The organism is Aliivibrio friggae (assembly GCF_057368515.1).
On record NZ_CM170648.1, the window covers coordinates 575,820 to 633,490 of the forward strand.

A 57,671-nucleotide genomic window follows, 5' to 3' on the forward strand; every position below is an offset into this window, starting at 1 on the left:
TAATGTGAATGACGGTAAAGTTGGTTTAATTGCTGGCGTAACTAAAGATCTTATTGGCCAAGTGAAAGCGGGCGAATTAGTGAATATGGTTGCACAACAAGTTGGTGGCAAAGGCGGCGGTCGTCCTGATATGGCTCAAGCTGGCGGTACTGATGTGAATGCATTACCTGCGGCACTAGCTTCTGTTGAAGCTTGGCTAACTGAGCGTCTGTAATAGGTCGTATCAGTGGCATTAATCGTACAAAAGTATGGTGGTACATCAGTTGGGTCCGTTGAACGGATCCAATCTGTTTCTGAACGTATCATTTCAGCACAGCAACAAGGGCATGATGTCGTTGTTGCTGTTTCTGCTATGGCCGGAGAAACCAATCGCTTAATGAGCTTAGCAAATCAAATTAGTGAGGCCCCTGAGCCTCGTGAATTGGATATGCTCCTTTCTGCGGGAGAACAGGTTTCCATTGCGCTACTAGCCATGTCTTTAAATCAGAAAGGCGTTAAAGCCATTTCTCTAACGGCTGACCAAGCGGGTATTTATACTAACTGCACCTTTAATGATGCAACTATTGAGCATATTGAAACTGATTTAATTACTCAATGGGTTGATAAAGGGTATGTGGTAATTATTGCTGGCTTTCAAGGTCGTGATGTTCACGGTAATATCACCACATTAGGAAGAGGCGGCTCTGATACGACAGCTGTCGCGTTATCTGCTGCCTTAAATGCAGATGAATGCCAGATATTTACTGATGTTGATGGCGTTTATTCTTCTGATCCTCGCTACGTAGCTAACACTCGTCGTTTAAAGGAAGTGTCATTTTCTGATATGCACCTTTTAGCTAAATCGGGTGCTAAAGTATTGCAAGAGCATTCAGTTGCTCATGCTTGGAGAACGTCGGTGAAGTTACGAGTACTTTCTTCATTTGAAGAGGGGGAAGGGACTTTAATTTGTGAAGAACCTGAAGAGAGTCCATCGGTAACAGGGTTGGCTTTAAAGCAGGATTTACTTCTCGTTGAATGCACAGGACTCTCCATTACAGAACAAGCAGCACTGCTGAAACAGTATGAAGAGTTAACGGCTCAAAGTGGTTGTTTTAAAATTGTTGTGCCAAAAGCAACTTTTTTACAATTGAAACTGGCATTTAATACAAAAATACGCAATATTAGTAGCTTATCAATACTGACGTTAGTCGGTGATAAAGTTGAAGGGATGGCAGATCTTGCTTGCAATCAACTGAAGGCTAATGGTGTTGATATCTATCAACACAATAAAGAGCCAAAAAGTGTGTCGGTTATCGTTAATCAAGCTGATTTAGAACAAGCAGCCGAAATTTTACATAAAACGTTTGTTATTACAGAGCAATCACAAGATAATAACCTTATGATCGCTGTTTCTTGAGCAGAGACGTTTATGAAAATAGGCGATAACGGACAATACATACATTTATTATAAAACTGAGATTACTCAAGGAGCATTCGAATGCTAATTCTGACACGCCGCGTAGGTGAAACTTTAATGATTGGTGATGAAGTAACAGTTACTGTACTAGGCGTTAAAGGCAACCAAGTACGTATTGGTGTTAATGCACCTAAAGAAGTATCTGTACATCGTGAAGAGATTTACATGCGCATTCAAGCGGAAAAAGGTACACCTGCTGCTACGCAAGGTAACTTTTAATTCGTATGAATGAGGCTGGCATTGTCAGCCTTGTTTATTTTTGTCTAATTTAGTTAGGTGAAAATAAACAGAAACAAGGTACAAACAAAGGCACAAACCACGTATAACGTTCTATTTTTGCTCATTTTGGTTGTTTCATAGGCTGTTGAACAAAAAGCGTTATTTTTTACTTAAAAAGTCATTGACATATTTTTGGTAAACCGTAATATGTGCCTCCTCAACACGGTGAGGTGGCCGAGAGGCTGAAGGCGCTCCCCTGCTAAGGGAGTATGCGGCTTATACCCGCATCGAGGGTTCGAATCCCTCCTTCACCGCCATTATTTGTTTCTGTTGATTTCGGTCAGCAAGAACATAAAAGAATTATTGTGCGCTAGTAGCTCAGCTGGATAGAGTACCTGGCTACGAACCAGGCGGTCGGAGGTTCGAATCCTCCCTGGCGCACCATTCTTTTTATTGATGAATTTATTTGTCAATAACAGTGATTGTTTGCAGATAATCACAAATAAGCGAAATACAAAACGGTGAGGTGGCCGAGAGGCTGAAGGCGCTCCCCTGCTAAGGGAGTATGCGGCTTATACCCGCATCGAGGGTTCGAATCCCTCCTTCACCGCCATTATTTGTTTCTGTTGGTTTCGGTCAGCAAGAACATAAAAGAATTATTGTGCGCTAGTAGCTCAGCTGGATAGAGTACCTGGCTACGAACCAGGCGGTCGGAGGTTCGAATCCTCCCTGGCGCACCATTTTTTCTTTTTGTAACTGTTTATTAATTACAATATAGAGTTGCAAAGACAATTAGAATTATACTGTGCGCTAGTAGCTCAGCTGGATAGAGTACCTGGCTACGAACCAGGCGGTCGGAGGTTCGAATCCTCCCTGGCGCACCATATTTCTTTTTGTAACTGTTTATCGGTTACGATACATAGTTGCAAAGACAATCAGAATTAACTGTGCGCTAGTAGCTCAGCTGGATAGAGTACCTGGCTACGAACCAGGCGGTCGGAGGTTCGAATCCTCCCTGGCGCACCATTTTTTCTTTTTGTAACTGCTTATTGGTTACAATATAAAGTTACAAAGACAATTAGAATTATACTGTGCGCTAGTAGCTCAGCTGGATAGAGTACCTGGCTACGAACCAGGCGGTCGGAGGTTCGAATCCTCCCTGGCGCACCATATTTCTTTTTGTAACTGTTTATCGGTTACGATACATAGTTACAAAGACAATCAGAATTAACTGTGCGCTAGTAGCTCAGCTGGATAGAGTACCTGGCTACGAACCAGGCGGTCGGAGGTTCGAATCCTCCCTGGCGCACCATTTTTTCTTTTTGTAACTGTTTATTGGTTACAATACTATAGTTACAAAGACAATTAGAATTACTGTGCGCTAGTAGCTCAGCTGGATAGAGTACCTGGCTACGAACCAGGCGGTCGGAGGTTCGAATCCTCCCTGGCGCACCATTCTTTAAAAGAACCCGATCTTTATGGTCGGGTTTTTTTATGCCTATAAGAAATCAAGTTAATTAATTGATACTATTATTAAATGATTTGAAATTCAGGTTATTATTAGGTAGTTTGATTGTAATCAGTTTATATTAAAGATAAAGGTGGCAGTGTATGGATATATCTCGCCATTTTATTCTTTTTTGAATATATTTAGATTGTTTCGAGTTTGACAAAAACTTTGATGTCGAGATAATCACTCTTTCTTTTTAGAATAAAAGAACAAAATTCGTTAGTAAGTAACATACTAAATTGTACATTGTCACTATCATCATAAAAGGAATAAAAGATGACAGACATTGGAAGTCTACTATTGGAAGCTGCAACGCTAATGCTAACTGGCATGGGCGTCGTATTTGTATTCCTCACCATTCTAGTCTACCTAGTTCAACTCATGTCTAAGTTGTTGCCTGTGGAGTTACCTCCAAAACAGGTACTAGCTGTCCAAAAAAATCTAGATCCCGATCAAACAACAGTACAGCCTCAAGTTATTGCGGCAATTTCTGCTGCGGTTAAATTACACCGTCAAAAGCATAAATAATCTGTTTTAGGAAAATTATTACAAGGAGTTTGTAAGTATGTCTAAACCACTTTCTATCACTGATGTGGTACTTCGTGACGCCCATCAATCACTCTTCGCGACTCGTATGCGCGTTGAAGATATGCTGCCAATTGCTGAGCAGTTGGATAAGATAGGCTATTGGTCATTAGAAACATGGGGCGGTGCAACTTTCGATGCCTGCATTCGTTATCTAGGCGAAGATCCGTGGGAGCGTTTGCGTTTATTGAAAAAGGCGATGCCTAATACACCAATGCAAATGCTATTGCGTGGTCAAAACTTATTAGGTTACCGTCATTATGCGGATGATGTAGTAGAAAAGTTCGTTGAACGAGCTCATGCCAACGGTATGGACGTATTCCGTATATTTGATGCGATGAATGACGTAAGAAACTTTCAAACAGCAGTAAAAGCAGCGATTGATGTTGGTGCTCACGCACAAGGCACACTTTCTTATACCACTAGTCCTGTACATAATTTAGAGACATGGGTTGATTTAGCAAAACGTCTTGAAGATTTAGGCTGTCACTCTTTATGTATTAAAGACATGTCAGGCTTACTTAAGCCATATGAAGCAGAAGAGCTAATCACTCGAATCAAAGCATCGTGTGATGTTCCTCTGGCGTTACATAGCCATGCAACAACGGGTTTATCTACAGCTACAGCATTAAAGGCCGTTGAAGCGGGCATTGATATTCTAGATACGGCTATCTCTTCTATGAGCCAAACTTATGGACATACACCAACAGAAACTGTAGTGGCAATGCTAGAAGGTACTGGTCGTGATACTAATCTTAACCTTGAACAACTAGAACCGATTGCAACTTATTTCCGTGAAGTTCGTAAGAAATATGCGAAATTTGAAGGAAAAATGAAAGGTGTTGATTCACGAATCCTTATTGCTCAAGTTCCTGGTGGAATGCTAACGAATATGGAAAGCCAACTTAAAGAGCAGGGTGCTGCTGATAAGATGGATGAAGTATTGTTGGAGATCCCTAAAGTTCGTAAAGATCTTGGCTATATTCCATTAGTTACGCCGACCTCTCAAATAGTCGGTACTCAAGCGGTGATTAATGTTCTTACCGGTGAGCGCTATAAGAGCATCACAAAAGAAACCGCTGGTGTACTTAAAGGTGAGTATGGTGCTGCTCCTGCTGCCGTTGATGCAGAGTTACAAGCACGAGTATTGGATGGTGCAGAAGCGATTACTTGTCGACCTGCTGATCTATTGAAATCTGAGCTTCACACTTTAACTGATGAATTGATTGCAAAAGCTAAAGAAGACAACATTGAATTAGCAGAACAACAAGTTGATGACGTTCTTACTTATGCATTGTTTCCACAAGTGGGTCTTAAGTTTCTTAACAATCGTAATAACCCAGATGCTTTTGAACCAGCCCCTGGTACAGAAAAAGACGAAGACGAAGACACTGTAAAAGTAGTTCCGGGTAAAGGTGGTGTTGAATCTTACAGCGTTAAAGTTGATGGGCAGATTTATAATGTTGAAGTTGGCCCACAAGGCGTAATTTCTTCAGTTGCTCCAGTATCAGGACAGCCAGCTCCGGTTCAATCACCTCAGTTATCTGCCGTTGATGCAGAGTCAGTTGATGCACCATTAGCGGGTAATATTTTTAAAGTATTGGTTCAGCCAGGCGCAGAAGTGGTTGAAGGTGATGTACTACTTATTCTTGAAGCGATGAAGATGGAAACTGAAATCAGAGCATCACGTAATGGTACTGTGCAGGATATTTTAACTAAGGAAGGCGATGCGGTAGCTGTTGGTACACCGTTGCTTTCTCTAGCGTAAGGTAAGTTAAACATGGATGGTTTATTAATATTATGGAATGAAACCTCAATCGCTAATTTTAAGTTTGAACAACTTATTATGATTTTAGTGGGTTGTGGCCTTTTGTTCTTAGCGATAAAAAAAGGATTCGAGCCATTACTACTGTTACCAATTGGTTTTGGTGCAGTATTGGCTAATATTCCAAATGCAGGCTTTACTGAGCCTGGCGGCTTGCTTTACTACGTCTATTACGTCGGGATTGAAACCGGTATTTTCCCACTTCTGATCTTTATGGGAGTTGGGGCAATGACGGATTTTGGAGCGTTAATTGCGAATCCAAAAACGTTATGGCTTGGTGCCGCGGCGCAAGTAGGTATTTTTGCTACGTTATTTGGTGCAATCTTACTTAACTTTGTTCCTGGGATGGAGTTTACGCTAGCTGACGCTTCATCAATTGCAATTATTGGTGGTGCTGATGGGCCTACCGCTATTTTCTTAGCCAGTAAGCTATCGCCTGATTTATTAGGGGCAATTGCTGTTGCTGCATATAGTTATATGGCATTAGTTCCAATTATTCAGCCGCCGATCATGAAGGCACTAACAACACCAGAAGAGCGTCAAATTAAGATGGCTCAACTGCGTCATGTTGGCAAAGCAGAGAAGATCATTTTCCCTCTTGCGGTATTATTGATGACGATTCTATTTTTACCATCAGCAACACCACTGGTTGGAATGTTCTGTTTAGGTAATTTGATGAAAGAATCTGGTGTGGTTGATCGTTTATCGAATACTGCTCAAAATGAATTGATCAATGTCGTGACTATTTTCTTAGGGTTAGGTGTTGGATCAAAACTAGAAGCCGAGACATTTTTGAATGTTGAAACCTTAGGTATTCTACTACTGGGCGCGGTTGCCTTTAGTGTAGGCACTGCTGGTGGTTTAATTATGGCTAAGATCTTAAACAAATATTCGAAAGAAGATATTAACCCATTAATTGGTGCCGCTGGAGTATCTGCAGTACCAATGGCAGCTCGTGTTGTGAATAAAGTAGGACTAGAGGCAAACCCTCAAAACTTCTTATTGATGCATGCAATGGGGCCTAATGTCGCTGGTGTACTTGGTTCCGCGGTGGCTGCGGGTATCTTATTGGCACTCGTAGGTTAGTATTGAACAAAACTTAACAATAAAAAGGGTGCAGATGCGCCCTTTTTTATTTTATGCTTATTGCATATATTTTAGTTAATGGAATTAATGCAATCATGTTTGATTGGTTTAATGCAGATTCTGCATTATGGGTATTATTTAGTTCAGGATTTTTAAGTGCGACTTTATTACCTGGAGCATCAGAAGCCAGTTTAATTGCAGCGTTAAAATTAGACAGCTTTTCAATGTGGACAGTTATTGCTGTAGCAACATTGGGAAATACACTGGGTGGCATAACAAATTATTGGCTTGGTTTGTTACTTCCTGATAAAACTTCTTCACAGAAACATGGTCATAAAGCCATTCAATGGTTAAAAAAATATGGTTATTGGACATTATTGTTCAGTTGGTTACCGGTTATTGGTGATCCTCTCTGCCTCGCTGCAGGGTGGCTACGAATGAAATTTTGGCCATGCATAATTTTAATTGGAATAGGAAAGGCTGCACGATATCTTTTACTATCGCTCGCGGTAAACGGAATTTTATAGGAATTAAAATGAAAAAATTATTAGCTCTGTCGATAGTATTGGCTTTGTCTGGGTGCAGTAATTCAGAATTTGAAGCACCAAAAAAATCAGACTTACCTCAAGGTGTCACCTTAATTGAGCAAGTCTTACCGAAAGAAGGGTCAACGGTTATTCCATACCAAAAATACACATTAGAAAATGGATTAACGGTTATTTTAAGTCCTGATCATTCTGATCCGCTTGTGCATGTTGATGTTACTTATCATGTAGGATCTGCACGAGAAGAGATCGGGAAATCAGGATTTGCACACTTCTTTGAGCACATGATGTTCCAAGGCTCTGAAAATGTTGGTGATCAGCAACACTTTAAAATCATCACAGAAGCGGGTGGTACGCTAAATGGCACCACGAACCGTGACCGAACGAATTACTTTGAAACCGTACCTGCTAATCAATTAGAAAAAATGCTCTGGCTAGAGTCAGATCGTATGGGATTCTTGATTGACGCCGTTTCTCAAAAGAAATTTGAGATCCAACGTAGTACGGTGAAGAATGAACGTGGACAGAACTATGATAACCGTCCATACGGGCTGATTTATGAGCGTATGGGAGAAGCGTTATTTCCACAAGGTCATCCTTATTCATGGCAGACAATTGGCTATGTTGAAGATTTAGACCGTGTAGATGTCAATGATCTTAAAGCCTTTTTCTTACGTTGGTACGGCCCTAATAATGCAGTAATCACTATCGGTGGTGATTTAGACAGCAAACAAACACTAGAGTGGGTGAACAAATACTTTGGTTCAATCCCTCGTGGACCAGAAGTTGAAAATGCACCAAAGCAACCTGTGACGTTGACAGAAAATCGCTTTATTACCCTAGAAGATAGAATTCAACAGCCGATGGTCATGATTGGTTGGCCTACGACTTACCGAGGTGAGGAAACAGAAGCCAGTCTCGATATGTTAGCTACTTTGCTTGGTAATGGTAAAACAAGCTTACTTTATCAAGAACTAGTGAAGACAGGTAAAGTTGTCGATACTGGTGCATTTCATGATTGTGCTGAGCTGTCGTGTACCATGTATGTTTATGCCATGACAGACTCTGGTGACAATAATGGTTTAGCGTCTGCATACAGTGAGATTATGGATGTTTTGGAGAAGTTTGAAAAAGAAGGTGTATCAAAAGAAGATTTAGCTGAAGTGCAGGGTAGTGCAGAAGCTGGGGCGATATTTGGTCTACAATCTGTATCAGGAAAAGTATCTCAACTTGCGTCAAATGAGACATTCTATGGTCAGCCTAACCAGCTAGAAAAACAACTAGCAGAGTTAAAAGCCGTGACTCCTGAAAAAGTATCTCAAGCATTCGATACTTACATCGCGAACAAATATAAAGTGACGCTGAGTGTTGTGCCTAAAGGGAAAACACAACTTCAAGTTGAAAAGCCAAACTTTATTACGCCTAAGCGAGAGTTGCCTGAATATCAAAAACTCGATGAAAATGATTTAGAAGTACGTAAAGCGGTTGATGATTTTGATCGTTCTATTATGCCTCAACCATCAAAGGGCGTTACTGCAACAACACCTGATATCTATCGTGCAAAGTTGACGAACGATATTGAAATATTAGGAACTGAAGCCATTGAGACGCCAACCATTCAATTACAAATAGCGATACCTGCAGGTAATCGATATGTAGTAAGAGGAAAGGAAGGTTTAGCTGAGCTGACTGCGGCAATGATGGAAGAAGGAACAACAGAGCGTTCTGCAGAAGATATTCAAAAAGAGTTGGATAAATTAGGCAGTTCAATCTCATTTAATACAGGCACTTATACGACGACAATTTCAATAGCATCGCTTACGAAGAATATCGATCAAACTCTAGCGATCGTTAATGACATGCTATTTTCCCCTGCCTTTAAAGAGGCTGATTTTGAGCGCTTACAAAAACAAGCGGTTGAAGGGTTAGTGTATGAGCATCAGAAGCCATCGTGGTTAGCGTCCCAAGCGACTCGTGAGGTTTTATTTGACGGAACTATTTTTGATCGTGCCCCTGATGGGTCATTGGAATCAGTTAAGAGTTTAACGATTGATGATATAAAACAATTCTATAAAGAGAACTATACGCCAATTGGTACTCAAGTTGTTTCTGTTGGGGACATTACTAAATCAGATCTTGTATCTAAATTATCTTTCTTAGCTGCTTGGCAAGGAGAAGCGCCACGTTTATTAGCACCACAGAAACTACCGGTGTTGAATCAGCAAAAAATCTATCTGGTCAATAAACCGAATGCACCGCAGAGTGTGATCCGTTTTGTTCGTCAAGGTATGCAATATGATGCAACCGGAGAGCTATATAAAACTCAGCTAGCTAATTTTAATTTGGGCGGCAACTTCAATAGTCGAATTAACCAAAATCTTCGTGAAGATAAAGGCTATACCTATGGTGCTGGAGGCTCTTTATTTGGTAACAAAGAAATTGGGATGTCGATTTTCTATGCTCAAGTTCGTGCAGACGTCACTTTAGAATCAATCCAAGAATTTATTTCTGAAATGAAAAAGTTTGAAACTGATGGTATGACGATGGATGAATTAAATTTCATGCGTTTAGCCGTAGGCCAACAAGATGCGCTAAAGTATGAAACGCCGAGTCAGAAAGCGAGTTTATTAGGTAAGATCTTAACTTACTCGTTAGATGAAGATTTTATCGATGAGCAAAATGAGTTGATAGCAACATTGGGCCGCAGTGATCTCAATACATTGGCTTCAAAATGGTTTGACCCGACACAATATCAAATTATTGTTGTTGGTGATGAAAAATCATTAATGCCAAAATTGAAAACACTAGGGTTACCAATAGAGTTACTAACCCCTAAGAAGTAAATTTTATTAGAAAGACGGCAATATCAAGCATATATTGCCGTTTTTTCGTATCCAACTCTCATTAAAATTTGTTAGTATCTCAGGATATAAATCAACATTGTGATGTTGAACTTACCTCAATAGCGAGATTGTATTTTGACCGAATTTATCAACCGATTACAGAAAGTCGCTTCCAATCCTAAGGCATTTAAAAAAATAGGCCGAGGAATTGAAAGAGAGACCCTAAGATTTACTCTAGGTGCATCGCTTTCTTCTAAGCCACATCCAGTAGGCGTAGGTTCAGCATTAACGCATAAATACATAACGACAGATTTTGCAGAATCTTTATTAGAGTTTATTACGCCTGTATCAAACGATGTGGATACAGTAATACAACAACTTGAAGATGTGCATCACTATACAGTTTCACACATGGGTGAAGAGAAGCTATGGCCACTTTCGATGCCATGTTTTGTTACTCATGATGATGATATTACGCTGGCCCAATATGGCTCATCAAATGTTGGTCAACTTAAAACAACCTACCGTGAAGGCTTAAAGCGTCGATATGGTAGTGTGATGCAAGTGATCTCTGGTGTGCATTTTAATTTCTCTTTCTCAACTGAATTCTGGGATGAGTTATTTGGCGCGCAATCAGAAGAAGAAAGAAAAGCCTCTGTCTCTGACGCTTACTTTGGTTTAATCCGAAATTACTACCGTTTTGGCTGGTTAATTCCGTACTTCTTTGGTGCGTCTCCTGCGCTATGTAGTTCATTTATTCAAGGTCGTGAAACGGCAATGGAATTTGAATCACTGGGTAAAACATTGTATTTACCTTATGCAACCTCATTACGTCTAAGTGATCTTGGATACACTAATGATTCTCAAAGTGACTTAAAAATTAGTTTAAACAGCGTTAATGAATATGTTGATGGTTTAAATAAAGCCATACGAATGCCTTCAGATGAATTTGCAAAAATTGGACTAAAAGAAGGTGATAAACAGATTCAATTGAATGCGAATGTATTGCAAATTGAAAACGAACTTTACGCTCCAATTCGCCCTAAGCGTGTAGCAAAAAATGGTGAAAGACCATCTGTTGCTCTAGAGAATGATGGCGTTGAGTACATTGAAGTTCGTTCTTTAGATGTGAATCCATTTAGCCCTGTTGGGGTTGATAAAGACCAAGTTCGATTCTTAGACTTATTCCTAACATGGGCAGTATTAACTGACTCAGCACCGATGAATGACAGTGAAATGGCGTGCTGGAAAGATAATTGGAATAAGATCGTTGAAAAAGGTCGCAAGCCAGGTTTAGAGCTGCAAATTGGCTGCCAAGGTGAGCGATTAACTCAAAAAGCATGGGCTGAACGAGTATTTGCTGATTTACTTATTATCGCTAAAGAGATGGATGCGATTAATGGCGATGATGAATACCAACAAACCCATCAACGTTTAACGGCAATGATCAATGATCCTGAACTAACGATATCAGGTCGATTATTAGCTGAAACGAAGAAAGGTGGCGGTATTGGAACGGTTGGTTGTGAACTGGCGGTAAAACATCGTGAAACTCACTTAAATCACCAATACAATTTTTATAGTAAAGAAGAGTTGGATGCAGAAGTTGAGCGTTCTATTCTTGCCCAGAAAGAAATAGAAAATGCAGATACACAATCATTTTCTGATTATTTAGAAGATTACTTTAGTTACTTGAAGTAATTGAGGTTAGATTAAACAAAGCACTGTTATTTGATGAGTAACAGTGCTTTTTTATTGAGTGATAATAATGAATTATAAACTGATAATTGTTGCAGTAACATTTTCGATATTAACAGGGTGTGCGACCGCTCCTCCAACGAAACAAGATAATTTGTGTGATATTTTTCGTGAAAAAAGTGGTTGGTATGATGATGCCAAAGACATGACTGAAGAGTATGGAACCCCTATCAATGTTGCTATGGCGATTATGAAGCAAGAGAGTAGCTTTCGTTCTGATGTGCGTCCTCCAAGAACAAAACTGCTTGGCTTTATTCCTTGGAGTCGTCCAAGCTCTGCTTATGGCTACGCTCAGGCGCAAGATCCAGTATGGGGTGAATATGAAGATGCAACCGGTGGTGGGTCACGCAGTAGTTTTGATGATGCGATAATGTTTATAGGTTGGTATACTGACGGTACGCAAAAGCGTTTAGGTATTTCTAAATGGGATCCTTACAACCAGTACCTTGCTTATCATGAAGGTAGAGGTGGATACAAACGCAAAAGCTACCAAAGTAAACCACAATTGATTAAGATAGCTCGTAAGGTTGAATCTCAAGCGAAGACATATGGCTGGCAATTAAAGCAATGTAAAGCTGAGCTTGAACGACAAAGTAGTTGGTGGTGGTAAGCCATCATTCATAAATTAAAGGATTAGAATATGCCACTATTAGATAGCTTCACTGTAGATCATACTCGTATGGAAGCGCCTGCTGTTCGTGTTGCAAAGACAATGCAAACCCCTAAGGGTGATACGATCACGGTATTTGATTTACGTTTTACTGCACCAAATAAAGACATCTTATCTGAGAAAGGCATTCATACGTTAGAGCATTTATATGCTGGCTTTATGCGAAATCATCTTAATGGTTCTTCTGTTGAAATCATCGATATTTCACCTATGGGCTGCCGCACTGGTTTTTACATGAGCTTAATTGGTACGCCAGTAGAGCAAACTGTTGCTGACGCTTGGATTGCTTCAATGGAAGATGTGTTAAAAGTAGAAGCTCAGAACAAGATCCCTGAACTTAATGAATATCAGTGCGGTACTTACGCAATGCATTCGTTAGAAGAAGCAAAAGCAATCGCGACGGCTATTCTAGCTTCAGGTATTCGAGTAAATAAAAACGATGAGCTTGCATTACCTGATTCAATGCTAAAAGAGCTGTCTGTTGATTAATTTTATAATTCATTGATATAAAAAAGCCCGTATAAAAACGGGCTTTTTTTATGCTGTTATTTTGTATCTTCGGGACTAGGAAATACTTTAACTAAATTGATTTTATTCTCTTCAACCGCAATAATTTTCATATTATGCTGTTCGATCTCAAGGCTAATTTCAGTCTCTGGGATCTCTTCTAAATGTTCGAGGATTAAACCATTTAATGTTCTTGGCCCATCGGTAGGCAAGTCCCACTTTAGTCCTTTGTTAATATCTCGAATATTAGCGCTGCCTTCAATCATGAAGCTGCCATCAGGTTGAGGCGTGATCTCTTCGGCTAAGCTTGGTGCCATAGACGTTGTAAACTCTCCGACAATTTCTTCTAAAATATCTTCAAGTGTAATTAACCCTTGGATGTCACCATATTCATCAACAACCAATCCAATACGTTCTTTGTTTCGTTGAAACTTAAGTAGTTGGCTATTTAATGGCGTTGCTTCAGGAATAAAGTAAATCTCATCTGCCGCTCTTAAAAGCGTTTCTTTAGTAAATTCATTCTTCTCAAGCATTAAACGATATGATTCACGTAAGCGTAGCATACCAACGACTTCGTCAATTTGGTCACGGTACAGAACAATACGACCATGAGGTGAGTGTGCTAGTTGGCGTGAAATAGATTTCCAATCATCATTGATATCAATGCCCGTGATTTCACTACGAGGAACCATGATGTCGTTCACAGTTACGTGTTCAAGATCGAGAATAGAGATTAGCATGTCTTGGTGACGACGAGGGATTAGGCCACCCGCTTCATGAACAACGGTTCTAAGTTCTTCTGAGCTTAGGTTATCTTTATCACTATGGTTTGCGCCAAGCCCAAGAAGTTTAAGAAAACCATTGGTAATAAAGTTCACTAAGATAACTAATGGAGAAAGTATCTTCATTAGCACGTTCAATACGATACTACTACTGTAAGAAACACGCTCTGGGTACATAGCCGCAAGGGTTTTTGGTGTTACTTCCGCAAAGACAAGGATAACAAGTGTTAGTATACCAGTGGCAATAGCTACACCATAATCACCATAAAGACGCATACCAAGAATGGTGGCAATCGCTGAGGCTAGGATATTTACGAGGTTATTACCAATAAGGATAAGACCGATAAGACGATCAGGACGGCTTAGTAATTTTTCTACGCGCTTCGCCCCTTTGTGCCCTTGATTAGAAAGGTGCTTTAGGCGATAGCGGTTTAACGACATCATGCCCGTTTCAGAGCTTGAGAAGTAACCTGACATAACAATGAGTATAGCTAGTAAAGTAAATAGGGCGCCTGTTGATATGTCGTCCAAGTGTCTTGATCCTCATTTTAAAAATATAGTATATCGTATTTACAGCATTAACAGAAAGTGTGTCAACTTTGATCATGAAAAGTGAGTTAGCTATCGTTAAATTAAGTTAAAATTATCTCTTGAACGAAACGACTACCAAAATAAGCCAGTGTTAATATAAATGCACCAATAAGGCTAAACCATAAAGCTTTTTGTCCACGCCAACCTTGGCGGTAATGTCCCCAAGTTAATACGGCGTAAATTACCCATGCGATAAAAGAAAGAACCGCTTTATGCATCTTGCCTTGAGCGACCATATCCTGAATGAATGTGAAGCCGGTCAATAATGTGAGAGTTAATAATCCTAAACCGACCAGAATGATCTTGAAAAGTTGGCGTTCTACCATCATTAATGGTGGAAGGTTTGGATTAATGGTCAAAGATTTTTTCGTTTTTAATTTATGATCTAACCAAGCCAGTTGTAGTGCATATAGTGTGGCTATCATTAAGGTAGAATAAGCAAACAGTGCCAGAGAAATATGAATTAATAAACTTGGATGAGTTTCTAAGTGAGTAATAAAGGCGCCAGGGAGAAACGTTGCAGCTAATAAGTTAATCGCTGAAAAGCTATAAACAACAGGCAGAATAAACCACACTCTAAATTTGAGCATAGAGACACTCATAACTAAAGAGATAATGAAGCTAATGAGAGAAGCGACATTTAAAATACTTAAGTTTTGTCCAAAGCTATTTAGAATGAGCTCTTTCAACTGCCAGGCGTGCAAAACCAGTGCAAGAAATGCACAAATAAAGACAATGTTTGCTTGGATTTTATTTTGGCTAGCTAAGCCTGAAATAACAAAACCTAACGCAAGAAAGTAAAAAAGAGCAGCACTAATTGCTGTAATCGTATCCATAATTCACTGATCATTTAGTTTATCAACATTTTGATTATACCCTTTAGAGGTCAATCTCGGTAGGTGTGATTCAGTTAGGATAAAAAATTTTCATTATAACGTCTCAGATTTAGGTATAATCGAGAAATGGTCGCAAAGTAGGCGCAAGAATATGTTTGATAATTTAACGGATAGACTATCCAAGACCCTGAAAAATATCAGTGGTAAAGGTCGATTAACAGAAGAAAACATTAAAGAAACACTGCGTGAAGTTCGTATGGCTCTATTAGAGGCAGACGTTGCTTTACCTGTGGTTCGTGATTTTGTTAAGCGAGTAAAAGAAGGCGCTGTTGGGGTTGAAGTATCAAAAAGCCTAACTCCAGGCCAAGAGTTTATTAAGATCGTTCAGTCTGAACTAGAAGCGGTAATGGGGGATTCTAATGAAGCCCTTAATTTAGCTTGTCAGCCTCCTGCGGTTATTTTAATGGCAGGTTTACAAGGTGCGGGTAAAACAACCAGTACAGCTAAACTAGCAAAGCTATTAAAAGAAAGAGATAAAAAGAGTGTATTAGTTGTATCTGCCGATGTTTATCGTCCAGCTGCAATCAAACAGCTAGAAACATTAGCTGGAGAAGTTGAAGTAGATTTCTTCCCATCAACCGCAGATCAAAAACCAATTGATATTGTTGATGGTGCAATCAGCCATGCAAAATTAAAATTCTTTGATGTTGTCATTGTCGATACAGCAGGTCGTTTAGCTGTTGATGCTGAGATGATGGATGAAATTAAGCAACTTCATGCACATGTAAACCCAATTGAAACCCTGTTTGTTGTTGATGCAATGACAGGTCAAGATGCGGCGAATACGGCAAAAGCATTTGGTGATACGTTACCATTAACCGGTGTTATCTTAACGAAAGTTGATGGTGATGCTCGTGGTGGTGCTGCACTTTCTGTTCGTCACATTACAGGTAAGCCAGTTAAATTCTTAGGTGTTGGTGAAAAAACTGATGCACTAGAACCTTTTCACCCTGAGCGTATTGCATCACGTATCTTAGGCATGGGTGATGTTCTTTCTTTGATTGAAGATCTTGAAAAGAATGTAGATAAAGAAAAAGCTGAGAAGTTAGCGAAAAAATTCAAAGAGAAAAAAGGTTTTGATCTTGAAGACTTCCGTGAACAGCTTGGTCAAATGAAGAACATGGGTGGCATGATGGGCATGATGGATAAACTTCCAGGAATGTCTCAGCTACCAGATAATGTAAAAGATAAAGTTGATGACAAGATGTTTAATCAAATGGAAGCTATTATTAATTCCATGACGATGAAAGAACGTCAACGCCCTGAACTTATCAAAGGTTCTCGCAAAAAACGTATTGCAGCTGGTTCTGGTACTCAAGTACAAGATGTAAACCGTATGCTTAAACAATTTACTCAAATGCAGAAAATGATGAAAAAAATGCAGAAGGGTGGAATGAAAGGCATGATGCGTAATATGCAAGGCATGATGGGTGGAATGGGCGGAGGTATGGGTGGCTTTGGTCGCTAAGTACCGTTTGAAATTGTTAAAATCTATTAATTAGATAACAAGGTGCGACAAGTTAATTTATTGATAAATTTAACCTAGCGCACCTTTTTTACCCAATTTTTTCACTAATTACAGAAATAATTGGTGAAAAAGTAACTAAAGCCCTTGCATTGAAAGCTCATAAGAGTAAAATTCCGGGGCTTTATTTTGGCACGAGGGCTCAAGAAAAGATTATTTTTTTGGGCCAATTTAATTTTTGTACGAAGCAAATAGAGGACGATATGGTTACCATTCGTTTGGCACGTCACGGCGCTAAGAAGCGTCCATTTTATCAAATCGTAGTAGCGGACAGCCGTTTTAAATCAACTGGTCGTTACATTGAGAAAGTAGGTTTCTTTAACCCTACAGCACAAGGTCAAGAAGAAGGTCTTCGTTTAGATCTTGATCGCGTTAACCATTGGGTTGGTTTAGGCGCTGGTCTTTCTGATCGTGTAGCTAAGCTAGTTAAAGACGCTAACAAAGCGGCTTAATTTAGTTGGTTAAAGGTAAAGATTTTATGAGTAAGCAAGACGAAGTAATTGTTGTAGGTAAGTTCGGTGCTTCCTATGGTATTCGTGGATGGTTGAAAGTAGTTTCTTTTACTGATCAACCTGAAAGCATTTTCGATTACAAACCATTACTTGTAAAAGTAAAAGGCGAGTGGGTCGAGTTTTCAGTCGAAAGCTGGAAACGTCATAAAGGTTTGGTGTGCAAACTGGAAGGGTTAGAAGTTAGAGAAGAAGCTCAAACTTATACTAACCTAGAAATTGCAGTTAAAGCAGATGCACTACCTGAGCTGTCAGAAGATGAATTCTACTGGCGTGAATTGTTTGGTATGGAAGTCGTTACAAGCCAAGGTTACGGCCTAGGTATTGTTGACGATATCTTTGAAACCGGATCAAACGATGTTCTTGTAGTCAAAGCAAACCTGAAAGATGCTTTTGGTAAAAAGGAACGTTTGATTCCTTTTATTGATGAGCAAGTGATCAAGTTAATTGATCGTGAGGCTCAACGGATCGAAGTTGACTGGGATCCTGGGTTCTAAACCCTAGGTAAAGCGAGGGCACATGTGGGTTGGGGTTATAAGCCTATTTCCTGAAATGTTCCGTTCGGTTACCGATTTTGGGGTAACTAGCCAAGCAATTAAAAAAGGTCTTTTATCTATAGAGACATGGAATCCTAGAGATTTCACTCAAGATAAACATCGCACTGTTGATGACCGACCTTATGGTGGTGGTCCTGGTATGTTAATGATGGTTCAGCCTTTGCGCGACGCCATTACTGCAGCCAGAGAAGCAGCACCAGGCAAGACGAAAGTGATTTACCTTTCACCTCAAGGCCGTACGCTGAATCAAGCTGGTGTTGAGGAGTTGGCAACAAGTGAGAATATAATTCTGATTTGTGGCCGATACGAAGGAGTAGATGAGCGCATAATACAATCCGAAGTTGACGAAGAATGGTCAATTGGTGATTTTGTGCTTACAGGTGGGGAACTCCCTGCTATGACGCTAATTGATTCTGTCTCTCGGTTTGTTCCGGGGGTGTTAGGAGATTTTGCGTCCGCTGAAGAAGATTCTTTTGCAGACGGTTTGTTAGATTGTCCGCACTATACAAGACCTGAGGTTTTGGATGGTAAGGAAGTACCTAGTGTGCTTAAATCTGGGAATCATAAAGATATCGCTCGTTGGCGAATGAAACAATCGTTAGGCCGTACTTGGTTAAGAAGACCAGAGCTCCTGGGAAATCTAGCTCTGACTGACGAACAGGAATTATTACTAGCTGAATTTGTTCGTGAAGAACATCAGCAAAGTAAGTAATTAAGAAATTTAGTATCAGTTTATTCTAGGATATACAAAAAATGAGCAACATCATTAAAGCAATTGAAGATGCGCAACTAAAGCAAGATCTACCTAAGTTTTCACCAGGTGATACTGTTGTAGTTCAAGTTAAAGTTAAAGAAGGTGAGCGTGAGCGTCTACAGGCATTCGAAGGCGTTGTAATCGCTATTCGTAACCGTGGTCTACACTCAGCGTTTACTGTACGTAAAATTTCTAACGGTGAAGGTGTTGAGCGTACGTTCCAAACTCACTCTCCAATCGTTAACAGCATTGAAGTTAAACGTCGCGGTGCAGTACGTCGTGCCAAGTTGTACTACCTGCGTGAGCGTTCTGGTAAATCAGCTCGTATTAAAGAGAAGCTGACTAAAAAGTAACGCACACGAGAATGTTTCTCAAATGTGCTATGAAGGTGTGCTGTTATCAGCGCACCTTTTTTTATAAGCAAATCAAACTGTAAATATAAGTTTACAAAGTTAATTATCGTATTTATTTTATTACAGTTAGTTGATTTTTATCTTATACCTGTTACATTATTTCTACTTGTCTAAAAAGACTGTTAATGGAAATAAAAGTTTACAGGTGTAGGAATGAAAAAAAGCGAACTAAGTAATATCAATATCAGCGATGAACAAGTGCTGATCACGCCACAAGAATTAAAAAATAAAATTCCACTAAGCGATAATGCTCGCCAATTTATTCAGCAATCTCGCCAAACTATTTCCAATATTATCCATAAAGCCGATCACCGCTTATTAATAGTATGTGGTCCATGCTCAATTCATGATATTGATGCAGCAAAAGAATACGCTAAGCGATTGAAAGTGATCTCTGAAGATCTTAAAGATCAATTGTATATTGTAATGCGTGTTTACTTTGAAAAACCAAGAACAACAGTCGGTTGGAAAGGTTTGATTAATGACCCTCATCTTGATGGCTCTTTTGATATAGAAGGTGGTCTGCATACAGCAAGACAGCTTTTAGTTGATTTAGCAGAGATGGAGATACCATTAGCGACTGAAGCTCTAGACCCAATTAGCCCACAATATATTGGTGATACATTTAGCTGGGCGGCTATTGGTGCTCGTACAACAGAATCACAAACACACCGTGAAATGGCGAGTGGCCTTTCTGTTCCTGTTGGTTTTAAAAACGGTACTGATGGTAGTTTATCGACTTCAATTAATGCGATGCAGGCTGCTGCTTCTAGTCACCGCTTTATGGGGATCAATAATGAAGGTCAAGTTGCATTACTAACAACGCAAGGTAATCCAAATGGCCATGTGATTCTACGTGGTGGTAAGCAAACAAACTATGATTCAGTCTCTGTCACTGAATGCGAAGAAGAGTTAGCGAAATCAGAGCTGGATGCTGCCTTGATGGTTGATTGCAGCCATGCTAATTCACGTAAAGATTACCGACGTCAGCCATTGGTCGCAGAAGACGTAATTCATCAAATTCGTGAAGGTAATAAATCGATTATTGGCTTAATGATTGAAAGCCATTTGAATGAAGGCAACCAACCTTCAGATATCCCATTATCAGAGATGAAATATGGGGTGTCTATCACGGATGCGTGTATCAATTGGGAATCAACTGAGGCACTATTACGCCATACTCATAAAGAATTAACTCCAGTATTGGAAGAGCGTTTAAAAGGATAAAACGAGATGGCGGTAGAACTGAATCACTTACGCGATCAAATAGATACAGTGGATAAGCAAATGCTGGATCTTTTGGCTCAACGACTGCATTTAGTTGAGCAAGTAGGTGAAGTAAAAAGTGCTCATGGATTACCTATTTACGATCCAAGTCGAGAAGCTGCAATGTTGGCATCAAGACGATTAGAAGCTGAGAAAAAAGGGGTGCCGCCCTCGTTAATTGAAGATATCCTGCGTCGCACAATGCGTGAATCTTACAGTAGTGAAAATGATTCAGGATTTAAGTGTTTAAAACCTGAATTAAGACCTATTGTTATTATTGGTGGTAATGGTCAACTTGGTGGCTTATTTGCCAAAATGTTTAAGTTATCTGGTTATGAAGTTCGTATTTTAGGCAGCCAGGATTGGAATAATGCAGAGACCATCTTAGATGGGGCTGGAATGGTTGTCGTTACCGTCCCAATTAATTTAACTGTTGATGTCATTAATAAATTATCTGGCTTAGCTGAAGATTGTATTCTATGTGATTTAACCTCGATAAAGAAAAAACCACTTCAAGCGATGATGGATATTCATAAAGGGCCTGTCGTTGGCTTGCACCCTATGTTTGGTCCAGATGTGCCTAGTTTAGCGAAACAAGTAATTGTTATGTGTGATGGGCGCAATAAAGAAAGTTACGCTTGGCTTAAACAGCAGTTTGAAATATGGGGTGCTATTGTTCGTGATATTTCAGCATCAGAACATGATCATGGTATGACTCTGATCCAAGCTTTACGTCATTTTACCTCTTTTGCATACGGTCAACATCTTGCGAAAGAAAACCCAGATATTGAACAGTTACTTAATCTAAGTTCACCAATCTATCGTTTAGAGCTATTAATGGTTGGTCGATTGTTTGCACAAGATCCTAATCTATATGCTGATATTATTCTTTCATCAGAAGAAAATATTGAAATGATAAAGCGCTTCCATCAACGATTTGGTGATGCAATTGCATTATTAGAAAATCATAATCGCGAAGGTTTTATTGATAACTTTAAAGAAGTTGAGCATTGGTTTGGTGATTATGCAGAGCAGTTTTTAATTGAAAGTAAGAGCTTACTTAGACAAGCGAATGATTCAATTCATAGAGAGCGAAGCTAGTTATACCATGCATTAATTTACGATTAACAAAAAAGGTGAGCATTTGCTCACCTTTTTTGTTTTAGTTAATTTATAGCATTATTGAGTTAACTTCGTCATTGATTGTTGTTCAGCTTTTACGGTATTAATTGCTTCTATTTGCTCAACGGTTGGTTTTTGAGTTAACTTTAATTGCAGTTTTACCATGTTATTCATGATTTCAACTAGCGGAGTCCATTTAACACTTCGTTCTTTTTCAAATAAGCTCTCAAAGCTCTCTGGGGTCCAGTCGATAAAAGATTGAGGGTTTAATACTCGACCTAAGAAGCGTACTTCATAATGAAGGTGTGGTCCTGTTGAATTACCGGTATTACCACAGGTCGCGATTAGGTCCCCTTTTTTTACAAATTGCCCTGAACGCACTTTAAATTTTTGTAAATGAGCGTACATGGTCATAAACCCAAAAGAGTGCTGAACCTTAAGTAAATTACCATAACCTTTCTTACTTGGTCGGGCGAGTTCAATAACGCCATCAGCTGGTGCATAAATTTCTGTACCACGCTTACAGGTAAGGTCTTGCCCTAAATGACGTTGTCTTTTGCCTGAAATAGGGTTTGTTCTTTTCCCAAAACTGGATGAATTTCGAATAAAATCAATAGGGGTATCGTTGGGTATTAAGCGAAACATGGTCGCTCTAACTGCAGAATCAATGGCTGCGACATCCAGTCGTTGTTCTAATGTCTTTTCAGATAATAGCGTATCTTCTTCAGAGATATCTTGTAATCCAAGTACTGATTCAACATCTTCAATTCGTTGGCTGATTACGATAAATTCATTTTCTTTGGCTTCAAGCTGTTGAGTTAATTCGTAGTTACTATCATTATTTTCAATAATGAGGTTGTTGAGTTCCCCGTTTTGTACTTGAAGTTGAGCGATTGCCAATTCAGATGCTTGCTGCTTTTGATAAAAATAATGCAGACCAAAAGCACTTAGTGTAAATGAGCCAAGTCCCAATAAAAGAGATAAAATAACAAGGTTTTTCCGTTTTGGAGAAAGAGCGAAGAAGCGCGTTCCTTTGTTATGAGAAACGGAAATACGAATTTTATCTGGCATAGAATGGCAACTTATTACTTTAGGTTAATGTGGTTAACTCTGATAGTTGGCGTAACAACATATCACTGTTGCCGACATTGAGTTCAATTAGGCGTTTAAGGTGGCTAATACTATCAATATCTATGTGGCTTATACAGAGTCTTAGCGTGTTATCTGTTCTATTTATCAGTTTGCATTCAGCACTGATATCAATATCACTATCATTTAGCGTAAATCGCACGTTAAATTCAGAGTTTTCTTTAATCCCTTCGTCATCTGCTAAATTGATAAGTAATCCATGCAGAGATAAATCAACCAAAGAGCCTTTCCATTGCTTATCATCTTGCTGAAGAGTGATGTTTGCTTGATACACTACGCGTGAGAATTTGCGTCGTTCAATCATAATATGTTCCTTATATTATAAGTTTAATCTCTAAGTATGATATCTGGTTTGTTGTAAGTCTAATAAAAAGGCCGCTTTAATGCGGCCCTTATGATGAGTATCAAATAATCGTTATTACTATTTAGTCATACGCTTGTATTTAATACGATGTGGTTCAGCAGCCTGAGCGCCTAATGTTTTCTTAATCCAATCACTGTACTCCGTATAGTTACCTTCAAAGAAGTTCACTTTACCTTCATCGCGGTAATCAAGAATGTGAGTAGCGATACGGTCCAAGAACCAACGGTCATGCGAGATAACCATGGCACAACCAGGGAATTCTAGAAGAGCTTCTTCTAGTGCTCGTAATGTTTCAACATCCAAGTCATTGGTTGGCTCATCGAGTAACAGTACGTTGCCGCCTGTTTTCAATAATTTAGCTAAATGAACACGGTTACGTTCACCACCAGAGAGATCACCAATGATTTTCTGTTGGTCATTTCCACGGAAGTTAAAGCGAGAACAGTACGCACGAGCTGGAATTTCGTAATTATTGATCTTGATGATCTCAGCGCCTTCAGAGATCTCTTGGTAAACCGTTTTTGTATTGTCCATACTGTCACGGAATTGATCAACAGAAGCAAGTTTAACTGTCTCACCCAAAACAATTGAGCCTGAATCCGCTTCTTCTGCGCCACTTAACATTTTGAATAGCGTTGATTTACCAGCACCATTGGCACCGATAATACCAACGATAGCGCCTTTTGGCATACTGAATGATAAGTCGTCAATCAGTACACGATCGCCAAATGATTTCGTTAAGTTAGTTACTTCAAGAACTTTATCACCTAAACGCTCGCCTGGCGGAATGAACAATTCGTTTGTTTCATTACGTTTTTGGTGATCGGTGTTTTGCAGTTCTTCAAATCGAGCCATACGAGCTTTTGATTTCGCTTGACGACCTTTAGGATTTTGACGAACCCACTCAAGCTCTTTTTCTATCGTTTTTTGACGAGCATTTTCTTTCGAAGATTCTTGTTTTAGACGGTCATCTTTTTGCTCTAGCCAAGACGTATAGTTACCTTCCCATGGAATACCTTCACCACGGTCAAGCTCTAAGATCCAACCAGCAGCATTATCTAGGAAATAACGGTCATGGGTAATTGCCACAACAGTCCCTGAATAATCTACTAAGAAGTGCTCAAGCCACGCGACTGATTCTGCATCAAGGTGGTTGGTTGGTTCATCAAGAAGTAACATATCTGGTTTTTCAAGAAGAAGGCGACAGATAGCAACACGACGACGTTCACCACCAGATAGGAATTCAATTTTTGCATCCCACTCTGGAAGACGTAGTGCATCAGCAGCACGTTCTAAAGCGTTCTCTAGGTTGTGACCATCTTTTGCTTGGATAATCGCTTCAAGTTCACCTTGCTCTTTAGCAAGAGCATCAAAATCAGCATCTTCTTCAGCATAAGCAGCATAAACAGCATCTAATCGAGATAGTGCTCCAGCTACGTCAGAAACCGCTTCTTCAACGATTTCACGAACTGTTTTTGATTCATCGAGAACAGGTTCTTGTGGTAGATAGCCAATGTTCAATCCACTTTGTGGACGAGCTTCACCATCAATATCAGTATCTAGACCCGCCATAATGCGAAGTAGTGTTGATTTACCTGAGCCATTTAGGCCAAGAACACCGATTTTTGCACCAGGGAAGAAGCTAAGAGAAATGTCTTTCAGGATTTGTCTTTTAGGAGGAACAATTTTGCTCACTCGTGACATTGTATATACGTATTCAGCCATAATCACTTATTAGAGTAGGTTAACGGAAATATCATTTTACTATTTATGATACATAGTTTAACACTCATTCTTGTAGTTACTAGGGTAATATAAGTAAACTCAAAGAAGAATCAGATGGTAGTTTAACTCTGTCTTATATCAGTGCGCAGCTACAAAAAGGTTGGAAAGCTAGGTGTTTAAAAAATCAATGAAATATACACGACATAAATTAGGGATGATGGTGGCGTTGTGCGTTGGAATGAGTGTACATACAGCAGAAGCATTATCGATAGATGAATCACGAGCTCAATATCAAGAAGCAAAGGAGTTGCTAAAAGGTAAGGATTTAGAGCAATACAAAAAAGTAAGAGAGAAGTTAGATGAGTATCCATTAGCTCCTTACTTAGATTATCGTGAATTACGAATGGATTTAAGCTCTAAAACTCCGGATGATATTCGTTTGTTCCGTCATGATAATCGCACGTTATCTATTGGTAACTCTCTTGATTATCAATACTTGGTTATTTTGGGGCTGAATGAACGCTGGGCTGATTTTATTGACTATTTTCCAAAGGAGCCGAGCAGTAAAAACCTACAGTGCTATTACTATCAAGCAAAAAATGAACTTGGTGATAAAAACCTAGCTTGGAAAGGTGCTGAAAAGTTATGGCTAACTGGAAGCTCTGTTACTTATGAGTGTGATGATTTATTTAAAGCATGGTCTGATGCGGGTAAATTGACCGATGACTTAATTATAGATCGAATGCTATTGGTTTATAAGGCTCGTAATAACAGTCTATTTTCTTATTTAGAAAAAATGCTTTCTTCTGAAAAAGCGAAAAAACAGGCAAAAGATATTGTTGAATTATTTAATGATCCTGATTTATTAGCTGAGTTCTCAAAGACAAATAAAGCCACAGATTTCACTAAACAGTTGACGCTGATTTCTATTGAGCGAGAAGCAAGAAAAAATCCTGAAAAAGCGATTGAGATGTTGCCTCAATTAGTAAAAAAACAGAAATTTAGTTCAATTGAACAGATTGCGATTAAGAAAAGAATTGTCAGTACTATTATGTCTACTAACTCTGAAAGCTTAGCGACTTGGAGAGATGGTGAACTTGAACTAAATCCAGAAGACTCATTTGTTGAGCGTCGAATTCGTGTTGCTATCCGTGCTGCTGATTGGAATGATGTAGATAAGTGGATTGGTTATTTAAGCCCTGAAAGTAAAGCCTCATTACGTTGGCAGTTTTGGAAGGCTCGAATTGAAAGTGAAAATGGTGAGCAGGATAAAGCAGACGCTAGATTACAAAAATTGCTTGGCCAACGTAATTTTTATAGTGTGGCAGCAGCAAGTATCTTAGGTGAACCCATTCAATACCCAATGGATATCGCACCTAAAAATATTAAACCGGTAAAGGTGAAATATAAGGTTGAACTTGCTCGTATTAAAGAGTTGATTGCAATCGATGAGATCCCGACAGCGAAAAGTGAGTGGGAATACTTACTTAACCGAGCCTCTAAAAAAGAAGTGAAAGAGCTTGCTAGTTATGCCGCTCAACATCGTTGGCATCACTTTACTGTATTAGCAACGATTGAAGGAAGAATGTGGGGCTATTTAAGTCTACGTTTCCCTATTGCTCATCAGTGGTGGTTTGGCCATTACAGTAAAGAACTAGGGTTAGATAAAATAACCTTAATGTCTCTTTCTAGACAAGAGAGCGGCTTATATGCAGAAGCTCAATCTCCTGTTGGTGCTCGTGGTTTAATGCAAATTATGCCAGCAACGGCAAAATATACGGCTAAGAAAATTGATTACGACAGATATGAAGGGGTAAGTAGCCTAAATGATGTAGATGTAAATATTCATATTGGTTCAAACTATCTTAAAGGATTGATGGATGATTATGATGGAAACCGTATTTTTGCGTTAGCGGGTTACAATGCAGGCCCTCATCGAGTTAAGCGATGGAGAGCGGTTTCAAATGAAAAGTTAGATGCTTATGCCTTTATAGAAGCAATCCCATTTAAAGAAACGCGAGGTTACGTACAAAACATTTTGATGTTTGAAACTTACTACCGCAGTCTATTAGGGGAAAAAGGAAGTTTCTTATCGAAGAAAGAGCAGAATTTAGAGTATTAATTATTTCTGAATGATCATAAAGTAGGGGACTTAAGTGTCCCCTTTTTTATTAGTGTAATGAGGAATTTATGTCAGGATCAGCAAAATATTCAGATTGGTCACAAGTGATGGCATTAATAGCGAATGCCGCAGAGCAAGATAAGCATCAATCTTTATTAACCATGTTGATGACGCCTGATGAGCGTGAAGCATTGATTGCACGAGTTAATATTTGTCATGAATTATTACAAGGGGATTTAAGTCAAAGACAGATTAGTCAATTATTAGGGGTGGGCATTGCAACCATCACTCGAGGCTCAAATGAATTAAAAAGCCATACTCATGATGAAAAGGCATGGCTTATGGAGTTACTTCAAAAGAGTGCTAAAAGCGTTCAGGATGAAGAAAAGGAATAAGAGCAAGAATTAACGCTTGTTGATAAACAGAGCTTCTCGTTAATAGGTTATTGGTTAATAAGCCAATAGCCCCACCTTTTTGTTTAATATTATCGGTATTAAATTGTTCATCCATCACATCCCCAAGCTCTTTTCCTTGGTTAACTGCTGTAATTACCGCTGGAGGAAGGGGTAAACTTGATGATCGTGATTCCCCCACTTTTTCTCCATTATCAATAATCATCCAAGCAAAAGTTGAATTCTTTTCGATCCCTGCTTCTAATCCAACATAGAAACTGGCATCTGGAGATTGTGCTTTGGCGTTATTTACTCTGTTGATCGCCCCTTGTTTTGTTTCGATACAGCTCATTGGTTGATCTGGCACACCACTGTCGACAGATATTCCAGTAAAGTTAAACATTGTATTTGGAAACGCTTGATTAAACGCAGTCTTCACCGCGTTAATTTTTGCAGGGTTTAATGAAGCAATAATAACATTCATACAATAGCCTGTTATTGAGTTAAAGGTATCGTTGTCGGCGTCACATTTTCAATAGGGTAGCAACCAAGAACCTTAAGATATTGAGTAATCGAAGTTAGTTCTTCAATAGCTGCACTCATCGCTTCTGATTTTAAATGTGCTTGTAAATCAATATAGAACATCTCTTCCCAAGGGTTTCCCATAATAGGGCGAGATTCTAATTTCGTCATATTAATACCGTATTTACGTAATACTAATAACGATTCTACTAATGAACCTGCATCTTGAGAGGTTGATACTATTAGGGTGGTCTTTGCTGGTATTTGTTCTGACACATCAACAGGCTTTCTTGCCACAACAATAAAGCGAGTTTGATTCTCTGTTTGGTTTGAGATGTTAGTAATTAAGGATTGAAGTCCATACAGTTTACCACTGTCAGAGTTTCCGATTGCTGCTACTTCTGGTGAGTTTAGTTCTTTTACCGTAATCATGGCATCAGCAGTGCTTGCGCAAGAGATAAGCTCTACATTATCTAAACGGTTCAAAAACTCACTGCATTGTTCATGTGGCTGTGGATGAGAATATAAGGTTTTAATTGATTCAAGAGACGTTTCTGTGGTGGTTAGTAAGCAGTGATCAATCTGCTGAGTTAGTTCTCCCACAATGTATAAGCTTGTGTGCTGTAGTAAATCGTAAACTTGGTTGATAGAGCCTGAACTTGTATTTTCAATTGGTAACACACCGTAATCAGCGTGGCCAGACTCTACCGTTTTAATCACTTCTCTAAAGTTTTCACAACCTAGCTCAGCCAACTCAATATTTTTCTTACTGAAATAGCGACGGCTTGCTAAGTTTGAGTAAGAGCCTTTTGAGCCAAGATAAGCCACTCTTGCGATGGGTTTTCGACTTAATTCAGGGTTAGCGAGGTTTTGAAAGTATTCTTGTTGTAATAAAACAGAATCTTCAATAATGGTGTGAAATAACTGAGTAATGTAATAAGCATCAAGGTCGAATGCTTTGCCATTTTCAATTAATTTTACAAGTAATTGTTGTTCACGTTTTGGATCTCGAACTGGTTTCGCGGTTTGGACTTTGCTTTTAGCAACTTCAAGACTGAGTTTACGACGTTCAGAAAAAAGCGTTAATAGTTCATTATCAAGTTCATTAAGGCGTAAACGGATCTCATCCAGAGAATAGCGGGTATCAGTCATGAATATGCAAACCTAGTAAATTAAGAGTTAATTCACAATAAGGAATCGATAAGTTTGCGTCAAGAAAAAACAGCGCTCAAATGAGCGCTGTTTCAGAAAACGTTTGAGTTGACGATTTAATTACTGTTCGTATTCCTCTTCTAGGTCAACTTCTGGCTCTTCGACTACAGGTGCTTGAGCATGTGTTGCTCGACGAGCTTCGCCTTTATGTTGTAGCTTATCTAGTTGGCGTTCTAGTTTTTGGTACATCTCTCTAATTGCACCAAATAGGTCTTCTTGCTCTGCTGATGCTGCAACTTTACCACCAGCGATAGTCGCCTGTGCTTCTACCTTGTGTTTACCATTTGCGCGTTTCGTAACGCTAGCGTGACGGCCAATAATGTCTAGATTTCTTTTTTCTTCTAGTTTTTTAAATTTCCCTTCAATACGTTCACGGATGCCTGGAGTGATGTCGATGTTGTTACCAGTGATTTCTACTTTCATATGATTTTCCTCTCTCTTGCCCCGTTTGGCATGTATTCAGATTACGGATCCAGCAGTAAAATAAAGTGATCTAGATCACTATTTTTAATAGTGTCCGTAATTAGATATGTTGATGTGATCTCAAACAAAGCCTGAGAATTTTTTTTGAAAAAAAACTTGATGAATTGTCTAAAATAGGTAGATTGGAAGGGTTGATTACTGAAAACATTCGTTTTTAGGGACTGAGTTCAACCTACTGTTTTTTAATGGTTATTTTTTAATCTTCCATATTTTGTGAGTTTGAACAGCCTTTATATAAATATCAGATATAAAAAAGCCGTGCCTTAATGATAAGGCACGGCTTTTATTGTTTTGACTGAAAATTTATTCTGGATTCAATGCAATAAGTTCTTCTGTTCGAGCGATAGCATCTTCTAATTTCAATTCTTTATATGCAGCTAACATAATCGTTAGTGATTTTCTTGCGGCTTCAGTATCTGGATACGTTCGTTGTAATTCTTGGCTACGATTGATCGCTGAAATCCACGCTTCACGGCGCAGATAAAAATCAGCCGTTGCTAATTCATAATCAGCTAAGCGATTTTTTAAAGCAAACATGCGAGTTTGAGCATCTTCGGCATATAAACTATCTGGGTAACGATCTAGTAAGCGTTTAAAGTCTTTAAATGCTGAACGTGCAGGTTCAGGATCTCGATCTGAGCGATCGACTCTAAATAGATCGTGCATAAAGCTACGGTCTTGAGCCATATGTGTTAGGCCACGCATATATAAAACCCAATCTGCTTTTGGGTGCGTTGGGTTTAAGCGATTAAAACGTTCAATGGTCGCTAAGCCCAATGCAAGATCGTCATTTTTGTAATATACGTAAATTAGATCAAGTTGAACCTGCTCTGAGTAAGCACCAAAAGGGTAACGAGAATCGAGTGCTTCAAGGCGTTCAATTGCACTTGTCCAATTACCAGCCTGTAAAGATACTTGAGCCTGAGAATATAATTCTGATGGTGGGATATCAGGGATAACATCATCACTGCTTGAGCAACCAACCAGCAAAGATACGGCTAATAATGAAGAAAGGGTTAAGCGTTTCATGCTTGAAAATGATCCTTGACTAAAAAAACTGAAGTTATCCATTACGAAATGCGTCGTTAACAGATACAATGGTCGATAGTTTATTTCACTTACAGTGTTGATGATACCAAATATGATGTATTTGTTTGGTATTAGTACCACTAATTTAAAAAAAGTTCGATATGGCACAACAAATAGAGTTAACAAGTACAGTAAAAGAAAGTCAACTAGGTCAGCGTTTAGATCAAGCTGCAGCCGAGTTGTTTTCAGATTTCTCTCGTTCACGCATCAAAGAGTGGGTGTTAGCGGGTCAGATTTCTGTTAATGGTGAAGTTATTACTAAAGCACGTCTGAAAATGATGGGCGGTGAAGTAATTTCAGTTAAAGCTGAATTGGAAGATGAGCAGCGTTGGTTAGCTCAAGATATTCCTCTTGATATTGTTTATGAAGATGACGATTTATTGGTAATTAATAAGCCTCGTGACTTCGTAGTACATCCTGGTGCTGGTACACCGGATAAAACGGTACTAAATGCATTATTATTCCATTACCCAAGTATTGCAGAAGTGCCTCGTGCAGGTATCGTGCACCGTCTAGATAAAGACACTACAGGTTTAATGGTAGTAGCGAAAACAGTACCAGCTCAAACACGTTTAGTTCGTGCGCTTCAAAAGCGTAAGATCACTCGTGAATATGAAGCGGTAGTATTAGGTCGTATGACGGCTGGCGGCATGATTGAAAAACCAATTGGACGTCACCCTCAAAAACGTACACTAATGGCTGTACATGAATTAGGTAAAGATGCCGTAACACACTATCGTGTTGCTGAGCATTTCCGCATTCATACGCGCCTACGTTTACGCCTTGAAACTGGTCGTACTCACCAAATCCGTGTTCATATGTCATTCCTTCAACATCCATTAGTAGGTGATACTGCTTACGGTGGTCGTGCTCGTATCCCTAAAGGTGCGTCACAAGAATTGATTGATATGATCCGTGGTTTTGATCGTCAGGCTCTTCATGCTGCGATGTTACGTTTTGATCATCCAATTACAGGTGAAGTCATGGAATTCCATGCCCCAATCCCTGATGACATGGTTGCTCTATCTCAAGCTTTACGTGACGATGAACGTCTATTGCATGAGGACGAGTATTAAAAATGTCACTATTGTTACCAGAGTGGTCTGCTCCTAAAAATATTAACGTAGTTAGTACGACTCGATTAGATGGTGTTTCTAAATCCCCATTTTCGAGTTTAAATTTAGGTGATCATGTTGGTGACAATCACAATGATGTTGTGCTCAATCGTGAAAAACTGAGTACGTTGGCGCAGTTACCTACTGCACCAACGTGGTTAAATCAAATACATTCAACCATAGTTCTCACTCTTCCTTATACTGATTCAGAAAGTATTCCGTCTGCCGATGCCGCTTATACAAATCAAGCGAATCAAGTCTGTTGTGTTATGACTGCTGATTGTTTACCTGTTGTGATTTGTAATAAAGAAGGGACTGAAGTCGCAGCTGCTCATGCCGGTTGGCGTGGTCTTCTTGATGGTGTGCTTGAAAGTACGATTCAACATTTTACTTCAAATGAGCTTATTGCATGGTGTGGTCCAGCGATTGGCCCTGATGCGTTTGAAGTTGGTGAGGAAGTAAAAGCTTTATTTTGTGAAAAAGATCCTGAAGCGTCAAAGGCATTTAAACCGAGCCAAAATTCAGGGAAATGGCTAGCGAATTTAGCATTACTAGCTACGCAGCGTTTATACAATGCTGGGGTTAAAGAGATTCATTACTCGAACCTTTGCACTTACTCAAATACAGAACAATTTTTTTCTTATCGAAAAGAGGGAGATACAGGGCGTCAAGCTACCCTTATTTGGTTTGAATAATCCGCTTTAATTCAGTTCACCTCAGTTGATTTCTAAAACAATAAACCCCATCTAAGATGTAATAGTTAGTTACTTTTCTTCTGTAGGAGAGGGTTATGCGTTTAGACCGGTTTACCAGTAAATTTCAAATCGCTATTTCAGATGCTCAATCATTAGCATTAGGTCAAGATCATCAATATATCGAGCCAACTCATCTTATGGTTGCGCTGTTAAATCAAGATGGCAGTACAATTAGGCCATTATTAACACTTCTCAATATTGATGTAGCCCAACTTCGTTCAAAGCTTTCTGAAATTTTAGATAAAGCACCGAAAGTCACCGGTATTGGTGGTGATGTTCAACTCTCATCGAATATGGGCGTTATTTTTAATTTGTGTGACAAAATTGCACAAAAACGAAAAGATGCTTATATCTCTTCTGAAATATTTCTTCTTGCTGCTATCGAAGATAAAGGGCCATTAGGCAACTTATTGAGAGAGTTAGGCTTAACGGAACAAAAAATCGCGAAATCTATCGATGAGATCCGTGGTGGCGAAAAAGTTAATGATCAAAATGCAGAAGAAAAACGCCAAGCACTAGAAAAATTCACGGTAGATCTTACTGAGAAAGCTGAACAGGGGAAATTAGATCCTGTTATTGGTCGTGATGATGAAATTCGCCGTACTATTCAAGTGCTTCAAAGACGTACTAAAAATAATCCCGTGATTATTGGCCAACCTGGTGTGGGTAAAACGGCAATAGTTGAAGGTTTAGCCCAGCGTATAATTAATGGGGAAGTACCTGAAGGCTTGAAAAATAAACGCGTATTGTCTCTAGATATTGGTGCGTTAGTTGCTGGTGCTAAATTTCGAGGTGAGTTTGAAGAGCGATTGAAAGCGGTCTTAAATGAACTATCTAAAGAAGAAGGCAGCGTCATCCTTTTCATTGATGAAGTTCATACGATGGTTGGTGCCGGTAAAGGTGAAGGCTCGATGGATGCAGGAAATATGCTTAAGCCTGCGCTTGCTCGTGGCGAATTGCATTGCGTCGGTGCGACAACGTTGGATGAATACAGAAAATACATAGAGAAAGATCCCGCGTTAGAGAGACGATTCCAAAAGGTATTGGTTGATGAACCAACCGTAGAAGATACGATTGCTATTTTGCGTGGCTTGAAAGAGCGTTATGAGATCCATCATCATGTTGAAATAACCGATCCTGCGATAGTGGCTGCAGCGACACTCTCTCATCGTTATATTTCTGATAGACAGCTGCCTGATAAAGCCATTGATTTAATTGATGAAGCAGCATCAAGTATCAGAATGGAAATCGACTCAAAGCCAGAATCACTGGATAAATTGGATCGTAAAATTATCCAATTAAAAATAGAGCAGCAAGCTTTAGTTAAAGAAAGCGATGATGCAAGTTTAAAACGCTTAGACTCTTTAAATCTTGAATTAAGAGAAAAAGAGCGTGATTACGCTGAGCTAGAAGAAGTCTGGAAAGCTGAAAAAGCGGCATTGTCAGGGACACAGCATATAAAAACAGAGTTAGAAACGGCTCGAAGTAATATGGATATTGCGCGACGTGCTGGTGATTTAAACCGTATGTCAGAACTGCAATATGGCCGAATTCCAGAATTAGAAAAACAATTAGATCTTGCTGCACAAGCTGAAATGCAAGAAATGAGTTTATTAAAGAATAAAGTTACCGACAGTGAAATCGCTGAAGTTCTTTCTCGTCAAACAGGTATTCCTGTGAATAAAATGCTTGAGGGAGAAAGAGATAAACTGTTGAAGATGGAAAATGAATTACATAAACGAGTGATAGGACAAGCAGAAGCGGTTGAAGCAGTATCGAATGCCATTCGACGTAGTAGAGCAGGGCTGTCTGATCCTAATCGCCCAATTGGTTCTTTTTTATTCTTGGGGCCAACAGGTGTTGGTAAAACGGAATTATGTAAATCTTTAGCAAACTTTATGTTTGACAGTGAAGATGCGATGGTTCGAATTGATATGTCTGAGTTTATGGAGAAACATTCAGTTGCTAGGTTAGTCGGTGCGCCTCCTGGTTACGTTGGTTATGAAGAGGGCGGTTACTTAACTGAAGCAGTTAGACGTAAGCCTTATTCTGTTCTATTGCTTGATGAAGTTGAAAAAGCACATCCAGATGTATTTAATATTCTTCTTCAGGTATTAGATGACGGCAGGCTTACCGATGGTCAGGGAAGAACGGTAGATTTTAAAAATACCGTTATCATTATGACGTCGAATTTAGGCTCAGAAAAAATTCAGCAACATTTTGGTGAATTAGATTATAACGGTATAAAAGATCTGGTGATGGAAGTGGTGGGTCAGAACTTTAGACCAGAGTTTTTAAACCGAGTCGATGAAACCGTTGTTTTCCACCCGTTAGGCCAAGAGCATATTAAGAACATTGCATCTATTCAGCTGCAACGTTTGGAAAAACGATTAAATGAAAAAGACTATCAATTAGAGATATCAACTGAAGCTCTAGATTTAATCGCAGAAGCAGGGTTTGATCCTGTTTATGGCGCAAGACCATTAAAACGCGCGATTCAGACTTATATAGAGAATCCGTTAGCCCAAGATATTTTAAGTGGCAAATTAAGAACAGGTGAAGTGATTAAGCTAAAGGTGAAAGATAATCAGCTAATTACCACTCAAAACGACGACTTTTGATGGGTAAACAAGCGAGTTGAGTTAATTTTAATCACTTAAACTGTTTTTTGGTTATTTTACTAAAAAACAGTTGCATGAAACTAAAGACTCTCTATAATGCCGCCTCACTGACACGGAACAGATGAGTCAAATCGAAGTTCAATGTTTAGTGAGGTTGTTTTAATTATTTATTAAGTTAAGTGCTTGACACTTAATATTAAGTGAGTATTATAACCGTCCGCTTCAAGGGAAAGCCGAAAGGCTTCAAAACTTGAAGTTTGCTCTTTAAAAATTTGAAACCTATTAATCTGTGTGGGCACTTGTGAGTTGATAATCACTAGTTTGCTTTTACTTTTCGAAGTGAATTCAAACAAAATAATCAATGAACTGAGTGACTACACAAAATTACTTTTATGTAACAATCAGTATTAATCATTGAGTCGATATCCTTTCTGCTGAAAGGTATCAAAAAACTTTAATTGAAGAGTTTGATCATGGCTCAGATTGAACGCTGGCGGCAGGCCTAACACATGCAAGTCGAGCGGTAACAGAAATTAGCTTGCTAATTTGCTGACGAGCGGCGGACGGGTGAGTAATGCCTGGGAATATGCCTTGATGTGGGGGATAACTATTGGAAACGATAGCTAATACCGCATAATGTCTTCGGACCAAAGAGGGGGATCTTCGGACCTCTCGCGTCAAGATTAGCCCAGGTGAGATTAGCTAGTTGGTGGGGTAAGAGCTCACCAAGGCGACGATCTCTAGCTGGTCTGAGAGGATGATCAGCCACACTGGAACTGAGACACGGTCCAGACTCCTACGGGAGGCAGCAGTGGGGAATATTGCACAATGGGCGAAAGCCTGATGCAGCCATGCCGCGTGTATGAAGAAGGCCTTCGGGTTGTAAAGTACTTTCAGTCGTGAGGAAGGGTGTGTAGTTAATAGCTGCACATCTTGACGTTAGCGACAGAAGAAGCACCGGCTAACTCCGTGCCAGCAGCCGCGGTAATACGGAGGGTGCGAGCGTTAATCGGAATTACTGGGCGTAAAGCGCATGCAGGTGGTTCATTAAGTCAGATGTGAAAGCCCGGGGCTCAACCTCGGAACCGCATTTGAAACTGGTGAACTAGAGTGCTGTAGAGGGGGGTAGAATTTCAGGTGTAGCGGTGAAATGCGTAGAGATCTGAAGGAATACCAGTGGCGAAGGCGGCCCCCTGGACAGACACTGACACTCAGATGCGAAAGCGTGGGGAGCAAACAGGATTAGATACCCTGGTAGTCCACGCCGTAAACGATGTCTACTTGGAGGTTGTGGCCTTGAGCCGTGGCTTTCGGAGCTAACGCGTTAAGTAGACCGCCTGGGGAGTACGGTCGCAAGATTAAAACTCAAATGAATTGACGGGGGCCCGCACAAGCGGTGGAGCATGTGGTTTAATTCGATGCAACGCGAAGAACCTTACCTACTCTTGACATCCAGAGAATTCGCTAGAGATAGCTTAGTGCCTTCGGGAACTCTGAGACAGGTGCTGCATGGCTGTCGTCAGCTCGTGTTGTGAAATGTTGGGTTAAGTCCCGCAACGAGCGCAACCCTTATCCTTGTTTGCCAGCACGTAATGGTGGGAACTCCAGGGAGACTGCCGGTGATAAACCGGAGGAAGGTGGGGACGACGTCAAGTCATCATGGCCCTTACGAGTAGGGCTACACACGTGCTACAATGGCGCATACAGAGGGCTGCAAGCTAGCGATAGTGAGCGAATCCCAAAAAGTGCGTCGTAGTCCGGATCGGAGTCTGCAACTCGACTCCGTGAAGTCGGAATCGCTAGTAATCGTGAATCAGAATGTCACGGTGAATACGTTCCCGGGCCTTGTACACACCGCCCGTCACACCATGGGAGTGGGCTGCAAAAGAAGTGGGTAGTTTAACCTTCGGGAGGACGCTCACCACTTTGTGGTTCATGACTGGGGTGAAGTCGTAACAAGGTAGCCCTAGGGGAACCTGGGGCTGGATCACCTCCTTAAACGATAGATTGCAATTTATGAGTGTTCACACAGATTAATTAGGTTTTAATTTAGAGTATCCAGTGTCCCGTTCGTCTAGAGGCCTAGGACACCGCCCTTTCACGGCGGTAACAGGGGTTCGACTCCCCTACGGGATACCATCTTTAAACGTTCTTTTAGGTAACACCTTTAAGAGTCTTTAAAAATGGTTACGCGCATTAGCGTGAAATCGCTCTTTAACAATTTGGAAAGCTGACTGATTTAACTAACTTACGAGTTAGATAAATCAAAATTTAAAAGTTCTTAATACCTTTTGTTTATCTTTTAGATAAACAAACTAAAAACACATTCAAGTGTTCTTGTATTTTGAATCCGGCGAAAAACCAGAACTCTCAATGAAGAGTTCAACCTTGGTTGCTGTTTTGTCTTCACTTTGAAAAGTGAAAGCAAACGGTCCATACGAAACCTCTTGGGGTTGTATGGTTAAGTGACTAAGCGTACACGGTGGATGCCTTGGCAGTCAGAGGCGATGAAAGACGTATTAACTTGCGATAAGCGTAGATTAGGTAGTAAAAACCATTTGAGTCTACGATTTCTGAATGGGGAAACCCACTAGCATAAGCTAGTATCGCTGCGTGAATACATAGCGCAGCGAGGCAAACCGGGAGAACTGAAACATCTAAGTACCCCGAGGAAGAGAAATCAACCGAGATCCCGAAAGTAGCGGCGAGCGAAATTGGGTTAGCCCTTAAGCTTTTAATGAGACAGGTGAAGGCTCTGGAAAGTGCCGCGATACAAGGTGATAGCCCTGTAACCGACATCTCATCATCAGTGAAAACGAGTAAGGCGGGACACGTGATATCCTGTCTGAATATGGGGGGACCATCCTCCAAGGCTAAATACTACTGACTGACCGATAGTGAACCAGTACCGTGAGGGAAAGGCGAAAAGAACCCCTGTGAGGGGAGTGAAATAGAACCTGAAACCGTGTACGTACAAGCAGTAGGAGCATACTTGTTATGTGACTGCGTACCTTTTGTATAATGGGTCAGCGACTTATATTCAGTGGCAAGGTTAACCGTTTAGGGGAGCCGTAGGGAAACCGAGTCTTAACTGGGCGTTCAGTCTCTGGATATAGACCCGAAACCAAGTGATCTAGCCATGGGCAGGTTGAAGGTTGAGTAACATCAACTGGAGGACCGAACCGACTAATGTTGAAAAATTAGCGGATGACTTGTGGCTAGGGGTGAAAGGCCAATCAAACTTGGAGATAGCTGGTTCTCCCCGAAATCTATTTAGGTAGAGCCTCGGACGAATACTACTGGGGGTAGAGCACTGTTAAGGCTAGGGGGTCATCCCGACTTACCAACCCTTTGCAAACTCCGAATACCAGTAAGTACTATCCGGGAGACACACGGCGGGTGCTAACGTCCGTCGTGGAGAGGGAAACAACCCAGACCGCCAGCTAAGGTCCCAAAGTTATAGCTAAGTGGGAAACGATGTGGGAAGGCTCAGACAGCCAGGATGTTGGCTTAGAAGCAGCCATCATTTAAAGAAAGCGTAATAGCTCACTGGTCGAGTCGGCCTGCGCGGAAGATGTAACGGGGCTAAGCTATACACCGAAGCTGCGGCAGTGCAATTTATTGTGCTGGGTAGGGGAGCGTTCTGTAAGCCGTTGAAGGTGGTCTGTAAGGGCTGCTGGAGGTATCAGAAGTGCGAATGCTGACATGAGTAACGATAAAGGGGGTGAAAAACCCCCTCGCCGGAAGACCAAGGGTTCCTGTCCAACGTTAATCGGGGCAGGGTAAGTCGACCCCTAAGGCGAGGCTGAAAAGCGTAGTCGATGGGAAACGGGTTAATATTCCCGTACTTCTTATAATTGCGATGGGGGGACGGAGAAGGCTAGGTAGGCTTGGCGACGGTCGTCCAAGTTCAAGTGCGTAGGCTAAGAGTTTAGGTAAATCCGGACTCTTGTTAGGCTGAGACACGATGTCGAGCATCTACGGATGTGAAGCTATTGATGCCATACTTCCAGGAAAAGCCTCTAAGCTTCAGATTATAAGGAATCGTACCCCAAACCGACACAGGTGGTCGAGTAGAGAATACTAAGGCGCTTGAGAGAACTCGGGTGAAGGAACTAGGCAAAATGGTACCGTAACTTCGGGAGAAGGTACGCTCCTAGCGGTGATGAGACTTGCTCTCTAAGCTGCCGGGAGTCGCAGATACCAGGTGGCTGCAACTGTTTATTAAAAACATAGCACTGTGCTAAATCGTAAGATGACGTATACGGTGTGACGCCTGCCCGGTGCTTGAAGGTTAATTGATGGGGTTAGACTTCGGTCGAAGCTCTTGATCGAAGCCCAAGTAAACGGCGGCCGTAACTATAACGGTCCTAAGGTAGCGAAATTCCTTGTCGGGTAAGTTCCGACCTGCACGAATGGCGTAATGATGGCCACGCTGTCTCCACCCGAGACTCAGTGAAATTGAAATCGCTGTGAAGATGCAGTGTACCCGCGGCTAGACGGAAAGACCCCGTGAACCTTTACTACAGCTTGGCACTGAACATTGACCCTACATGTGTAGGATAGGTGGGAGCCTTTGAAACCAGTACGCTAGTATTGGTGGAGGCAATCTTGAAATACCACCCTTGTATGCTTGATGTTCTAACGTTGGTCCCTTATCGGGATTGCGGACAGTGCCTGGTGGGTAGTTTGACTGGGGCGGTCTCCTCCCAAAGAGTAACGGAGGAGCACGAAGGTGGGCTAAACACGGTTGGACATCGTGTGGTTAGTGCAATGGCATAAGCCCGCTTGACTGCGAGAATGACAATTCGAGCAGGTGCGAAAGCAGGTCATAGTGATCCGGTGGTTCTGAATGGAAGGGCCATCGCTCAACGGATAAAAGGTACTCCGGGGATAACAGGCTGATACCGCCCAAGAGTTCATATCGACGGCGGTGTTTGGCACCTCGATGTCGGCTCATCACATCCTGGGGCTGAAGTCGGTCCCAAGGGTATGGCTGTTCGCCATTTAAAGTGGTACGCGAGCTGGGTTTAGAACGTCGTGAGACAGTTCGGTCCCTATCTGCCGTGGGCGTTGGATGATTGAAAGGGGCTGCTCCTAGTACGAGAGGACCGGAGTGGACGAACCTCTGGTGTTCGGGTTGTTACGCCAGTAGCATTGCCCGGTAGCTAAGTTCGGGATCGATAAACGCTGAAAGCATCTAAGCGTGAAGCGAGCCTTGAGATGAGTCATCCCTGATACTTTAAGTATCCTAAAGGGTTGTTGAAGACTACGACGTTGATAGGCAGGGTGTGTAAGTGCTGTGAGGCATTGAGCTAACCTGTACTAATTGCCCGTGAGGCTTAACCATACAACACCCAAGGGGTTTTGAACGGATTTGAAATTGCAAGAACGATATTGAATGTGAATAAGAACTTAACTAGCTTTCCGAATTAAAGAATTTGCTTGGCGACCATAGCGTTATGGACCCACCTGATCCCATGCCGAACTCAGAAGTGAAACGTAATAGCGCCGATGGTAGTGTGGGGTTTCCCCATGTGAGAGTAGGACATCGCCAGGCTTGAATTTAGTTTTTATCTTTTTAAAGATAAAAGCAAAATAAAACATAATATGTTTTATTTAAGTAATAGCATTATGCTGAATAGACACTGCGGAGTGGTAGTTCAGTTGGTTAGAATACCGGCCTGTCACGCCGGGGGTCGCGGGTTCGAGTCCCGTCCACTCCGCCACTTATTTACAGACAGAGTTAAGTCTTTAAAATTACTACAGGGGTGTAGCTCCAACTGGCAGAGCAGCGGATTCCAAATCCGCGTGTTGGGAGTTCGAATCTCTCCACCCCTGCCATATTTAGAAGGCTCATATCGAAAGATATGAGCCTTTTTGCTGTTTGGAATTTGAGAAAAGAGCTGCTTATTCCCCTACAATAAGAATATATACTTTCTACTACCAACAGTTTGTATTTTCTCCTGAACCAATTCCTGCTGCATTAAGGCTCAATATCCCACAAGCGTCTTTATTTTGGCCTAAATCACGTTGTGGAGTCGCTGATAGGATGTAGGTGTTGATCCCTGAACCTGTGAGATCATAAGATAAATGGTATCTTTTATTATCAATGTCACACACATTATCGATTAAACAAGAACCTATTTCTTTATTGATAACTAATTCTAGCAAAGCTTTATATCGATCTTTTGCCGTTGCTTCTGCTCTTGTTGGATATAAACTTTCAATATGAAGTTGGGTCTTGGTTAATGCGGACATAGCTTCCATTCGATGACTTTTTAATACGTGTACCATGTAACTAGGATAAGCAACCGTTGCCAAAATAGAAATTATTGCAACAACGATAAGTAATTCGATCAATGTCACGCCATGATGAAACTTGAGTGCTTTTGATATACTGAAAATTCGAATCATTCCGATAACTCATTGAAAGATAATATAACTAGTTTTAAACAGTGCTACTCTTCCTAGCAAGATGAAAATTCCAAATCGGAATGTTGCAAAGGAAATTGCGAAATGCCTCGCGGCTTTACTTTACTTGAATTACTTATCACTATTATTGTACTTGCCACTTTGTTGATGTCAGCGGTGCCGAGTTTTTCTTATCTTCTTGAACAGCAAAAAATAAAACGCCTATTAGGTGACCTAGAAGGTTTTTTAATTCAAGCAAAGTCAGAATCAGTACTGCAAAATAAAGCGCTTAAGATTTTTTACATAAAGGAAACGAATGATTGGATACTCTCTCTTAACCCTGAGGACAGTTCATTAACAACGATTTCTGAAGCTCAAATTTCTTCTATTACTTATTTACATTCAACAAATTACCCTCAGTTAGTACTCTCCTCAAACATGTCATCGCTTGTATTAAACCCTGTTAGAGCCACTCCCCATATGCCAGCCAGTTTTTTGCTTTATAAAGATAGAAGTAAAAAATTGAAACTATTAATTCACCATATTACGGGGCGGATCAGAATATGTTCTGAAGGGGAGGATCACTATGGTTATAAGAAGTGCTAGACAAAAACAATGTGGCATTTCTTTGATTGAATTGCTTGTTGCTTCTACTATCGGGATTATAGTGCTAACGCTTATTGGGAGTATCTATTTAAAGGGACAAAAGTTATATGCAGATAGAAGTCAGAACCTTCTATTAATTCAAGAGCTTAATGATGCATTACGCTTTATAAAAGAAGAGAGCCATCGAGCTGGCTTCAATGGAAGTAGTCACTATTCAGCGGTGCTTTCTGGAGCAAGTAACGTCATACACGTTTCAGGTGAGCAATTAAGTTACGTTTATAAAACGTCAGAATTACCTGAGCAATGGCGAGGTATTAGCATAAAATATGCGTCTGACACATTAAAAATATGTACGAAATCTAACTTGTCATCGATACCCGATATTAATTTTTGTACTCGTTTTTATTCTTTATTAGATACAGATATTATGACGATGACGGATTTTACACTTGTTCAAACCTCTCTTAATCGCTCGGTGAGTTCTGCTTATTTATCTATATCTGCAACCGTAAAGCTTAAAAATACCTCTCATCAACACTCCTCTAAAATTCAGCTTACGCAGAGGAACTGGCAATGATAATCAAACAACAAGGTGCAATTACCTTACTTGTATCGAGTGTTATTTTAATGGCTTCTTTAATACTTTCCTTAGCAAGTTATAAGCATATTTTTTATCAAATAAAACGAGCTCAAAATGAAATTGAAGCGAGAAAGGGCTATTGGGCGGCAGAAGGAGGGATTGAATGTGTATATGCAAAAGTAACGGCATTAGGGATGCTTCCTCATGGGGATATTGAAGAGTGCAAAGCGTTATCTTTAAGTTCACTAACTATCGTTAAAGAGACTAACTATCAAATTGAATCAGTGAAGAATGCTCAGAGAGTAAGAAAGACCTTTATCATAGGAGGAACTGGTGGTGATGGTGTCATTAAATCATCATCGAATTTGTATTTTCATAGCAGTATTTCAATAGATGTTCCCGATCCTGTTCGTTTAGGTAACGATGGTTGGGAGTGTATCGCAGTGAGATATAAAAATTTGATCGACGCCAATGGCAGTGTTGTAAACCAAGGTGTGAAAACAAGTATTACATCTAGTCGAGACTTTAATCACCAAGGTAAAGATTGTAACACTGGCTATAAAACGAATACCTCAATGGGAAGTCTAGGGCTTAAATCAGATTTCAAACAAGATGTCTCGATCTCTCCATTTAAAGATATTTTTGGTATAGACCCCAGTCAGCATAATACTATCAGAGATAATGGTAAATTTACTGTGTTATATGGAGGAGAAACACCTGCAGGAAAACGCTTATCCAATTGTGGTACGCAATTAATAAATAAACTAAATGCCAACAATAAGTTTATTTGGGTTGAAGGAAGTTGTGAGATCACTTCAGTGGAATACCAAGGTTTTTCTGAGGCGATGAATAAGCATACGGATGGCAGTTTTATTATGATTCATGATGGATCGTTTTCTATTATGGGGGCTCCAAATGGTGTTATTGCAAAAGAGATGAAAGGGGTTCTCTTCCATTTTAACTATGATTATAAAGTACCTAAAGATGGTTCAAATTGGATAGGTACGGATACTTACAACTTCTTATACCCACATGGAGGAGTTATAAATTCTATTTTCCCATCGTCTTTTTTATCTAGCGCTTCGTTTTATCAACATGGCGCCTTTACATTAAATGGCGGACAATTTTTTGATACGCAAGATCAGTCAGCCATTTTTTATACTAGTGCTAGTTTTAAATATAATAGCGATATTATCCAAAACCTTATTTCTGAACTAGTTCAACCGCGCTGGAAAGAGGGATCGTGGCATGATTTTTAAGCAGCAAGGTTTTAGTTTACTAGAAGTTCTTATTTCGTTTGTTTTACTTACTGTCGGTGTCATTGGCTTAATTAAGCTACAAGTATTTATTGATAAAAAGTCAGAATACGCCGCAGCCAGTATTGGTGCATTATATGCTGCAGAATCAAAGTTAGAGTATTTTAGAATCCGATCAATAGATGGTGAAGGCGGGACGATTTCATTTAGCTCTATTGCAACAGAAGAGTCAGCAGAATTAATTAATGGGTATCATGTCACTTGGTCTGTTTTTGATAGTCTGCCAACAATTATTTCAGGGGTAAGTATCGTTAGTTTAAAAGAGATACAAGTAAAAGCGCAGTGGGAGAATAGGTGGGGTGAAACTCAAGAGGTGGTCTTACAAACGATGCTATCACGGTACAGTGAGTTTGATTAGACCCAGAGTATTCTGAGTCTAATCAAGTAATTAAGCAATAAATGGCAGTGCAGCACCAATCGCAATAAAGAAACTCACCAAACCTACAATCGGTAGTTTAAGTACCTTCAATAATGCAAAACCAATAATTACTAATGCTATATCTAGCCCCGAGCCTACAGCACTTGTAAATACAGGGTCATACAATGCAGCGATTAGCAAACCGACTACAGCAGCATTAATTCCTGTAATTGCCCCTGCTAATGCTGGTTTTTGGGCAAGAACTTGCCAATGACTAAATACCCCAAGTACTAATAAAAATCCCGGTAAGAAAATAGCTACCGTTGCAATTAAAGCACCAAGAACAGGTTGCTCACTCCATAGCTCGTAGCCTAAGAAAGTAGCAAAGGTAAACATTGGGCCAGGAACCGCCTGTGCAGCAGCATAGCCAGTTAAAAAGCTATCAGTGCTAATTTGGTCACCAACAATATTTTGCAGTAATGGAAGTACTACGTGACCACCGCCAAAGACTAAACTACCAGCTTGGAAAAAATCAGAAAAAAGCACCAACAAAGGTGAATGATTAACAATAGCTGGTAAAGCAAAGAAGCAAAGCCCAAAGACAACTAGCGGTATCCAATTAATACCTTTGGATTCTTTTTTAACTTCAGTAGGTTGCTCTGATTTTAGATAAACTCGCCCAACGATAGCGGCAATTAATAAGGCAATTAATTGAGTGCTTATAGAAGGGAGAATTAATAACAAGCTCGCCGTCATAATACATAAAAGTACGGTGATTTTGTCCTTACAAAAACTCTTATACATTCCCATAATTGCATCAGCAACGACAACAACGGCTAATAATTTTAATCCATGAATGATGCCTTCAAAGATGTCATTACCAAAGAATGAATGGCTTATATTTGCTAATAAGACCATGATAAGAATGGAAGGCAATGTAAAACCAATTGATGCGAGTAGAGCACCAAAGAGTCCTTTTCTGTGGTAACCCAAAGCAAAACCCACTTGGCTTGAACCTGGCCCTGGTAAGAACTGACTTAAGGCGATCAGTTGAGCGTATTCCTCTTCAGTTATCCAACCACGCTTTTGAACAAATTCATTTCTGAAATAGCCAATATGAGCAGCTGGCCCACCGAAGCTAACCCAACCTAAAAGAAAAAATCGTTTAAATATTTCAAACATAATGTACTCAGCTTTTTGATGTGTCATCCAAATTTGGATATTCAGTTTTGATGGAAGTAAGATTACGAGTTACTATCCAATTATTCAAATCGATTAAATTACTACTAACTATGAATGAAATTAATTGGAAAGCAGTGGATCTTAATTTATTGGTCGTGTTTAGCGCATTAATGGAAACAAAAAGTGTTTCATTAGCGGCGAATAAATTATTTGTTGGGCAATCGGCGATGAGCCACAGCCTCTCTCGCTTGCGTGAGTTGTTGCGTGATCCTTTGTTTGAACGACAAGGGCATAAAATGATCCCAACAGCTAAAGCTAATCAGCTCTATCCAATGATCACTCAGGTATTACAGACAATTTCAGGGGATATTTTAAAAGTAGATAGATTTGAAGTGAGTGAATTTACTGGTACGTTTAAAATCGGAATGACGGATTACGCAGAGCTTCTTTTTGCCGCTGATATATTTGATGCAATTCATCAATTAGCACCAAATGCACAGCTCTGTTTCACCACGGTAGATAAAGCTAATTACCAAGATAGATTTGATTCAGAGCCGCTTGATTTAATCATTGGTAGCATGAAACCAGAACAAAAAGAGTTTCAATACCAAACGTTATATACCGAAAAACACGTATGTATGTGGGATGGCATGAGGCATCAATTTAAAGCACCAATTAGTCTGGCTGATTACATTTCTTTACCCCATGCGCTAGTGAGTCCTGATGGCGCATTAAAAACTGGTGTAGATAAAGAGTTAAAAGCGTTAGGGGTGAATCGTGCAGTTAGCGTTGCATCTAAACATTTTTTAACTATTAGACACTTAATGAAAAAAAGAGATTTAATTTGTGTAGTACCTGAGTTAATGGCTCAGCTCGATCTTTTTTCAGAAAAATTAGTGCATTCAGAGCCACCAATTAATGTAGGTAAGTTTGATATTCAATTAATTTGGCAGACAAGAAATAAAGAAAATAAACGCTATCAATGGCTCAAAGAGCTACTCATTCAAACCATTGAAAAAAGCGTTAATACTTATCGAACTTAATGTTCGATTACTATTTGGGTTTAATGTCTATCGCCCAAAAGCGTCTTTAATTTTTTCATCTGTTCTATATTGGCTTAGCGCATAAACCGACCAAATAGCAGCAGGGATCCAACCAATTAAGGTTATTTGTAAGATAAGACAAATGATGCCGCTAAATGGACGACCTATAGTAAAAAACTGTAACCAAGGCAGTAATAAAGCAAGTAATAGTCTCATTGAGTTTCCTATATAAATAAAAAATGGCCAGTAACTATTTAGTTACTGGCCATAATATTATCTTGGTCTTCATGAATGGAGAATGAATATACTCAAATCATGCAACGAAAAATTAGTTATTGCTGTGTAATTCGCTGTTTAGTTCAACTGCAGATTTATTAGTTAAACATTCGATTTGACCAGTGATAGAGTTGCGACGGAACAGAAGGTCTGTTTTGCCAGCAAGATCACGAGCTTTCGCTACTTCAACTTCTTTACCTTGGTTGTCTAGCATGCTTACTTTTGTGCCAGCAGTAACATATAGGCCAGATTCAATCGTACAACGATCACCCATTGGGAAACCAAGACCAGCATTTGCGCCAAGTAGACAGTTCTCACCAATAGAGATAACCATCTTACCGCCACCAGAAAGTGTACCCATGATAGAAGCACCACCGCCAATATCAGAGCCATTACCGACAACAACACCCGCAGAAATACGACCTTCAACCATGCTCACGCCAGTAGTACCAGCGTTAAAGTTGATGAAGCCTTCATGCATAACTGTAGTGCCTTCACCTACATGTGCGCCTAAACGAACACGTGAAGTATCAGCAATGCGGATACCAGTAGGAACAACGTAATCCACCATTTTAGGGAATTTATCAACACAATCTACAGTCAGAGTTTCGCCTGCTAGACGAGCTTCGATTTGACGGTCTGCAAGTTCAGGAAGATCGATAGGACCTTGGTTCGTCCACGCAATATTGTGAAGAAGGCCAAAGATGCCGTCTAATACTGTGCCATGTGGTTTAACTAAACGGTTAGAGATAAGTTGAAGCTTTAAGAAACCTTCAGCAACAGATTGAGATTGCTCATCAGTCGCTAGAACAACAAGAACAAGAGGTTGTTTAGATTGAACTGCTTTTTCTGCGAACGCAGCATTAGCCACATCACCGTTTGCTGCAAATGCATTAGCAAGTTCAGTACAAACTTCAGAAGAAATTTCGATAGCCTGGTTGCCTTCAGCATAACCACTTGCTTGAGCAATAGAATTAACTAGCGCTTCAGAAGGGTTTAATACTGGGTGTGGGAAAAATGCTTCAATGATTTTATTGTCGCGGTTTTTTGTCGCTGTACCAAAGGCAAGAGCAAAATGAGCCATGTAATAATTCTCCATTTCCATATAAATATTAGTATTTAAAAATAAATCTTACTTCACATCATAAAGAGAGTTGCTGTGATATAGAAGGGCGAAAGTAATAAATATTTACTAAGAATGAAGAAAATGTGTAAGAAAGGGGAAATAGATAGGTAGAAGTTAAAAAACAAAATAGCAGCTCATTAGGCTGCTATTAGTATTTGAAGTGGTATTCTTTTTTGAATTAAGCGGCGTCAGACTCTTCGTCTTTTACTGCTTCAATCTTTGTCTTTTTAGGCGCAGGTTTACGTTTTGCTCCTAATGCAACTAATACATCTTCTTTATGTTTTGCTAGGTAAAGAGACAACTCTTCTTGCTTCTCTTCATCTTCAATTAAATTACTTTCATTTAGCAGAGTAAAAAGTTCATCTGCAACATCCAGCATTTTGTCATAAGCATCGGCTTCAGTCTTAGAGGTAAAAGTCATCTTCTCTTCTCCGTTGCGCTCAACTACATATTTGACGATAACAGCCATGGTCGTCTCTCCTTTAAAATTAACTGGTGTTTTATACAGTAAATAGTTTTTTTTGTCCACTTTAGCGGGGTAAAGTCAGATAGAGTTAACGTTTAATAAATAGAATTTATTTTTTTAGCTTAAAAAATAGTTGAGTAATTAAATTTAAAGCTGTATTTTAAATGCAACTTTAAAATAAAGGTCTCCATCTATGTCAGGTTTTGAATTGAAACATAAAGCGACGACAAAAACTTCAGAACGGATTGCTTATAAAATCACACAATGTTTAAAATTTCTTTTAAATATTTTTTATGGTGCACAGTACGCGAAGAGAGCAGTAATTTTAGAAACAATAGCCGCTGTTCCGGGTATGGTTGCGGGTATGTTCAATCATTTAAAAGCGTTACGTCGAATGAAAGATGATGAAGGATGGATCCGAGAGTTATTAAGTGAAGCTGAAAATGAAAGAATGCACTTAATGATCTTTTTAGATATAGCTAAACCACGTTGGATAGAACGAACGTTAGTTTTATTAGGGCAAGGTGTTTTTATGGTGGTTTATAGCTTTATTTATCTGCTTTCATCAAAAATAGCACACCGAGTCGTTGGGTATTTTGAAGAAGAGGCATGTAAAAGTTATACCGAATACTTAGCGAAGATTGATGAAGGTGTGGTTGAAAATGAAGCTGCGCCACAAATAGCAATTGATTATTACCATTTACCAAGTGATGCATTATTGCGTGATGTGATTCTGAAAATTCGTGATGACGAAGCAAAGCATCGAGATCGTAACCATTCATTTGCAGATGCTTACGAAACTCACGATCTTCCAGCTCACCAACGCTAAATACTATTTACAAATGAGGCAGTTTTGCCTCATTTTTGTTGGATGAAATTCATAAAATATTGCAGTAACGGTGTTTGGTATTTTTCTTTGTGTACAAGTAACCAGTATTGTCTGGCCAGCGTTTTGTTATAAGGGAGTTTAACCAAGCGACCATCATTTATCGCATTTTGAGCAGCAAGTTGAGATAAACACGCTAACCCCATATTTTGTGAGCAACAGTTAATTATCGCTTCAGTGGTATGTAGTTGTAATGATTCATTCCAATCGCTCAAATTAGCGGCGATATGGTTAATAAAATATTCTCGGCTACCAGAGCCTTCTTCTCGTAATAACCAAGTTGAATGCTCTAAATCATCGAGGTTAACTCTATTCTTAGTTGCTAACGGATGAGAAGGGGCGCACACTAAATACATATCGTCAGATTGCCATTCAATCATATTTAATTTTGGATGATGCGCTTTACCTTCAACTAAGCCTATATCTAATTGAAATTCCAATAATCTATTTATAATTTGTGCAGTATTAGAAATAAACAATTGTTGGATATCGCAAGGGTGTTGTTGCTGAAACTTATTTAATAATACAGGTGCAATGTGATTACCAATCGTGTCACTAGCGCCAATGTTTAATGAACCCGTCAATTGACTATCCGCCGTAAATTGGTGCTCGATAGCCTCTGCTCGTTCTAGTAATTCATCCGCCAAAGGAAGGAGTTGGCGGCCTTCACTATTTAATACTAACCGATTATTTACTCGATCAAAGACCTTGTAGCCAAGGTTTTTTTCTAATTCAGAGAGCGAAAGGCTTACCGCAGGCTTAGTGATAAAAAGTCGCTCTGCTGCTTTAGTCATTGTTTTTTCTTGGGCGATAGCAGTAAATACATTCAGTTGTTTTAGTGAAATTCTCATGACAGGAAGTCCTAATAAATAAAATTTCAATCGTTTAATTTATCTTAACCTAAGTTTAAATTTATTCAAATTTTATTAATGATAAACAAGAAGTAAAATAGCTTCATCGTTAAATAGCAAAGAGAACAATGTCATGCTTAATTACACAAAACAAAAAGTAGCAGGTGCACCAACGCCAATGGCAGGGTTAGCTCTTGGGATTGCCAGTTTAGGTTGGTGTTGGGAGAATGCATTGCCTCTAAATGGTTATGCGCAATGGATCTCAGCAGCAATCGCTTCAGTATTATTACTGGTATTAGCGATTAAATTTTTATTACATCCATCGGTATTATGGAGTGAACTTGCTCACCCTGTTGTCGGCAGCGTAGCTCCAACATTTGCGATGGGTGTAATGGTAGTTTCAAGCAGTATCGGTCATTTTTACCCAGCAGCGGGTAATGCATTGTGGCTTGCGGCCGTTGCTATCCATATTATCTTTTTAATCTCTTTTATTTATCATCGAGCAAAAGATTTTGAATTACACCATATGGTACCAAGTTGGTTTGTTCCGCCGATTGGCATTGTGGTAGCAGACGTCTCTTTCTCTGGCGCACCAACCCTTGCTCCTGTGGCTCACTGGATACTGATGTTTGGCTTAATTAGCTATGCAATCATGCTACCAATAATGATCTATCGTTTGATTTTTTGTCATGAAGTGCCTGATGCTGCAAAACCAACAATTGCCGTTATGGCTGCACCAGCAAGTTTATCGCTAGCCGGTTACCTAACTGTAACTGCTTCGCCATCCCCTGTAATTATTGCGCTTTTATTTGGTATTGCAGTGTTGATGACCAGTGTGATTTACATGGCTTTTATCAAACTAATGAGATTACCATTTAGCCCTGGCTATGCAGCATTCACCTTCCCAATTGTTATTAGTGCAACAGCCTTATTTAAAACGGCTAATTGGATGTTATCTCAAGGTATTGCAGCAGATTATATTTATCAAGTTAGAACTCTTGCTGTTGTAGAGTTAGTTGGTGCAACCTGTGTGGTGAGTTATGTAGCTGCACACTATCTAGCGCATTATCGCCCAATTACACGCATTACAAATCGTTTAATAAACCCTAAACATGCGCACTAATTAATACGCTTTTTTTCTCTTAAAACACATCCAGTTACGTTAAGCTATAGAGACTTTCATTTCTTTATAAGCGAGCTGGGTGTGTTTACTGTTTATCATTCAAATCAACTTGATGTTCTTAAATCACTTGTCGTTGAATTAATTCGTCTTAATCCTCTAGATAACCCATTTGAGCATGAGCAAATCCTCGTTCAAAGTCCGGGCATGTCACAATGGCTTAAAATCGAACTCGCAAAAGAGTTAGGCATTGCTGCTAATCTTACTTTTCCACTTCCTGCTACTTTTATTTGGGATCTGTTTACTCAGGTTCTTGATGATGTGCCAAAGCGCAGTGCTTTCCATAAAGAAGCCATGACTTGGAAGATAGTGACACTATTACCTGAGTTATTAAAACAAGATGAATTTGCACCTCTACAGCGCTATTTAGAAAATGATGAAAACCAACTTAAGTGCTACCAATTGGCTGCAAAAATTGCCGATATCTTTGACCAATATTTAGTATTTCGCCCTGAATGGATCCAAAAGTGGGAAGCGGGTGAAGAGGTCGCTGAATTAGAAGGTGAACACCCTTGGCAACCTATTTTATGGCAAGCCTTATATGATCAAACCTTAGCCTTGGGACATTCTCCTTACCATCGTGCCAATATGTTTGAGCATTTTATCGAAACGTTAGATAACTACCTACAAACGGGAACCTTGCCAAAAGGGATGCCTAAGCGTTTGTTTGTGGTGGGCATTACTTCGCTTCCTCCTCGTTATTTAGATGCGCTTGCGGCGTTAGGTCAGCATATTGATGTGCACTTAATGTTTACTAATCCGTGTCGCTATTACTGGGGCGAAATTCGAGACAGAAAGTATCTTGCCCGCCTAGAAGCGCGTAATCGTCTGCAAGTTAAGTGGCTAGATGATCATAGTGAGCAAATTGGTGATACCGAACAATTAAAAGGTTCGGTTGATGCGAATTTTGAAGATGAACTACACACTTCAGAAGTGGGTAATTCACTGCTTGCATCATGGGGTAAATTAGGTCGAGATAATCTATGTCTATTATCTGAAATGGAAGCACAAGAGATTGATGCTTTTGTTGATGTTGGTAGTGATAATCTGTTGCACTCCATTCAGTCGGATATTTTAAATCTGGAAGAGCGCAGTCGTGATGATGTGCTTGATAACAGTCAGCATAAACAATTAATCGATCCTAATGATCGCTCGATTCTTTTGCATTCATGCCATAGCCCAATGCGAGAAGTTGAAGTATTACATGACCAACTCTTGGATATGTTTGCTAATGACCCAGACTTAAAACCACGCGATATTATCGTTATGGTGGCAGACATAAATGTCTACAGTGCAGCGATTCAAGCGGTATTTGGTAATGCGGCTTTTGAGCGTTATATTCCTTTTGCGATTTCAGACCAAAGTGCTGAGCAAGAAAACCCAGTGTTATTGGCTTTCATGAGCTTAATGGCTTTACCTGAGAACCGCTGTGGCCTTTCTGAGCTATTAAGTTTGCTTGAAGTGCCTGCGGTAATGTCTCGTTTTAAATTCACAGCTGAGCAATTTGAGATAGTAAGACGTTGGGCAGAAGAGACAGGCATTCGTTGGGGATTAGACAACAGTACCTCTGTCCATTTTGATCTTCCAGAACACAATCAAAATTCATGGCTATTTGGTATCCAGAGGATGTTACTGGGTTATGCCATGGAGCAAGATGCTGGTTTATTTGAGGGCATGGCGAGTTACGAACAAGTACAAGGTATGAATGCCGAAATCGCTGGCAACTTGGCGCACTTTATTGATCAGCTTTTGACTTATCAGATCACCCTAGGCCAAGCGCAAACCATTAGTGCATGGCGAACCATTATTAACCAATTAATGGATGACTTTTTAAACGTAGAGTTAGAAGGGGAGTTGGTCGTTAAAAACATTCGAGATCAACTGCAAAAGCTAGAAGATAACCTAGAAGACGCGGGTTTTGATGCACCAATCTCTGCGCCAATTATTAATAACTACCTAAAAAATAATTTATCAGGTGGCAAAGCAAGTCAACGGTTCTTAGCCGGACAAGTGAATTTCTGTACCTTGATGCCAATGCGTTCAATTCCATTCGATGTGGTGTGTTTACTTGGAATGACAGATGGTTCTTATCCACGAACCATGCCTGTTGAAGGTTTTGATTTAATGCAGAAACGCATGAAACCGGGTGACCGATCACGTCGAGATGATGATAGATATCTGTTTTTAGAAGCGCTGCAATCGGCAAATAAAGCCTTCTATTTAAGTTATATTGGTCGTTCAATACGAGATAACACAGAGAAAGCACCATCAGTATTAATCAGTGAATTACTTGAGTATTGTCAGCAAAGTTACTGCTTAGAAGGTGATGAATCATTAAACCCTGAAGAGTCAGCAAAACGGTTAGTTACACAATTAATCATAGAGCATCCTTTGGTTCCTTACAGCCAACAGAGTTTTATTGGTAATAACACCAGTTATGCCAGTGAATGGTTACCTACCGCAAAATTAGAAGGCCAAGCAGCGCCACAATTTCAGACAGAACCATTGATATACGCCCCTGAAACAAAAGAGCTAGAGCTTACTGAACTGCAACGTTTTTGGCGTTTACCTGTCGCTTATTTCTTTAACCGTGGATTGAAGGTATTTTTTGAAACGGTAGAGAGTCAAGTCGAAGATGATGAACCATTTTCTATTGATGGTCGTACAGGTTATGGCATGAAATCAGAGTTGCTAGAAGCGTTATTGGCCTATGATGATCCTAACCAAGTTTCTCAAATAAGTCGTGAGTTTTATCAGCAACAAAAAGCCCAAGGTAAACTTCCTATTGGTAGCTTTGGTGAGATAGCGGCAGAGAAAGAAGTGAACACGGTAAAAGACTTAGTCACCCATATTCAGCCATTAACGACATTACCTTTAGACGATCAAGAAGTGCGTTTACGCTTTACTTTCCCTCATGGTGAAATGGAACTGCAAGGTTGGTTGAAGCAACGCTACCAAGCCGGAATGCTACGTTATCGTGGCGGTAAAATTCGCTCTCATGAAATTTTAGCAACCTGGATTGATCATCTGTGTTTATGTGCTATGGGCCAGCAGCAATTTACTCACCTATTTGGTACGGATGCGATTTATCACTTTGAAGCTATTGATGCAGAAAAAGCGTATCAACATTTAGAAAATATATTAACTCTTTATATCTCAGGTAACTGTGCCCCGTTAATTTACTTACCAAAAGCCGCATTAGCAGGACTTGAAGCGCACGTTGATAAAAAAGGGGTATGGAATGATGACGAAGAAACGCATCAAAAAGCACTGAAAAAAATGGCTGATGAATACAATGGTACTCGCTTTGCCGGCGAGAACAGTAATGACTACGTAATGCGTATGTGGCCGGAATGGAATGATGAGTTTGGTCAGGCAATTTTTGATAATGCAAAAACGGTATTACACGATGCGTTATTGCATAGCGAAAAAGAAAAGTTATAAGTGATGATAATTGGTAATCAGTCAGAAGTAGGGTGGCCGCCAGTAAATCATTTTTAGTGTAGGGCGTTCGCTGTACGGCCACAGGTCAGAGGTTGACCGAATCCTGATTACAAGTGCACGTTTAATGAGCTCTTTGTAAGTGGCGCTGAGTGTAACAAAGCATAAAAAGTGAACCGTGAGAAAGATCTCACATTGATAGCTTTATTAATTTTATTATCGTTGTTCCTAATGAATTACGATATGGATCACACAGATATCTTGTAAAAACAGGATGTTGATGTTTAAAACGGTGATGTTTGATGACGACAATCGCAGCTCCAAATCAATTGAATGCAATGACGTTTCCTTTACATGGAACACGTTTAATTGAAGCTTCAGCCGGTACCGGTAAAACCTTTACTATTGCCAGTTTATATTTACGTTTATTACTTGGCCATGGCGAAGAAAATAGCCGTCATAGTGAAGAGTTAACCGTAGATAGAATACTGGTAGTTACCTTTACTGAAGCAGCAACGGCTGAGTTGAGAGAGCGTATTCGAGCAAAAATTCATGATGCTCGTTTAGCCTTTGCTCGTGCTGTGCATAACAATGGTTATAAGAGTGGTGATCCGGTTATTGATCCACTGTTGGCATCTATTGGTGATCATAAGTCAGCAGCGCAGATCCTTTTGAATGCTGAACGCAGCATGGATGAAGCCTCAATCTTCACCATTCATGGCTTTTGTCAGCGAATGCTAACCCAGAATGCCTTTGAATCTGGTGCGCAATTTGAGAGTGAGTTTGTTACCGACCAAGCCAAATTAATGCATCAAGTGGCTGCGGATTTTTGGCGTCGCAGTTTTTATCATCTACCAAAAATGGTGGCTGAAAGTGTTTATGATTGTTGGTCAAGTCCATCTGCTTTATTAGGTGATATGGGCAATAGTCTTACTGGTGTCCCAAAGCATTTAACCGTTGAGCCACTTGAGAGTTCATTAGAAGAATTTTGCCAGCAAGGCATTGCTCGTATTGATGAATTAAAAAAACAGTGGTCAGAACATAGTGTCGATTTTGAAGCGCTAATTTCAGGTTCAGGTGTAGATAAACGCAGCTACACTAAAAAGAATTTACCAAATTGGTTAGAGCAAGTGTCATCGTGGGCCAATAACCCAACAACCTCATTGCAAGTACACGATAAGTTAGAAAAGTTTTCTCAAGAATTATTAATTGAAAAAACCAAAAAAGGTGAAGCGCCAGAGCATGCAGTATTTAAACTCATTGATGATTTTCTGGCTCAGCCATTAGAAATCAAACAGCCGCTGTTATCACTGGCTATCCATCAATGCCGTAAAACCTTACAGCAGGCGAAAGAGCAAAAAAATTGGTTATCGTTTGATGATCTGTTAAGTCAGTTATCTGAAGCTGCAGAAAATAAAGAAAACGCCTTATTGTTAGAAAAAATCCGCGAGCAATATCCAGTCGCTTTGATCGATGAATTCCAAGATACCGATCCTCTGCAATATTCGATTTTTAGTACACTTTATCAAGATCAGCCACAGTGTGGTTTATTTATGATCGGCGATCCTAAACAAGCGATTTATGCTTTCCGTGGTGCGGATATTTTTACCTATATTCAAGCTCGCCGCCAAGTTGCTGATCATTACACCTTGGATACTAACTGGCGCTCAACCGCAGATATGGTGTCGTCAGTGAACCGTATTTTTGAACATGGCAAACAGCCTTTTTTGTACGATGACGATATTCCATTTTATCCGGTTAAATATAACCCTGTTAATGCCGAGCAAAAATCATGGGCGTTAGAGAATCAAACTCAGCCCGCGATGACTTTTTGGTTGCAAGAGAGTAAAGATGGTAATCCGGTAAATAAAACCAGTTATCAGCGTGTTATGGCAGAATCAACCGCAGCACAAATTCAAACCATTTTGACTGGAGCGCAACAGGGTTCGGCATATTTACAAAACGGAGAGAAAAAGCAAGCCATCAAAGCGGGTGATATTGCGGTTCTGGTTCGTACAGGTAAAGAAGGTAAATTAGTTCGTGAAGCCTTATCAAAACAAGGTATTGCGAGTGTCTATTTATCTAACCGTGATAGCGTATTTTCTTCTCCATTAGCTAAAGATGTATTGCGTTTATTGCAAGCGGCAATGATTCCGACTGATGCACGAGCAGTGCGTTCAGCATTAGCATCGTCATTATTTGCTTATACCGCCGATCAACTGCATCAATTTAATGTCGATGAAATGCAGTGGGAGCAAGCAGTTAATGAGTTTCGCGCCTATCGTAAGCATTGGCTACAGCGCGGTATCATGCCGATGTTGCATCAAATCATTACCCAGCAAGGGATCTCTGAGCGCTTATTGGCTGAAAATGGCGGTGAACGTCAACTGACCGATTTACTACATATCGGCGAGTTGCTGCAACAAACCAGTCAAACCTTAGACAGTGATTATGGTTTATTGCGTTGGTTATCTGAGGCTATTTCAGAGCCTAATGGTGATTCAGAAGAGCAGACGGTACGCTTAGAATCAGAGCGTAACCTGGTGCAAATTGTTACGATCCATAAATCAAAAGGGTTGGAATATGACTTGGTATTTTTACCGTTTGTTTGTTCTTATCGTGCGATAGATAAAAAAGGTGAAGTCAGTTTTTATGATGAAGATAACCGTTACTCAGTATTGGATTTATTAAAAGAAGATGAGTCGGTAGAAAAGGCAGAGAAAGAACGCTTAGCCGAAGATTTACGTTTGATCTATGTAGCACTGACTCGTGCGGTTTATGCCTGTTATATCGGCATGGCGCCAATCACGAAAGGCATCTCGAAAAAGCCACCAACAGGTGTTCATCTATCGGGCTTAGGGTATCTAATTCAACAGGCGGATGAATGTAATGTTGAAGAGCTACAAGCGTGTCTTGAAAAGCTGATTGCAGGCAATTCGCCTATGGTGATCCAATCACCTCAAACGGTAACCGACGAG

At 40.0% G+C, this 57,671-nt stretch carries 47 protein-coding genes, 12 tRNA genes and 3 rRNA genes (2 of these 62 cut by a window edge); 47 read left to right on the forward strand and 15 right to left on the reverse strand.

The features are described 5' to 3' along the window. The 20 genes from alaS to luxS all read left to right on the forward strand — a co-directional run. Window positions 1–214: the 3' portion of an alanine--tRNA ligase gene (gene alaS, locus AC2INI_RS02640; protein WP_486305292.1), read on the forward strand. It extends 2,366 nt beyond the left edge of the window; 214 of the gene's 2,580 nt are visible here — the last part of the coding sequence; its start codon lies beyond the left edge, outside the window; its stop codon occupies window positions 212–214. Window positions 215–226: 12 nt separating this feature from the next. Then, window positions 227–1,396, forward strand: coding sequence for an aspartate kinase (locus AC2INI_RS02645; RefSeq protein ID WP_122036721.1), 1,170 nt, complete (start codon window positions 227–229; stop codon window positions 1,394–1,396). Window positions 1,397–1,477: 81 nt separating this feature from the next. Continuing rightward, window positions 1,478–1,675, forward strand: coding sequence for a carbon storage regulator CsrA (csrA, locus tag AC2INI_RS02650; protein WP_045101306.1), 198 nt, complete (start codon window positions 1,478–1,480; stop codon window positions 1,673–1,675). A gap of 224 nt (window positions 1,676–1,899) precedes the next feature. Continuing rightward, a tRNA-Ser gene (locus AC2INI_RS02655) sits at window positions 1,900–1,992 on the forward strand. 50 nt (window positions 1,993–2,042) lie between these two features. Beyond that, window positions 2,043–2,119 (forward strand) — tRNA-Arg (locus tag AC2INI_RS02660). A gap of 76 nt (window positions 2,120–2,195) precedes the next feature. Beyond that, window positions 2,196–2,288 (forward strand) — tRNA-Ser (locus AC2INI_RS02665). Window positions 2,289–2,338: 50 nt separating this feature from the next. Further along, window positions 2,339–2,415: transfer RNA gene (locus AC2INI_RS02670), tRNA-Arg, on the forward strand. Window positions 2,416–2,482: 67 nt separating this feature from the next. Then, window positions 2,483–2,559 (forward strand) — tRNA-Arg (locus AC2INI_RS02675). Window positions 2,560–2,624: 65 nt separating this feature from the next. Then, window positions 2,625–2,701 (forward strand) — tRNA-Arg (locus tag AC2INI_RS02680). 67 nt (window positions 2,702–2,768) lie between these two features. Continuing rightward, a tRNA-Arg gene (locus tag AC2INI_RS02685) sits at window positions 2,769–2,845 on the forward strand. Window positions 2,846–2,910: 65 nt separating this feature from the next. Beyond that, window positions 2,911–2,987: transfer RNA gene (locus AC2INI_RS02690), tRNA-Arg, on the forward strand. A 66-nt stretch (window positions 2,988–3,053) separates the two neighbouring features. Beyond that, window positions 3,054–3,130, forward strand: a tRNA-Arg gene (locus AC2INI_RS02695). 331 nt (window positions 3,131–3,461) lie between these two features. Next, window positions 3,462–3,713 (forward strand): oxaloacetate decarboxylase subunit gamma, encoded by a 252-nt coding sequence (locus AC2INI_RS02700; protein ID WP_122036722.1) that lies wholly within the window; start codon window positions 3,462–3,464, stop codon window positions 3,711–3,713. Between the two features lie 37 nt (window positions 3,714–3,750). Beyond that, window positions 3,751–5,538 (forward strand): sodium-extruding oxaloacetate decarboxylase subunit alpha, encoded by a 1,788-nt coding sequence (gene oadA, locus AC2INI_RS02705; RefSeq protein ID WP_122036723.1) that lies wholly within the window; start codon window positions 3,751–3,753, stop codon window positions 5,536–5,538. 12 nt (window positions 5,539–5,550) lie between these two features. Continuing rightward, entirely contained in the window at window positions 5,551–6,681 is a 1,131-nt protein-coding gene (locus AC2INI_RS02710) for a sodium ion-translocating decarboxylase subunit beta (RefSeq protein WP_486305293.1), read from the forward strand. Window positions 6,682–6,776: 95 nt separating this feature from the next. Next, window positions 6,777–7,208, forward strand: a complete 432-nt coding sequence (locus AC2INI_RS02715) for a YqaA family protein (RefSeq protein ID WP_486308969.1) — start codon at window positions 6,777–6,779, stop codon at window positions 7,206–7,208. A gap of 8 nt (window positions 7,209–7,216) precedes the next feature. Next, window positions 7,217–10,069 (forward strand): M16 family metallopeptidase, encoded by a 2,853-nt coding sequence (locus AC2INI_RS02720; RefSeq protein ID WP_486305295.1) that lies wholly within the window; start codon window positions 7,217–7,219, stop codon window positions 10,067–10,069. 135 nt (window positions 10,070–10,204) lie between these two features. Next, window positions 10,205–11,770 carry a glutamate--cysteine ligase gene (gene gshA, locus AC2INI_RS02725; protein ID WP_486305296.1) on the forward strand — a complete coding sequence of 522 codons (1,566 nt, stop codon included), beginning with the start codon at window positions 10,205–10,207 and terminating at the stop codon, window positions 11,768–11,770. Between the two features lie 67 nt (window positions 11,771–11,837). Beyond that, entirely contained in the window at window positions 11,838–12,437 is a 600-nt protein-coding gene (locus AC2INI_RS02730; RefSeq protein ID WP_122036727.1) for a transglycosylase SLT domain-containing protein, read from the forward strand. A 30-nt stretch (window positions 12,438–12,467) separates the two neighbouring features. Continuing rightward, window positions 12,468–12,986 (forward strand): S-ribosylhomocysteine lyase, encoded by a 519-nt coding sequence (luxS, locus tag AC2INI_RS02735; protein ID WP_122036728.1) that lies wholly within the window; start codon window positions 12,468–12,470, stop codon window positions 12,984–12,986. Between the two features lie 56 nt (window positions 12,987–13,042). Here luxS and AC2INI_RS02740 read toward each other — a convergent pair whose 3' ends face one another. Next, on the reverse strand, window positions 13,043–14,317 hold the full coding sequence (locus AC2INI_RS02740) for an HlyC/CorC family transporter (RefSeq protein WP_486305297.1): 1,275 nt from the start codon (window positions 14,315–14,317) through the stop codon (window positions 13,043–13,045). 101 nt (window positions 14,318–14,418) lie between these two features. After that, window positions 14,419–15,213 (reverse strand): cytochrome C assembly family protein, encoded by a 795-nt coding sequence (locus AC2INI_RS02745; protein ID WP_486317273.1) that lies wholly within the window; start codon window positions 15,211–15,213, stop codon window positions 14,419–14,421. A 151-nt stretch (window positions 15,214–15,364) separates the two neighbouring features. Here AC2INI_RS02745 and ffh point away from each other — a divergent pair, with 151 nt between their 5' ends. The 7 genes from ffh to tyrA all read left to right on the forward strand — a co-directional run bounded on the left by ffh (window position 15,365) and on the right by tyrA (window position 21,398). Further along, window positions 15,365–16,741 (forward strand): signal recognition particle protein, encoded by a 1,377-nt coding sequence (ffh, locus tag AC2INI_RS02750; RefSeq protein ID WP_122036731.1) that lies wholly within the window; start codon window positions 15,365–15,367, stop codon window positions 16,739–16,741. Window positions 16,742–17,001: 260 nt separating this feature from the next. Beyond that, window positions 17,002–17,250, forward strand: a complete 249-nt coding sequence (gene rpsP, locus AC2INI_RS02755; protein ID WP_026025303.1) for a 30S ribosomal protein S16 — start codon at window positions 17,002–17,004, stop codon at window positions 17,248–17,250. A gap of 26 nt (window positions 17,251–17,276) precedes the next feature. Continuing rightward, entirely contained in the window at window positions 17,277–17,804 is a 528-nt protein-coding gene (rimM, locus tag AC2INI_RS02760; RefSeq protein WP_045101316.1) for a ribosome maturation factor RimM, read from the forward strand. A 22-nt stretch (window positions 17,805–17,826) separates the two neighbouring features. Beyond that, window positions 17,827–18,576 (forward strand): tRNA (guanosine(37)-N1)-methyltransferase TrmD, encoded by a 750-nt coding sequence (trmD, locus tag AC2INI_RS02765; RefSeq protein WP_122036732.1) that lies wholly within the window; start codon window positions 17,827–17,829, stop codon window positions 18,574–18,576. Window positions 18,577–18,617: 41 nt separating this feature from the next. Continuing rightward, window positions 18,618–18,971 carry a 50S ribosomal protein L19 gene (gene rplS / locus AC2INI_RS02770; protein WP_274445246.1) on the forward strand — a complete coding sequence of 118 codons (354 nt, stop codon included), beginning with the start codon at window positions 18,618–18,620 and terminating at the stop codon, window positions 18,969–18,971. A gap of 213 nt (window positions 18,972–19,184) precedes the next feature. Next, window positions 19,185–20,258, forward strand: coding sequence for a 3-deoxy-7-phosphoheptulonate synthase (locus AC2INI_RS02775; protein ID WP_486305298.1), 1,074 nt, complete (start codon window positions 19,185–19,187; stop codon window positions 20,256–20,258). Between the two features lie 6 nt (window positions 20,259–20,264). Next, window positions 20,265–21,398 (forward strand): bifunctional chorismate mutase/prephenate dehydrogenase, encoded by a 1,134-nt coding sequence (gene tyrA, locus AC2INI_RS02780; RefSeq protein ID WP_486305299.1) that lies wholly within the window; start codon window positions 20,265–20,267, stop codon window positions 21,396–21,398. A 78-nt stretch (window positions 21,399–21,476) separates the two neighbouring features. Here tyrA and AC2INI_RS02785 read toward each other — a convergent pair whose 3' ends face one another. The 3 genes from AC2INI_RS02785 to ettA all read right to left on the reverse strand — a co-directional run bounded on the left by AC2INI_RS02785 (window position 21,477) and on the right by ettA (window position 24,657). Further along, the gene (locus AC2INI_RS02785; protein WP_486305300.1) at window positions 21,477–22,490 is read right to left on the reverse strand and encodes a M23 family metallopeptidase; all 1,014 of its coding nucleotides are present in this window, start codon (window positions 22,488–22,490) and stop codon (window positions 21,477–21,479) included. Between the two features lie 19 nt (window positions 22,491–22,509). After that, a complete protein-coding gene (locus AC2INI_RS02790; protein ID WP_122036737.1) occupies window positions 22,510–22,872 on the reverse strand; it encodes a PilZ domain-containing protein in 363 nt (120 codons plus the stop codon). A gap of 117 nt (window positions 22,873–22,989) precedes the next feature. Beyond that, window positions 22,990–24,657: an energy-dependent translational throttle protein EttA gene (ettA, locus tag AC2INI_RS02795; protein WP_122036738.1), complete on the reverse strand. Its 1,668-nt coding sequence runs from the start codon at window positions 24,655–24,657 to the stop codon at window positions 22,990–22,992. Between the two features lie 187 nt (window positions 24,658–24,844). On the opposite strand from ettA, the gene sltY reads away from it, so the two are divergent. Continuing rightward, window positions 24,845–26,779 (forward strand): murein transglycosylase, encoded by a 1,935-nt coding sequence (sltY, locus tag AC2INI_RS02800; protein ID WP_486311221.1) that lies wholly within the window; start codon window positions 24,845–24,847, stop codon window positions 26,777–26,779. Window positions 26,780–26,847: 68 nt separating this feature from the next. Further along, window positions 26,848–27,174, forward strand: a complete 327-nt coding sequence (trpR, locus tag AC2INI_RS02805; RefSeq protein ID WP_122036739.1) for a trp operon repressor — start codon at window positions 26,848–26,850, stop codon at window positions 27,172–27,174. Here trpR and yjjX read toward each other — a convergent pair. The 4 genes from yjjX to bamD all read right to left on the reverse strand — a co-directional run bounded on the left by yjjX (window position 27,143) and on the right by bamD (window position 30,417). Continuing rightward, window positions 27,143–27,655 carry an inosine/xanthosine triphosphatase gene (gene yjjX / locus AC2INI_RS02810; protein ID WP_122036740.1) on the reverse strand — a complete coding sequence of 171 codons (513 nt, stop codon included), beginning with the start codon at window positions 27,653–27,655 and terminating at the stop codon, window positions 27,143–27,145. The genes trpR and yjjX overlap by 32 nt on opposite strands. 11 nt (window positions 27,656–27,666) lie before the next feature. Next, window positions 27,667–28,845, reverse strand: coding sequence for a prephenate dehydratase (gene pheA, locus AC2INI_RS02815; RefSeq protein ID WP_122036741.1), 1,179 nt, complete (start codon window positions 28,843–28,845; stop codon window positions 27,667–27,669). A 120-nt stretch (window positions 28,846–28,965) separates the two neighbouring features. Continuing rightward, on the reverse strand, window positions 28,966–29,328 hold the full coding sequence (gene hpf, locus AC2INI_RS02820; protein ID WP_122036742.1) for a ribosome hibernation-promoting factor, HPF/YfiA family: 363 nt from the start codon (window positions 29,326–29,328) through the stop codon (window positions 28,966–28,968). 363 nt (window positions 29,329–29,691) lie between these two features. Next, complete coding sequence (bamD, locus tag AC2INI_RS02825; RefSeq protein WP_122036743.1) at window positions 29,692–30,417, reverse strand: outer membrane protein assembly factor BamD; 726 nt, start codon at window positions 30,415–30,417, stop codon at window positions 29,692–29,694. A gap of 161 nt (window positions 30,418–30,578) precedes the next feature. On the opposite strand from bamD, the gene rluD reads away from it, so the two are divergent. The 9 genes from rluD to AC2INI_RS02870 all read left to right on the forward strand — a co-directional run bounded on the left by rluD (window position 30,579) and on the right by AC2INI_RS02870 (window position 40,812). Next, window positions 30,579–31,553, forward strand: coding sequence for a 23S rRNA pseudouridine(1911/1915/1917) synthase RluD (gene rluD / locus AC2INI_RS02830; RefSeq protein WP_122036744.1), 975 nt, complete (start codon window positions 30,579–30,581; stop codon window positions 31,551–31,553). Between the two features lie 2 nt (window positions 31,554–31,555). Next, entirely contained in the window at window positions 31,556–32,287 is a 732-nt protein-coding gene (pgeF, locus tag AC2INI_RS02835) for a peptidoglycan editing factor PgeF (RefSeq protein WP_486305302.1), read from the forward strand. A 95-nt stretch (window positions 32,288–32,382) separates the two neighbouring features. Further along, window positions 32,383–34,968, forward strand: coding sequence for an ATP-dependent chaperone ClpB (clpB, locus tag AC2INI_RS02840; protein WP_486305303.1), 2,586 nt, complete (start codon window positions 32,383–32,385; stop codon window positions 34,966–34,968). 455 nt (window positions 34,969–35,423) lie between these two features. Then, a 16S ribosomal RNA gene (locus AC2INI_RS02845) occupies window positions 35,424–36,966 on the forward strand. Window positions 36,967–37,031: 65 nt separating this feature from the next. Then, a tRNA-Glu gene (locus AC2INI_RS02850) sits at window positions 37,032–37,107 on the forward strand. Between the two features lie 320 nt (window positions 37,108–37,427). After that, window positions 37,428–40,318 (forward strand): 23S ribosomal RNA (locus AC2INI_RS02855). A 94-nt stretch (window positions 40,319–40,412) separates the two neighbouring features. After that, a 5S ribosomal RNA gene (gene rrf / locus AC2INI_RS02860) occupies window positions 40,413–40,528 on the forward strand. The 16S, 23S and 5S rRNA genes sit together here with 3 tRNA genes alongside, the layout of an rRNA operon. A 92-nt stretch (window positions 40,529–40,620) precedes the next feature. Beyond that, window positions 40,621–40,697, forward strand: a tRNA-Asp gene (locus AC2INI_RS02865). 38 nt (window positions 40,698–40,735) lie between these two features. Further along, window positions 40,736–40,812 (forward strand) — tRNA-Trp (locus AC2INI_RS02870). A gap of 99 nt (window positions 40,813–40,911) precedes the next feature. Here the strand turns inward: AC2INI_RS02870 and AC2INI_RS02875 are convergent. Beyond that, window positions 40,912–41,385, reverse strand: coding sequence for a type IV pilin protein (locus tag AC2INI_RS02875; RefSeq protein WP_486305304.1), 474 nt, complete (start codon window positions 41,383–41,385; stop codon window positions 40,912–40,914). 102 nt (window positions 41,386–41,487) lie between these two features. Here AC2INI_RS02875 and AC2INI_RS02880 point away from each other — a divergent pair, with 102 nt between their 5' ends. Genes AC2INI_RS02880 through AC2INI_RS02895 form a run of 4 tightly spaced genes read left to right on the forward strand, consistent with a single transcriptional unit; the run spans window position 41,488 to window position 44,242 of the window. Then, window positions 41,488–41,988, forward strand: coding sequence for a prepilin-type N-terminal cleavage/methylation domain-containing protein (locus AC2INI_RS02880; RefSeq protein ID WP_122036089.1), 501 nt, complete (start codon window positions 41,488–41,490; stop codon window positions 41,986–41,988). Beyond that, window positions 41,969–42,565 carry a PilW family protein gene (locus AC2INI_RS02885; protein WP_122036087.1) on the forward strand — a complete coding sequence of 199 codons (597 nt, stop codon included), beginning with the start codon at window positions 41,969–41,971 and terminating at the stop codon, window positions 42,563–42,565. The genes AC2INI_RS02880 and AC2INI_RS02885 overlap by 20 nt, the downstream gene beginning before the upstream one ends. Beyond that, window positions 42,562–43,827: a hypothetical protein gene (locus AC2INI_RS02890; RefSeq protein ID WP_486305305.1), complete on the forward strand. Its 1,266-nt coding sequence runs from the start codon at window positions 42,562–42,564 to the stop codon at window positions 43,825–43,827. The genes AC2INI_RS02885 and AC2INI_RS02890 overlap by 4 nt, the downstream gene beginning before the upstream one ends. Then, entirely contained in the window at window positions 43,817–44,242 is a 426-nt protein-coding gene (locus tag AC2INI_RS02895) for a type IV pilus modification PilV family protein (protein ID WP_122036083.1), read from the forward strand. The genes AC2INI_RS02890 and AC2INI_RS02895 overlap by 11 nt, the downstream gene beginning before the upstream one ends. Window positions 44,243–44,272: 30 nt before the next feature. Here the strand turns inward: AC2INI_RS02895 and chrA are convergent, their stop codons facing one another. Further along, the gene (chrA, locus tag AC2INI_RS02900; protein WP_486305306.1) at window positions 44,273–45,424 is read right to left on the reverse strand and encodes a chromate efflux transporter; all 1,152 of its coding nucleotides are present in this window, start codon (window positions 45,422–45,424) and stop codon (window positions 44,273–44,275) included. Between the two features lie 50 nt (window positions 45,425–45,474). Between chrA and AC2INI_RS02905 the strand changes: the two genes are divergently transcribed. Further along, a complete protein-coding gene (locus AC2INI_RS02905) occupies window positions 45,475–46,467 on the forward strand; it encodes a LysR family transcriptional regulator (protein ID WP_486305307.1) in 993 nt (330 codons plus the stop codon). A gap of 27 nt (window positions 46,468–46,494) precedes the next feature. Here the strand turns inward: AC2INI_RS02905 and AC2INI_RS02910 are convergent, their stop codons facing one another. The 3 genes from AC2INI_RS02910 to AC2INI_RS02920 form a co-directional block, all read right to left on the reverse strand. Next, complete coding sequence (locus AC2INI_RS02910) at window positions 46,495–46,683, reverse strand: YqaE/Pmp3 family membrane protein (RefSeq protein WP_045101342.1); 189 nt, start codon at window positions 46,681–46,683, stop codon at window positions 46,495–46,497. 112 nt (window positions 46,684–46,795) lie between these two features. Next, entirely contained in the window at window positions 46,796–47,827 is a 1,032-nt protein-coding gene (gene dapD, locus AC2INI_RS02915; protein WP_045101343.1) for a 2,3,4,5-tetrahydropyridine-2,6-dicarboxylate N-succinyltransferase, read from the reverse strand. A gap of 220 nt (window positions 47,828–48,047) precedes the next feature. Then, window positions 48,048–48,338 carry a YebG family protein gene (locus AC2INI_RS02920; protein WP_122036079.1) on the reverse strand — a complete coding sequence of 97 codons (291 nt, stop codon included), beginning with the start codon at window positions 48,336–48,338 and terminating at the stop codon, window positions 48,048–48,050. Window positions 48,339–48,528: 190 nt separating this feature from the next. Between AC2INI_RS02920 and AC2INI_RS02925 the strand changes: the two genes are divergently transcribed. Then, window positions 48,529–49,164, forward strand: a complete 636-nt coding sequence (locus AC2INI_RS02925; RefSeq protein ID WP_486305308.1) for an alternative oxidase — start codon at window positions 48,529–48,531, stop codon at window positions 49,162–49,164. A 29-nt stretch (window positions 49,165–49,193) separates the two neighbouring features. Here the strand turns inward: AC2INI_RS02925 and AC2INI_RS02930 are convergent, their stop codons facing one another. After that, complete coding sequence (locus AC2INI_RS02930) at window positions 49,194–50,072, reverse strand: LysR family transcriptional regulator (protein WP_122036074.1); 879 nt, start codon at window positions 50,070–50,072, stop codon at window positions 49,194–49,196. Window positions 50,073–50,205: 133 nt separating this feature from the next. Between AC2INI_RS02930 and AC2INI_RS02935 the strand changes: the two genes are divergently transcribed. From AC2INI_RS02935 to recB, 3 genes are all read left to right on the forward strand, one after another. Further along, a complete protein-coding gene (locus AC2INI_RS02935; RefSeq protein ID WP_486305309.1) occupies window positions 50,206–51,195 on the forward strand; it encodes a TDT family transporter in 990 nt (329 codons plus the stop codon). Window positions 51,196–51,276: 81 nt separating this feature from the next. After that, window positions 51,277–54,696, forward strand: a complete 3,420-nt coding sequence (recC, locus tag AC2INI_RS02940) for an exodeoxyribonuclease V subunit gamma (protein ID WP_486305310.1) — start codon at window positions 51,277–51,279, stop codon at window positions 54,694–54,696. A 299-nt stretch (window positions 54,697–54,995) separates the two neighbouring features. Next, a protein-coding gene (recB, locus tag AC2INI_RS02945; RefSeq protein ID WP_486305311.1) for an exodeoxyribonuclease V subunit beta crosses the window boundary here: on the forward strand, window positions 54,996–57,671 show its 5' portion. Its footprint extends 951 nt past the window's final position; the window shows 2,676 of its 3,627 coding nt (coding positions 1–2,676); its start codon is at window positions 54,996–54,998; its stop codon lies beyond the right edge, outside the window.

What these genes read in the sequence shown, in the direction of transcription:
- csrA (WP_045101306.1), top strand. Translation starts at nt 1,478, where the DNA reads ATGCTAATTCTGACACGCCGCGTAGGTGAAACTTTAATGATTGGTGAT.
- AC2INI_RS02700 (WP_122036722.1), top strand. Translation starts at nt 3,462, where the DNA reads ATGACAGACATTGGAAGTCTACTATTGGAAGCTGCAACGCTAATGCTA.
- oadA (WP_122036723.1), top strand. Translation starts at nt 3,751, where the DNA reads ATGTCTAAACCACTTTCTATCACTGATGTGGTACTTCGTGACGCCCAT.
- AC2INI_RS02710 (WP_486305293.1), top strand. Translation starts at nt 5,551, where the DNA reads ATGGATGGTTTATTAATATTATGGAATGAAACCTCAATCGCTAATTTT.
- AC2INI_RS02715 (WP_486308969.1), top strand. Translation starts at nt 6,777, where the DNA reads ATGTTTGATTGGTTTAATGCAGATTCTGCATTATGGGTATTATTTAGT.
- AC2INI_RS02720 (WP_486305295.1), top strand. Translation starts at nt 7,217, where the DNA reads ATGAAAAAATTATTAGCTCTGTCGATAGTATTGGCTTTGTCTGGGTGC.
- AC2INI_RS02730 (WP_122036727.1), top strand. Translation starts at nt 11,838, where the DNA reads ATGAATTATAAACTGATAATTGTTGCAGTAACATTTTCGATATTAACA.
- luxS (WP_122036728.1), top strand. Translation starts at nt 12,468, where the DNA reads ATGCCACTATTAGATAGCTTCACTGTAGATCATACTCGTATGGAAGCG.
- AC2INI_RS02745 (WP_486317273.1), bottom strand. Translation starts at nt 15,213, where the DNA reads ATGGATACGATTACAGCAATTAGTGCTGCTCTTTTTTACTTTCTTGCG.
- ffh (WP_122036731.1), top strand. Translation starts at nt 15,365, where the DNA reads ATGTTTGATAATTTAACGGATAGACTATCCAAGACCCTGAAAAATATC.
- rpsP (WP_026025303.1), top strand. Translation starts at nt 17,002, where the DNA reads ATGGTTACCATTCGTTTGGCACGTCACGGCGCTAAGAAGCGTCCATTT.
- rimM (WP_045101316.1), top strand. Translation starts at nt 17,277, where the DNA reads ATGAGTAAGCAAGACGAAGTAATTGTTGTAGGTAAGTTCGGTGCTTCC.
- trmD (WP_122036732.1), top strand. Translation starts at nt 17,827, where the DNA reads ATGTGGGTTGGGGTTATAAGCCTATTTCCTGAAATGTTCCGTTCGGTT.
- rplS (WP_274445246.1), top strand. Translation starts at nt 18,618, where the DNA reads ATGAGCAACATCATTAAAGCAATTGAAGATGCGCAACTAAAGCAAGAT.
- AC2INI_RS02775 (WP_486305298.1), top strand. Translation starts at nt 19,185, where the DNA reads ATGAAAAAAAGCGAACTAAGTAATATCAATATCAGCGATGAACAAGTG.
- tyrA (WP_486305299.1), top strand. Translation starts at nt 20,265, where the DNA reads ATGGCGGTAGAACTGAATCACTTACGCGATCAAATAGATACAGTGGAT.
- AC2INI_RS02785 (WP_486305300.1), bottom strand. Translation starts at nt 22,490, where the DNA reads ATGCCAGATAAAATTCGTATTTCCGTTTCTCATAACAAAGGAACGCGC.
- AC2INI_RS02790 (WP_122036737.1), bottom strand. Translation starts at nt 22,872, where the DNA reads ATGATTGAACGACGCAAATTCTCACGCGTAGTGTATCAAGCAAACATC.
- ettA (WP_122036738.1), bottom strand. Translation starts at nt 24,657, where the DNA reads ATGGCTGAATACGTATATACAATGTCACGAGTGAGCAAAATTGTTCCT.
- sltY (WP_486311221.1), top strand. Translation starts at nt 24,845, where the DNA reads ATGAAATATACACGACATAAATTAGGGATGATGGTGGCGTTGTGCGTT.
- trpR (WP_122036739.1), top strand. Translation starts at nt 26,848, where the DNA reads ATGTCAGGATCAGCAAAATATTCAGATTGGTCACAAGTGATGGCATTA.
- yjjX (WP_122036740.1), bottom strand. Translation starts at nt 27,655, where the DNA reads ATGAATGTTATTATTGCTTCATTAAACCCTGCAAAAATTAACGCGGTG.
- pheA (WP_122036741.1), bottom strand. Translation starts at nt 28,845, where the DNA reads ATGACTGATACCCGCTATTCTCTGGATGAGATCCGTTTACGCCTTAAT.
- hpf (WP_122036742.1), bottom strand. Translation starts at nt 29,328, where the DNA reads ATGAAAGTAGAAATCACTGGTAACAACATCGACATCACTCCAGGCATC.
- bamD (WP_122036743.1), bottom strand. Translation starts at nt 30,417, where the DNA reads ATGAAACGCTTAACCCTTTCTTCATTATTAGCCGTATCTTTGCTGGTT.
- rluD (WP_122036744.1), top strand. Translation starts at nt 30,579, where the DNA reads ATGGCACAACAAATAGAGTTAACAAGTACAGTAAAAGAAAGTCAACTA.
- pgeF (WP_486305302.1), top strand. Translation starts at nt 31,556, where the DNA reads ATGTCACTATTGTTACCAGAGTGGTCTGCTCCTAAAAATATTAACGTA.
- clpB (WP_486305303.1), top strand. Translation starts at nt 32,383, where the DNA reads ATGCGTTTAGACCGGTTTACCAGTAAATTTCAAATCGCTATTTCAGAT.
- AC2INI_RS02875 (WP_486305304.1), bottom strand. Translation starts at nt 41,385, where the DNA reads ATGATTCGAATTTTCAGTATATCAAAAGCACTCAAGTTTCATCATGGC.
- AC2INI_RS02880 (WP_122036089.1), top strand. Translation starts at nt 41,488, where the DNA reads ATGCCTCGCGGCTTTACTTTACTTGAATTACTTATCACTATTATTGTA.
- AC2INI_RS02885 (WP_122036087.1), top strand. Translation starts at nt 41,969, where the DNA reads ATGGTTATAAGAAGTGCTAGACAAAAACAATGTGGCATTTCTTTGATT.
- AC2INI_RS02890 (WP_486305305.1), top strand. Translation starts at nt 42,562, where the DNA reads ATGATAATCAAACAACAAGGTGCAATTACCTTACTTGTATCGAGTGTT.
- AC2INI_RS02895 (WP_122036083.1), top strand. Translation starts at nt 43,817, where the DNA reads ATGATTTTTAAGCAGCAAGGTTTTAGTTTACTAGAAGTTCTTATTTCG.
- chrA (WP_486305306.1), bottom strand. Translation starts at nt 45,424, where the DNA reads ATGTTTGAAATATTTAAACGATTTTTTCTTTTAGGTTGGGTTAGCTTC.
- AC2INI_RS02905 (WP_486305307.1), top strand. Translation starts at nt 45,475, where the DNA reads ATGGAAGTAAGATTACGAGTTACTATCCAATTATTCAAATCGATTAAA.
- AC2INI_RS02910 (WP_045101342.1), bottom strand. Translation starts at nt 46,683, where the DNA reads ATGAGACTATTACTTGCTTTATTACTGCCTTGGTTACAGTTTTTTACT.
- dapD (WP_045101343.1), bottom strand. Translation starts at nt 47,827, where the DNA reads ATGGCTCATTTTGCTCTTGCCTTTGGTACAGCGACAAAAAACCGCGAC.
- AC2INI_RS02920 (WP_122036079.1), bottom strand. Translation starts at nt 48,338, where the DNA reads ATGGCTGTTATCGTCAAATATGTAGTTGAGCGCAACGGAGAAGAGAAG.
- AC2INI_RS02925 (WP_486305308.1), top strand. Translation starts at nt 48,529, where the DNA reads ATGTCAGGTTTTGAATTGAAACATAAAGCGACGACAAAAACTTCAGAA.
- AC2INI_RS02930 (WP_122036074.1), bottom strand. Translation starts at nt 50,072, where the DNA reads ATGAGAATTTCACTAAAACAACTGAATGTATTTACTGCTATCGCCCAA.
- AC2INI_RS02935 (WP_486305309.1), top strand. Translation starts at nt 50,206, where the DNA reads ATGCTTAATTACACAAAACAAAAAGTAGCAGGTGCACCAACGCCAATG.